Consider the following 55,655-nt stretch of genomic DNA (forward strand, 5'->3'; position numbering starts at 1 on the left):
CAACGCCATATGCCACGGCACCGGACCGATCGAACTCCGCCTCGTCCGCCACCGGGTCCTGACCTGCGAGGTGTCCGACACCGCCGCCTTCATCCCGCGACCGCATCGCGCACGCACCACGGACGAGAACGGCCGCGGCCTCTTCCTCGTCACCAACCTGTCCCGCAGGTGGGGCGCGCGATCGACATCGGGCGGCAAGGTCGTATGGGCCGAACAGGACCTCCCCCACACGTCCGAACGCCAACCGGTTGCCGCCTGAGTCGCCCCCACCCGTCTCGCGGAACGGGCTTCGCAGGGGCGTCCGGCACATCCCCGCCCCTCTCTGTGCCGCCGGCGCCGCCCCGCAGCCGGTTTCCGCCGGTCATGCGGCGAGTCGTGCCCGGCTCGACCTGTCACGGAAGAGCCGGGCCGGGCGGATTCATGTGTGCCCGAGGTCAGGGTCGTTGCCGGTGCCAGTACTCAGTCCAGCCGGGATCGAAGTCGGGATGCTCCTTCCACTGCTCGGCGATCCGCGTCAGCGCACTGAAGGGCTTGTACGCGGGTCCGCCTTCGTCCAATTCCAGCTCGGCCATGCCGTGCAGGTAGCGGACGGCGAAGTCCAACGACGTGGCGACCGGGGCGTATCGGGGATCGTCCGTCACCAGCAACGGGGCGAGCCTGTCGCCGATGAAGGAAAGAACCTTCGCGAAGTCGTCCTTGGTCGGGGCCGGCGGCGGAGTGTGGGACTCGCTGGTCATGCACCGAGGTTATCCATCCACCCGCCACGCACGGCTTGACGTGCTTGTCCTGAAGCCTTCTGGCGTATCCGAGCGGATGCGGGCGCCGTCACGGCCCGTCGAGCCGTCCACGTTCGTCGGCGACTCGGACGAGCGCGTTGGACCGTACGGCGCACTCCGGCCCGGGCGGCTCAGGGCAGCGGGGCGTCGGTGTCCGCGGCCGTGCCGTGATGGGCGCGAATGAGTGCGATCACGGTGTCGGCCGTGCGGTCCAGATAGCTGCGGCCGTCGGGCAACAGCGTCGTCGGGTTGATGTAACTGCGCGGCCCCACATGCGTGGCCGGTTCGAGCCGGTGCTCGGTGATCTTCCCGGCGCGGCGGGCCCGGTTCCACGCGCTTGTGCGGAACAGCCGCCAGCGCTGCGGGAAAATCCAGGTGCCGATCCGCTCGATCCGGTCATACTTGCTGGTCAGCCGGTGCAGGTGCTCGGCACGGCAGATGTCGTTGGAGCCGTTGTGGAAACCGCCCAGCGTGATCAGCAGGAGCGGGGAGCGCAGCCGGCCGCGCAGTTCGTCCACCGCGCCGGTGGCGACCTGGGCGCCGCCGCTGTAGCTGAGCAGCACAACCGGGATGCCGCTGTCGGGCCGGTAGCCGGCGAGCCGGAGTTGGGTGGCGATCTGCGAGCCGACGGCACGGTTGTACAGCGGACGGTACCGGCTGTCGGCCGCCACGAAGATCTGCATGACATTGTGGAGGAACAGCAGCAGCCCGACGCGGCGGCGCAGCCACGCCCACACGGGCCTCTCGGCAAGCGGGTCGGCCAGCGGGGAGTACGGCAGCACCTGACCGAGCACCCGCAGCTCCGGCGCCCCGCGCAGCAGCGCCTTCACCAGCTGGCCCCCGTCCCGGCTGTCGCGGACGCGACGTTTGCCGATGCCGTCCAGGTAGACCAGGTAGGCGTCAGGGGGGTCGCCGGGAGCCGCGCCCCGGGCGTGGGGAACGCCCTTGGGGAGCTCGGTGAGGGGGGTCCGCCAGGCCGCGCCGTACGCCAGCACCTCATGGCGCGCCAGCAGGGCCTCGGCGAGCAGAGCGGGGCCGATCACGCACACCCAGAGGAGAAAATCGTTCATACGATCGGCTCCCACGCCGTCGTGGCGCTGATCCTCACGACCGAGCGCCGTACGGCCTCCACAGCGGCTCCGAGCCCGGCCCCGGCGAGGGCCACGCAACCGGCGGAGCCCCACCGGCCCAGGTCGGTCGCCGTGGAGACCGGCCCGACGAGACCGGCTCCGACGCCGACCAGGAGGAGCAGGTGGAGCGTGGGCCCGAGCAGTGGAAACGCGAGGACGGCGGCGAACACCAGCGGGGTGACCAGGCCCGGTGTCCATCCCGGCCCGGCACCGGTCGGTGGGGAGGACTGCACGAGTTCGGCCAGGCTCCCCGCGGTCAGCGGCCACAGCGCGAACAGTGCGCCCTCGACGAGGCCACAGGCCAACAGCAGTCCGGCCACCCGGGTTCGTGACATGCCCGGGCGGCGCACCACCAGGGGCAGGATGCGCCCGGCGGCCTCCGACACCCCGGCGAGCAGCAGCAGAACGACGACGAGGAGTGGCACCGCTCAGCCTCGCTCGGACGGCACGACGGGAGGCTGCTGCCCGAGCGGACCTGCGGCTTGGAGGTACCGCTCGAGTTCGTCGGCGGCGCGCCGATATCCACCGGCTTCCCTCTGGGCGACGCACAGGGTGGCTGCCGCCGCACTGAACCGGGGACTGTGCAGCAGACGCCCGGCAAGGGCACGCACGGAGCCCTCGGTGACGTCCTGCGTACGTATCGACAGGCCGGCGCCCAGCTCCACGACACGGCGGGCCACCATCGGCTGGTCGGCCCCCTGGGGTACCACCAACATAGGAACCCCGGCGTACATGGCCTCGTTGACGCTGTTCATTCCGCCGTGCGTGACGAACAGCACCGCACGGCCCAGCACCTCCGGTTGCGGAACGGAACGGCGGGCGAGCACATTGGCCGGCAACGGACCCAGCGCGTCGGGATCGGTCTTCCCGGTCGAGACGATGACAGTGCCCCCCAGCGGGGCGAGCGCGGCGGCGAAGCAGCGCAGCAGTTGCGGATCGGCGTTGAACACCGTGCCCAGCGAGGCGTACAGCACGGGGTCCGACAACCGATCGGCCGGGAACGACGGGTCGACCGGTCGGGCACCGATGCTCGGGCCGACGAACCGGTAGGACTCGTCGAAGTCCTCGACGGCAGGCTGGAACGACCGGGAGGTGTAGACCAGATTGAGCGGCTGGCGGATGTTCCCCACGTCCAGCATGGGCAGCCCGCGGGTGTCGAAGGCGCGGCGCAGGCCTCCGCGCGACCGCAGATAGCTCCGGAGGGTACGAGGTCGAGCCGCCGCCTCGGCCAGCAGGCTCCACGAGCCTCGGGTGGGACTGGGAACCCGCCGGTTGAACGCGAACGTGGTGAACGATGCCGCCGCCGGCACCTTGAGTTCGCGGGCGGCGATCGCACCCCACAAGCAGGCGCTGTCGTGGACGATCAGGCCGGGCCGAACCTTGCGCAGGTCCGTGAGCACCGTGGGCAGCAAGCGGGCGGCGGTGCCCGCGAGCCCCGCCATCAGCGTGCCGGGCGTCGGCGGATCGGGCAGCGGCTGGTCGCCCCCGGGGTAGAGGCACACCGTCGCGCCGACGGCCTCGATCTCCTCCTGGAAGGCGGGCGATGTGTGGTACGTGACGGAGTGGCCGCGGCGGACGAGTTCTTCCACCAGCGGCAGCGTCGGGTTGACGTGCCCCTGCATGGCGATGTTGAGGAACGCGATGGTGCTCACAGAACGATCCCTGGTACGGAGAAAGTTGATGCGTCGCCCGGTGTGACCGACGCGCCGGTCGCCCGAGGATCGTCGGCCCGATACAGGCCGGGTCCGCTGATGCGCAACTCGTCGAGGAAGCGCCCCGCCGCTCGCGAAGCCGTGCTGATCAGCCGTTGGGAATGGCCGAAGTCCCAGGGGGCCGGCCAGGCCTCGATACCGGTCGGCAGCACGACAGTCGGGATCTGCCGGGACACCTCGCGCAGATCACGCTCGATCTGATGGTGCATGAGCAGCAGTGCGGCCCTGGCGGCGATCGCGCCGGCTCGTGGGCGCGGGACGGCCGGGGGCAGGGGCGAGCCCTCCGGCCCGGTCGACAGCACCACCACGCTGGCCGCCCCGGCCTGCAGCGCCGCCAGTACCGGGACATAGGCGATCACTCCGCCGTCGACGAGCGTCCTGCCTCCACGCTCCACCGGGGGCAGGATCCCCGGCATGGCGGCACTGGCGAGCAGTGCGGACTCCAGGTCTCCGTGATCGAGCAACGCGGGCGCACCGGTGACCAGGTCCATGGCCACCGCGGTGAACGGGACGGCGAGCTCCTCGATCCGCGACGGCAGCCCGGACCGGGCGATCAGTCGACGCAGGCCGCGATCCGTGCAGATGCTGGCCCGTGAGGACGGATAGCCGAGCGTATACACCTCACGACGACGCAGCTGAGTCCACACGTGGTCCAGCCACGGCGCGGCCTGTTCGGGGTGAGCCGCCGCGATGGCCCCGTTGAGGGCGCCCACCGAGCTTCCGATGATCATGTCCGGGACGAATCGTTGCCGTTCCAGCGCGTACCCGACACCGACATGGGCCGCTCCGAGCACGCCGCCCGCACCCACCACGACGGCCACGGGACGGGGAAGGCCCTGCAAGCCCTGCACGGGATCCCCGGGCGCGCGGCACGACGACGGGGAGCGCACCCCGTTGTCGTCCTGCACGGCGCGAAGCCTCTCGCGGCCACGACCACTCGTCGAGCCGCCCCTGAGCAAGCCCGAACGTGCCCAGGAGACCGGTGTCCGGCCACGGGTAATCCACATGATCTACCTCTCTCGTTTCGGCGCGGAATCGGGACGGCTTCTCAGCCGGTACCGGGCGGCAACCCGACCCGGGAGGCCAGACTTTGGACCTGTCCGGCGAAGGCGTCACCGATCCGTGCGACGACACGCCCCGTCCATGTGCTGCGAGAGGCGTGGCCCTTCGCGAGCTCTGCGGTCGCGGTCCGTGGACCGTGCGGCCTCGAGGTCGGACAGGCCGCTGCTCCCCCGGCCGGCGGGCGAGCTCGTCGTGCCGCGTCGACCGAGTCGACGAACGTGACCGTCTCCTCGAGCGGCGCCCGGCCCGTACGGGAGTGGTTCATCGTGGCGTCCTCGAACCCGATCGACATACCGCAGAAGAGGATCAGTTCGTCCGGCGGCGACAGGATCTTCGCGACGGTCGTGCGGTACTTCGCCCACGCCATCTGCGGGCAACTGTGCAGCCCTTCGGCTCGGAGGAGCAGCATGACGGTCTGCAGATACATGCCGAGGTCGGACCATTGGGGCCTGCCCATGCCGCGGTCGACATAGCAGAACAGGGACGCGGGCGCCCCGAAGCAGTCCCAGTTCGCGGAAGCCGCCCGCTGGCGCGCCTCCAGGTCCTCGCGCGGAATGCCGAGTGCGCCGTAGCGCTCCGCACCGAAGGCCGACCGGCGCTCTCGGTACGGGGACTTCAGCTCGGCGGGATACTGCTCGTACTCCGGCTCGTCCCAGGGTTCGCCGGTGGCCAACCGCTCGCCGACCCGCCTCTTGAGCTCGGCCAGTGGCGCACCTGTCAGGACGTAGACATGCCACGGCTGGATGTTCGATGCGGACGGCGTCCAGGCCGCGGCGGACACCACGCGCTCAAGCGTCTCTCTCGGGACCCGCCGGTCCGTGAACCCGCGCACCGCCCGTCGGGTAGTGACCGCTTCGTAGACGTCCATGATCGCCTGCCTCCCTGGCCGCTCGATTGCATTAGCTATCGTTGCACTCAAGATAGTATCACTCAAGACGATCTCGTGATTGACTATCTCGACCAAGAAGAGTTGCCGACCCACGGCTGCCCGCCGGGGCCCTGCACATCGGAGAAGGTCATGGCCACACTGCTGCACATCGATTCGTCCGTATTTCCCGAAGAGGCGTCCTCGTCCCGCGCGGTCACGGCCGCCTTCCGCGAGGCATGGAGGGAGCACCACCCGGAAGGCACGGTGATCTACCGCGACCTCGCCGCCAGCCCCGTCGCGCACATCACCGCCGACGCCTGGTCCGCCGGTTACACCGACCCGTCCGACCGCACCCCCGCGCAGAACGCCGCGTTCGCCGAACGCCTGAAGCTCATCGAGGAACTGGAGCAGGCGGACGCGGTCCTGATCGGCGCGCCCATGTACAACTACTCGGTCCCGTCGACCCTCAAGGCGTGGCTGGACAGCGTGCTCCTGATGGGCCGCACCGCGGGCGAGACTCCCACCGCTCAGGGCACCCCGGCCGTCGTCGTCGCCAGCCGTGGCGGCTCCTACGCGCCGGGCACCCCGCGCGAGGGTTTCGAGTTCGTACAGAACTATCTGGAGGCCGTCCTCAAGGGCACTCTGGGCCTGGATCTCGACTTCATCGTCCCGGAGCTCACCATGGCCCCCCGTAACCCGGCCATGTCGGAACTGATCCCCCTCTACGAGGCCTCCCGCAAGCGCGCCTTCAAGGACGCGACGATCAAGGCCGAGCGACTCGCGGAACGCCTCGCCGCGTAACTCCCGTGCCATGGGCGCCGTGTGACACTTCATCCGAGGCGGTCACCCGGCGCCTTCGTCGCCCATGGCCCCCTTTGCCGAGGATGCCGCCCGCATCGCAGCGGCGATCCGGCACCGAGCACGACAGCGGCCCACGGCTGAACGGCGCTGTGTGCGCGGACGCAGATCCGGCCGACCCGGTACGGACGCGGTAGCGGTGACGACGGGCCCGGACTCGGTCGACGGCAACGCCCGGCCGCCCCCGACCGCCGACGCCCGGTGGAGAAGGCCGCAGCCCACGAAAACGGTCCGGCCGCGAAATACGACAGGAACTGCCGACGCGGCCGGCACGCAGTTGTCGCGCGAGCGCCTACGCCTTGCCGTCAGCGGGATAGACGAACCGCGTCAGCAGATCAACCATCTGCTCGGCATCACCGGGCGCCAGTCCGGCGACCAGGCGCTCGGACAACGGTGCCGCCAGCACATGAGCCGCGTCGAAAAGCTCGATGCCCCGAGGCGTGATCTCCACGGCCCGCGCCCGCCGGTCTCCCGGAACAGGCTTGCGGACAGCCAGCCCCTTGCTCTCCAGGTCGTCGACGATCCGCATGATCCCCGCCTTGTCCGACCCCGTTTCCGCAGCCAGGTCCCGCTGCACGGTGGGCCCGCGGTCGACCAGCACGATGAGCACGGCAAAATGGCGCAACTCGATGCCGAGCGGCCGAAGCGCCTCGCCCATCACCGCCGCCGCGTGCCAGTGCGCCCTGCGCAGCAGCAAGCCAAGGGCGAAAGGCGAGGTGTCCCCCGGGCGGTCGGTCGCACGCGCGGTGGTCCGAGGCGGAACGTCAGCTGTCATGAACCCACACTACAGCCATTTACTCGGTCGATACAGTATCGTTTGAAACTAAATACGACCAACACAGAGCGGATAGAACGCCGTCAGGTCGGCCTCGGGCATGGAGTCCGGGGTCGCCCGGTCGGTCTGATCGGCTTCCTTCGTATAGGGCCTGTTCCTGTCGTCCGACCCCCGGTCGAGGCCCTTCACGCCGCCGAGCCGGGCCGTCGTCGAATAGACGCCGTCGCCCTCGTGACCGTAGGACGCGAGGTCCGGGTAGCGGTCGTGGTCGTAGTCGGCGACGGCGATCGCACGCGGCTCGCTCAGGTCGACGTGGTGATCGCTCTGCCCCCGTCCGCGTGCCGAGAAGGGCCCGAGTCTCAGCTCTGAGACGTCCGGTCGCACCGGGTCGTCGCCCTGGAACGCGCCGGTGGCGGCGACGAAGAGGTCACTCCAGCCGTCCCGGTCGAAGTCGGCCACGACGGCGAGCACGTCCTTCGCGCCGTCCCCGCGCTCCCCGACCAGATCCCGTGGCCCCACCTTCGCGCCCCGCCCGCCGTCGGCTCCGAACGTGATGGTCAAGCCGGCGCCGGTGCGGGACGGGGAGGAGACACGGTCTGCCGTGCCGTCTCCGTCGAGGTCGGCCACCAAACCTCCCGCGGATGTGGCACAACTTCCGATCGTGGGGCCGGAGGCCGGGCGCCCGGGCGGATCGCCTCGGCCGTCGCCGCAACCGGCCACCAGTGCGGTCGACGTCACGAGCGCCAGTACGCAGCACGCCCGCCCGACTGTTCGTCCCCCGACCCCCATGACGTGACCGCCCTTCCCCACGACTTGTTTCCGAACAGGCCGAAACGTATCGCTCGGACGGAACTCCGCGAACGGCGGTCGCCGCGCATGGTGCGCTGCGCGAAGGGGGCAGCGAGAAACGGCAAGCGCCGGAAGCGGAAGAGCGTCCGGCCAACGCGTCCCGGGCGGTGGCTCTCCGGCCGGCCTGCTCATCGTCCGACCGTGGCGGCCCGCGTCATGGCGCCATTCGAACGAGCCCGCCCTCCGCGGGGCCGGCGGAAGGAAAGTCGCGAATAAGCCCGGCCCTCCTCCATTCACCGGCTCGTCCGCGAGTGAAAGAACTCCCGAGAAAATAATTGCGGGGGCATTGTCGATAATCGGTGTGACCACTGCGGTCATACCCTCTTTTTCGTTTTGATAATTCCCTCCCCCGTCGCTCCCCACTTAGCGTTGTGTGCCAGATAAGACAACGGCGACGCGAAGGGAGTGGACGATGGCGGAACGCCTCGCCACCGGGCCGCTCGACGGTATGCCGCTGCACGACCCGTCGGCGCCTCCCGGCCGATCCGGTTCGTCGCGCCGCCGTTCGCGGCCGTCCGGCGCGCCCCCTCGGCGCCATGGCCCGTTCTCCCCTCCCGCCACAACACGCCCCCAGGAGCCCCCATGCCTGCTCTCGACCGCCAGGACAACGTCTTCGTGCTCGACATCGGAGACGGTGAGAACCGCTTCCACCCCGACTGGATCGCGTCGGTCAACGCCGCCCTGGACGAAGTGGAGCAGGCGGAAGGGCCGCGGGCCCTGGTGACCGCGGCGACGGGCAAGTTCTTCTCCAACGGTCTGGATCTGGAATGGCTGTCCGCCCATGGCGAGCAGCAGCAGGACTACCGCACCTCGGTCCACAAGCTCTTCGCCCGTGTGCTGGCCCTGCCGATGATCACGGTGGCCGCCCTGCAGGGTCACACCTTCGCCGCAGGCGCCATGCTGTCCCTTGCGCACGACTTCCGCGTCATGCGCGCCGACCGCGGCTTCTGGTGCCTGCCCGAGGCCGACATCAACATCCCGTTCACACCCGGCATGTGCGCCCTGATCCAGTCCCGGCTGGCACCGCGGACCGCGCACGAGGCCATGGTCACCGCGCGCCGCTACGGCGGGTCGGACGCCGCGGCCGCGGGCATCGTCGACCAGGCGGTCGCCGAGGACGCGGTGCGTACCACGGCCGTGGGGATCGCCCAGGCGCAGCTGAGCAAGGCCGGCGACACACTCGGCACCATCAAGGCGCGCATGTACGAACCCGTCCTGGAGACCCTGCGCGGCACGGCCGGCCCTCGCGACTGACCCCGTCGCTGATCGACGGAGGGCCGGACCCCACTGCGGCGGGGGCCCGGCCCTCCGGTCGCGCCGTCCGTGCGCACCCGGGACCGCCGCACCGTCACCGGAGTCCCGCAAGCAGGCCGGTCGCGCCGCTTCCTCCGCCACGGGACACCCATCGCCGAGCCCTATCGGGACGCCGGCACCCGCTTTAGTTGACTCGTCAAGGAAATTCGGAGATGATTGACGTATCAATTAACTGCACCGTGCCACTACGGCCGGGGAGCGCAGCAGGAGGAGTCCATGACAGCCCAAGGCTTCGAACTGGGCCTCAACTCGTTCGGGGAGGTCGCGACCGATGTCCGCGGCACCCTGAGCGACGCCGAGACGGTTCGCCTGATCGTCGAGGAAGCCAAGCTCGCCGAATCCGTGGGGCTCGACGTGTTCAGCGTCGGCGAGCACTACCGCCGCGGCCACAACGACAGCGCCACCCCGGTCCTGCTCGCCGCGATCGCCACCGCGACGGAGCGGATCCGGCTCGGCACCTCGGTGACCGTGCTGAGCACGAACGATCCGGTGCGGCTTTACCACGAGTTCTCCACGCTGGACGCCGTCTCGAACGGGCGCGCCCAGCTCGTGCTCGGGCGGGCGTCGGCCACGGACTCGTTCCCGCTGTTCGGCTACAACCTCGCCGACTACGACGAGCTGTTCGAGGAGAAGCTCGACCTGTTCATGCGTCTCCAGCGCGAGGAGACGGTGACCTGGTCGGGGAGGTTCCGGCCGCCGCTCGTCGAGCAACAGCTGCACCCCCGGATGCCGCCCGGCGGCATCCCGACCTGGATCGGTGTGGGGGGCAGCCCGAACTCCGTGGTGCGCGCGGCCCGTTACGACCTGCCGCTCATGCTGGCCATCATCGGCGGGCGCCCTCAGCGCTTCGCCGGCCACGTCGAGCTCTACCACCGCACACTCGAGCAGCTCGGACACCCGGAGCGGCCGGTAGCCCAGCACTCGCTGGGGATGGTCGCGGAGACCGACGAGGAGGCGCTCGAGACCTGGTGGAAGTACTGGCAGCCGCTGGTGGCCCAACTCGCCGAGGAACGCGGGTTCTACAAGCCGACCCGTGAGCGCTACCTGCAGGAGGTCGATTCGGGCGCACTCTTCGTCGGCTCGCCCGAGACCGTCGCCCGCAAGATCGCAACGATGGCACGCGACCTGCGTCTGAGCCGTTTCGACCTCAAGTACGACGTCCTGAACCTGCCCCGCGAAGCCCGGGCCCGCACCATCGAGCTGCTGGGACGCGAAGTAGCCCCGCGGGTGAAGCAACTGCTCACGAAGGAGCCCACCCATGTCTGATCTCGTTTTCGGTCTGGACACGTTCGGCGATGTGCCGACGGACGACACCGGCAGCCCGGTGTCCTACGCGCGTGCCATCCGGCAGGTCGTCGAGGAGGCCGTCCTCGCGGAGGAGACCGGCGTCGACGTCATCGCCCTCGGAGAGCACCACCGACCGGAGTATGCGATCTCCAGTCCGGAGACCGTGCTCGCCGGCATCGCCACGCGGACCGAACGCATCCGGCTGGCTTCCGGCGTGACCGTGCTGAGCTCCGACGACCCGGTTCGCGTCTTCCAGCGCTTCTCCACCGTGGACGCGCTCTCCGACGGCCGGGCCGAGGTCATCCTCGGACGCGGCTCCTTCACTGAGTCGTTCCCCCTCTTCGGGTACGACCTGAGCGACTACGACGTGCTGTTCGAAGAGAAGATCGAGCTGTTCGCCAAGCTGCTCGAGGAGAAGCCCGTCACCTGGAGCGGGACCAAGCGCGCCGCGCTCGACAACGCCGACGTCTTCCCCAAGACCGAGTCCGGGCACCTGACCACCTGGGTCGGGGTCGGCGGTTCGCCCCAGTCGGTCGTCCGCACCGCGCATTACGGCTTCCCGCTGATGATCGCCATCATCGGCGGCAACCCGGAGCGGTTCGCCCCCTATATCGACCTCTACCAGCGCGCCACCGACAAGTTCGGTACGACCGCCCACCCGGTCGGGATGCATTCGCCGGGCTTCATCGCCGACACGGACGAGGAGGCCCGCGAACTGCACTGGCCGTACTACCGGGTCATCCGTGACCGTATCGGCGCGCTGCGGGGATGGCCGGCGATCCGCAGGCAGGAGTACGACGCCGAGATCGAGCACGGCTCCCTCTACGTCGGCTCCCCCGAGACGGTCGCCCGCAAGATGGCCGACGCCGTCAAGGCACTCGGCGTCGGCCGGTTCGACCTCATCTACACCTCGGGAACGCAGCCCGTCAGCGCCCGTCTGCGCGCCGTCGAGCTGTACGGCAGCAAGGTGATCCCGATGGTCCGCGACATACTGGCAGGCTGACGCCGTGAACGGAGAAGACATGGACACCACCGCCGTGCGCACCGTCGGCATCCTGGGTGCGGGGAAGGTCGGGACCGTACTGGCCCGCCTCGCCGTCGCGGCCGGCCATCGTGTGCTCATCGCCGGATCGGGCGACCCCGAAAAGATCGCGCTCACCGTCGAAGTCCTCGCGCCCGGCGCCGTCCCCGTGACCGCCGAACAGGCCGCGGCGAAGGCGGACGTGGTCGTCCTGGCGCTGCCGCTCGGGAAGTACCGGAGCATTCCCGCCGAGGCCCTGCGGGGCAAGCTCGTCGTCGACGCGATGAACTACTGGTGGGAGGTCGACGGCATCCGCGAGGACCTCACCGACCCGCTGACCTCCTCCAGCGAGATCGTGCAGGCGTATCTGGCCGGAGCGCGTGTGATCAAGGCGTTCAACCACATGGGGTACCACGACCTCGAGGACGAGGCGCGGCCTGCGGGAGCACCGGGACGCAAGGCGATCGCGATCGCCGGCGAGGGGCCGGACGACCTCGCGACCGTTGCGCGCCTCGTCGACGCCCTCGGCTTCGACCCCGTCGTCGCCGGCCCTCTGGCCGAAGGCGTACGACTCGAACCGGGCACCGAGCCCTTCGGCGCCGATGTCGGCGCCGAGGAACTGCGGGGGATGCTCGACCGCTTCCCGGAGTCGGAGCGGGGGCGAACCGTACTCAGCGCACGGGCGGCCGCCGCGGCGTCGGCCGAGACCGCCGCCTGACCCTCGCCGACGCCAGGCCGGGGGCCCGCTCGGCACACCTCCGACGACGAGGTCGCACGGCCCGGCGTCACGTCCGGGCCGTCCGGGATCGCCGGTTCGCCGAAGGTCTGTCACACCGGGACCCCCCACACCGTCAGGTCATCGGGAGAGTTCGCCTCTGACGAGGGAGTCCGCGATGACCGACGCCGCCTTTGTTGGTACATCGGCGCCGTCACCGTACCGACCCTGGTCGCCGTGGTGATGCTCGTCCTGCACGCGCGCCGGGCGCACAGTGCCGTCCTGCGTCCGTCGGTCGTCGCACTCGTTCTGCTGCTCCTGGCCCTGCTCGTCACCCTCGTGGTCAACGGCCCCGTCAACGTCCAGGAGTCGGACTGGAACGCGCTCACGCCGCCCGCCGACTGGGCGCGCGTCCGCGACCGTTGGCAGATCGCCCACGCCGTACGGACCGTGGCGATCGTCCTGGCACTCGGCTTCCTCGGGGTGGCGGTCCCGGACCGCCCTGTCCCTGTTTCGTCCGGCCACGGCGGCGCCGGGACCTGACCCGCGCCTGCTCCGGGCGCGAGGCTCGACGGGCGCAGCACTCCGGGATCCCCGTACGGCCGACCACATCGCGTTTCGAGCGGAGATCCCCTTCGAGGCCGGTCCGACAGTCACCCGCGGAGCGCCTCGATGATCAGTGGCCAGGCGGTCCGGCCCAACCGGGCGTCGGAGTCGGGGGTTCCGCCGTAAAGATGGTCCGCGGACGGCGGGGCAGGACTCTCGCCGGGGAATCGCGTACGGTGACCGGCGTCGTCCCGACTGATCAACCGCGTCGGTGACCCGGACGAGCGACGGCGGGCGGCCAGTTCCTCGGCGTAGGGCAGCGAGGGCCACATCGCGTCGTCGCCCCCGGCCACGAGCAGTATGTCGGCCTCCGTCCTCTCCACCGGGATCGCCGTCTCGGCGAGCAGATGGGCGAAGGTCCGTTCACTGTGTTCGTACCATCCGCGGACGGCGACCGGTCCGCCGTGCGGCTCGGGGGGAGTCCAGGTGTCGTCCATGGGCATGAAGGGCAGTGGCTCTCCCCGCCACGTCCAGGAGGAGCGGTAGGGGCGCGCTCGTCCGTCGCGCCCGGGACCGACGTTGCACCAGACCCGCGAGGTCGGCGACACCGCGATCACGACGTCCACACGCGGGTCGTGCACCGCGGTGAGCAGAGCGGCCTCGGCTCCCTTGGAGACACCCAGGACGGCGATGCGCCGTGCGCCCGCCGACCTGAGCACGTCGACGGCGGCGGTGAACGTCTCCAGTGGGATCTCGCAGATACCCGCCGGCTGTCCCGGACCGCCGAACCAGCGGATCGCCAGAGCGGTCACCCCGTGCCGCGCGAGGATCCGAGCCCTCTCCCGCTCGACCCGTCCGCTCGAGCCCGCCAGGACCACCACGGCCGCGTCACCGCCGCCGACCGGTGTGACCAGGAGGCCCTCGCAGGGAGAGGACACCTCGCGCTCATGGACCTCCACACGGACCCCCTCGAACACTGTCCCGACAGGCCGGCCGCCCGGAGCCTACGGCGTCACCGCCGCGGGCGAACACCGGGAACCGGTCGCCACGGCACCGGTCCGACGAGCGCGGGCACACCGAAGTGCCCCGGGGCGTCCCTGGCTACGGCTCGATCAGGCCGACTCGGATGGCGTACCTGGTGAGTTCCAGCCGGTCCTTCATGCCGAGCTTCTCCAGGAGGTTGGCCCGGTGCCGTTCCACGGTCTTGACGCTGATGACGAGGATGTCGGCGATCTCTTGTGAAGTGTGGCCCTCGGCCACGAGTTTGAGGATCTCCTCCTCGCGGTTGGTGATCGCCCGCTCCGGGATCGGCTCGCCCTGCCTGGCGCGGTCGAGGTAGTTGCGGACGAGGGCGTTGACGGCGCCGGGGTAGAGGAAGGGCTCGCCGCGCATGGTGGCGCGGCAGGCTTCGACGAGATCACGGTCGGCGACGGATTTCAGCACGTAGCCGGAGGCCCCTGCGGCCAGGGCCTCGAAGAAGTACTGCTCGTTGTCGTACATGGTCAGGATCAGGATGCGCAGGTCAGGCTGGATGCGGGCGAGTTCGCGGGCGGCCTGCAGGCCGGTCATGCGGGGCATGGCGACGTCGAGAATGGCCAGGTCCGGCCGGTGGGTGCGGGCGGCCTCGACGGCTTCCGCGCCGTCACCGGCTTCGGCGACGACCGTGAGGTCGGGTTCGCCTTCGAGGATGAGCCGGACTCCCCGGCGGACCAGGTGGTGGTCGTCGGCGAGGAGGATACGGGTCGGGGGCGCCTTGGACATGGTCAGTGGCTCCGTCGGTGGGCGGGCACGGTCAGGCGTACCTCGGTGCCCCCGTCGGGGCCCGGGGCGAGGGTGAGGGTCGCTCCGATGAGCAGGGCGCGTTCCCGCATGCCGCTGATGCCGGCTCCCTCGGGAGCGCCGTCGATGCCCCGGCCGTCGTCGCGGATGACCAGCTCCACACCGGCCGGGGTGCGCCGGAGACTGAGGTCCACGCGGCGGGCCCCGGCATGGCGGGCGGCGTTGGTCAGGCTTTCCTGCGCGACTCGGTAGAGCACGAGTTCGACATCCCGGCTCAACGGCGGCAGATCGGTGTCGATGCGATGGCGTACCGCGAGGCCGGGTCGGGTGAACTCGTTGGCCAGCGCCTTCAGGGCGCTGACCAGGCCGAGGTCCTCCAGGACACCCGGGCGCAGCCGGCGGGCGATGCGGCGGATCTCGTCCAGGCCGGCGCGGGTGCTCTCCTGCACCCGGTGGAGATCGGCCCCCAGGGCGGGAGGGGCGTGGTCGGCGACGCGTTTGAGTTCGAGCAGTACGGCCGTGAGGGTCTGGCCGACCTCGTCGTGGAGCTCCTGCGCGATGCGGTGGCGTTCGGCCTCCTGTGCGGACAGGGCTCGAGCGGCGCTGGTGGCCCGTTCGGTCTCCAGACGGTCGAGCATCGAGTTGAAGGTCGTGATCAGTTCGGCGACCTCGCCGTGACCGGCGACCACCGGGCGGGCGCCCGGGCGCAGCAGGTCGATGGCGGTCATGGCACGGGTGAGGCGCTGCAGCGGGGCGAGGCCGATGCGCAGCAGGACGGCGTTGGCGACGAGCATCGCGGCCAGTCCTGCGGTCAGGACGGCCGCCTCGGTGAGCAGGACGGGGCTGGACACGGTGACCGGCCCCAGCAGCAGGGCGGTGGCACAGATGAGTACGACGGCGTTGAGCAGGAAGATCCGCCAGAACAAGGGCACCGACTTCGCCTCCGTCCCATCGCCGTCCGTGACGCCATGAGCCCGCCGCGGTGCCGCCCGCCGGCCCGTGGCCCGGTGCCGTCGATGGGCCTACGGCCGTCATGGCCAGCGTGCGGGGTGCGGTGCGCCGGTGTCCATCGGTGCCGACACCCATTCGGCCGCACATGACATGGGTGCGGGACGCCCGCGGAAATGGGTGGCGGACCCGATGGTGTCGCTCCCGGCCCCCGTGTGACGGTGGCATGGACCCCCTGACCAGCCGGTCCTCGGAAGGAGCCACCATGACACGGCCTGACGTCGACCTGCCGCACGCTCTCGACGAGCGGGTGGAGCGAAGGGACCTGCGTGGTGCCCGCGGCCCGGAGACCGCACATCCGCGGCGGCCGCGGGAGCGCAGGCGCGGCCTGGCCCGGGCGCTGCCGGCACTCGCCGTGGTGATGCTCGTCGTGGGCCTGGTACTGCCGCAGGGCCTGATCCTGGCCGCGGGTCTGGTCCTGGCGGGGTCGGCCGCGTATCTGTTCGCGCCCCCGCAGGGACCGGCCGCACGCCACCCCCGTCCGCGCTGACGTCCGACGCCGCACCGGGCGGCCGGCAGTGATCAGCGGAACCGGTTATCCGACAGACCACCAGACCGAGGAGGACCTGTCCGCCCCGTCAGCCCCTGCACCTTCGACCCTCCGCGCGGAAGCTGGTGACCCGTGGGACATGCCGACACCCTGCTCGCCATGGGCGGCGCCTTCCTCGCCGCCGCCGTCCTCGCCCGTCTCGGCAGCCGGATCGGGCTGCCGACCATCCCGCTGTTCATGCTCGCCGGCATCCTGCTCGGCCCCCACACCCCGGGTCTCGTCCTGGTCGAGGACGCGCACGACTTCGAGATGCTGTCCGCGCTCGGTCTGGTGCTGCTGCTGTTCTACCTGGGTCTGGAGTTCCACCTCGACGACCTCAGGAGCGGCGGCAGGCGCCTGCCGATCGCCGGTGGGATCTATCTGCTGCTGAACGTCGGGGCCGGTCTGGGCTTCGGGTTCGCCCTGGGCTGGGGGGCACGGGAGGCGCTGGTGCTCGCCGGAGTACTGGGCATCTCCTCCTCCGCGATCGTCACCAAGATCCTCCTCGACCTCGGCCGCATCTCGCGCCCGGAGACACGCTTGATCCTGGGCGTCATCGTGGTGGAGGACATCTTCCTCGCGCTGTATCTCGCCGCCCTCCAACCGGTCATCAGCGGTGCCCAGGGCCTCACCGACACGGTCCTGCAGGCGGCCAAGGCGTTCGGGTTCCTCCTGGTGCTGGCCGCCGCCGCCCGCTACGGCACCCGGCTGATCGGCCGCCTGATGGCGGTGCGCGACAACGAACTGCTGGTCGTCAGCTTCCTCGGCGTCACGGTCCTCGTCGCCGGCGTCTCCGAGGTCCTCGGGGTCGCCGACGCGATCGGCGCCTTCATGGCCGGCCTGATCCTCGCCGGGACCCCCTCCGGCCCGCGGATCCGTGAACTCGTGCACCCCCTGCGCGACGCCTTCGCCGCCATCTTCTTCCTCGCGTTCGGCCTGGCCATCGATCCCGGGCACCTGGCGTCCGTCGCGGGGCCGGTGGCCGCCGCGGCAGCGCTGACCGTCGTGATGAACCTGATCGCGGGACTGCTCGTCGCCCGCCTCTACCACTACGGCCCCGGGCCCGCCGCGGACATCGCCACCACTCTCCTCGCACGGGGAGAGTTCGCACTGATCCTCGCCGCCATGGCCACCAGTGCGGGCCTGGACGACCGCCTCGCCCCGTTCATCGCCGGATACGTACTGGTCCTCGCCGTCCTCGGGCCCATTGTCGCCGGCCGCGCCCATCTGCTCGCCCGTCTCCTCGATGCCGCGGCCACCCGACTGCCGGTCCGCCCGGACCACCTCGGCACATCCGACGGCCCGCGACCGAGCGAGCCGGAGACCGCCACCCCGGCGCCCGAAGCCGGGGGAACACCGTGCGGGGTCCGCCACAACACGGAGCGTGCTGCCGCCGGTGGCACCTGACTGCTGGGACTCGACCCGGTGAGGGTCGCCGCATCGTCGGACGTCCGCCCCGGCCGGCCCACGCACCGACGAACGGAGCGCCGTGGGCGGGTTGTTCAACGGTGTGGGGGCCGGGCACGGCCGGGTTCCGGCGTTCCGGCGCGAACCGCCCCGGCCCCGCCTCACCGGCGGCTGGCACACTGACCGGACCCCGCTGTCCGGCGAAAGAGAGCCTCCGCATGTCGATGGTCGGCAACCTGCGCAAAGTCGCCCGGCTGACGCGACGCAGCCGACGCGTGGACCTCAGCCATCCGGCCCGCTCCCCGCTCGGCTCCACCGTCGTCAACTGCGTCGTCTACCGCGATGGTGTCCGACGGCCCGGCGTCGACTCCGTGGAGGAAGCCGTACGGCAGGTCCACCGGCATCGGCACGGTTTCGTGTGGCTGGGCCTGCACGAGCCGTCCGAAGACGAATTCGCCGGAGTCGCCGAACTGTTCGGACTGCACCCGCTCGCCGTCGAGGACGCCGTCCACGCCCATCAGCGCCCCAAGGTCGAGCAGTACGGCGACGTCCTGTTCGCGGTCTTCAAGACCGTCACCTATGTCGAACACGGCGAACTCACCGCCACCAGTGAGGTCGTCGACACGGGCGAGATCATGGTCTTCACCGGCCCCGACTTCGTCGTCACCGTCCGCCACGGCCGCCACGGCTCCCTCGGCCCCCTGCGCGAGGACCTGGAGGCCCACCCGGAGCAGCTCGCCAAGGGTCCCTCCGCGGTGCTGCACGCCCTCGCGGACCACGTCGTCGACGACTACCTGACCGTCACCGACGCGGTTCTCAACGACATCGAGCAGGTCGAGACCGACGTCTTCTCCCCGCACACACCGCGAAGCGCCGACGCCGGCCGCATCTATCAGCTCAAGCGCGAACTCCTGGAACTCAAGCGGGCCGTGCTCCCCCTCGCCCGCCCCCTGTCCCGGCTCGCCACCGAGCCGATGCGCTCCGTCGACGCGGAGATACAGGCCTACTTCCGCGATGTCGCCGACCACCTCTTCCGCGTCACCGAACAGGTCACCGCCTTCGACGCGCTGCTCGACTCGATCCTGCAGGCCCATCTGGCCCAGGTGGCGGTGGCCCAGAACGAGGACATGCGGAAGATCACCGCGTGGGCCGCGATCATCGCCGTCCCCACCATGGTGTGCGGCGTGTACGGCATGAACTTCGACCACATGCCGGAACTGCACTGGCGCCTCGGCTACCCCCTCGCCCTCTGTGTCATCGCGGCCGCCTGCTTCGTCATCCACCGCGGCTTCAAACGCAACGGCTGGCTGTGAGGCGGACGGCCCGTCGACGGTGCGACTCGACGGCGGTTACTCGTCCGCGACCGGCTCGTGAGGCCCTCGGAGTGCCGTCCGATAGGCTCCCCCGGTTGATCGGAAAGGGGCTGACATGCGGTTCCGCTGTGCCGTGCTCGACGACTTCCAGCAGGTCGCCACAACCGTCGCGGACTGGTCGGCGCTGGAGGACCGGGTCGACGTGGTGTCCTTCGCCGAGCACTTCGCCGACGAGGACGCGCTGGCGGAGGCGCTCGCCGAGTTCGACATCGTCGTCACACTGCGCGAGCGCGTGCCGTTCCCCGGCTCGCTCTTCGCCCGGCTGCCCCGGCTGCGGCTTCTGGTCGCCTCGGGAATGCGGAACTCCGTCATCGACCACGCCGCCGCGCAGGCGCACGGAGTGACCGTGTGCGGCACGGCGAGTTCCTCCGCACCACCCGTCGAGCTGACGTGGGCCCTGCTGCTCGGACTCGCGCGCGGCATTGTCGAGGAGAGCAACGCCCTGCGCGGCGGCGGACCCTGGCAGAGCACGGTGGGCGCGGATCTGCACGGCCGACGGCTCGGACTGCTCGGGCTCGGGAAGATCGGCAGCCGGGTCGCGCAGATCGGGCTGGCCTTCGGCATGGAGGTCGTCGCCTGGAGCCGCAACCTCACCGAGGAACGCACGAGCGAAGTGGGCGTCGAACTCGCTCCGTCCATGGACGAGTTGCTCACAAGCAGCGACTTCGTGTCGGTGCACCTCGCGCTCGGCGACCGCTCACGCGGCCTGATCGGCGCCCGCGAACTCGCGCTCCTGAAGCCGACCGCCTACCTGATCAACACCTCGCGCGCCGCCATCGTCGACCAGGACGCCCTGCTCACCGCACTGCACCGAGGCCGCATCGCAGGCGCCGGAGTCGATGTGTTCGACGTCGAACCGCTTCCGGCGGACCACCCGATGCGCACGGCCCCGCGTCTGCTCGCCACCCCGCACCTGGGGTACGTGTCGCACGCCAACTACGCCACGTACTACGGCCAGGCGGTCGAGGACATCCAGGCGTACCTCTCCGGGGAGCCCGTGCGCCGGCTGGGCTGACCCGCCCGAGCCTCGCGTCGACTCTCACTCCCGGCCCCGCGGACGCCGGCCGCCGGCCGTCGGCGCGAAGGTTCCGCGGCGACCGTTCGATGTCCGCAAGTGCCGCCTCGTCAACCCCGGATGGGCAGCCCGCCGAGCAACCGGGCGGGGGTGCTCTGCTGGTTGAGCGTGGTGGTCGCGCGCTTCACGGTGCTGAGCGCGGAGTTCGTGTTCTCGGTGTCGAGGCTGTGGGACTGATGCGCGAAGGGATGCACATCCAGCGACTTCTGGCTGGTGACGGTCTCGAGGGCGCCGCTGAGGCCGGTGGGCGTGGTGTGGGAGGTGTCGGCGGCGAAAGCGGGGGCGGCGATACCGCTGACCGCCAGGGAACCGGCAACGACGGCGGCGGCCTTGAGGGTCTTCATCGTGTTCCTTTCTTCGGCGACTCGCGTCACCACGGGGAAGGGGTGTGCCCTGGCTAACGAGCCCCCTCATCCGCGGAAACCCCACATCCGGAAGATTCCCGGGACCCACTCGGCCGCCCGCGGACGTCGGACAGCCGTCGGCCCGTCCGCGTGGACGGGCCGACGGCTGTCCGGTCCCTGTGCCGCCTCGCCTCAGACCATGGGGCGCGACGGGGACGTCGTGGGCGTGGACGGTGCGGTGACGGCAGTGCTGGGCACCGGCATCGGCCGCAGGCTCGGCGCCGCAGGCATGCTGGGCATGGGCGGGAGACTGGGCAGCACCGGCATGCCGGGGTGGTGCGGGAGCCCGCCGACGATCAGACCGGCGAGGACGACCCTGACGAGCGAGCCCAGCACGTCCCTGGCCGCCGGCAGCACATCACCGGACTGACCCGCGGTCGACACCGAGATCAGTCTGTCGACCGACTTCTGGAGCGCGCCCAGCACATCGCCGGGTGCCGACGTGGCCGAGGCGGTCGGCGTGGCGCCGCCCATCTTGGCGATGGCGTCCTTGACGGCCTTGTTGAGCCCGGCCGCCTTGTCCGCGGAGAGACGCCCGTTGTCCGCCGCGAGTACGGCGTTGAGCAGGTCGGTGACGGGGGCCACGGTGCCGTCGGCGCCCGCCACCCGCTGGACCTGCGTCAGAAGCGCGTCGGCCCCGGGTACGGGGGTGGTCGGCGGGTGGGACTCCGTCGCCTGGATGACGTCTCGCGATGAGCCGTGGTCGGAGGCCACGGCGGTCGGCCCGGCCATGCCGAGCACGAGCGTGGCGCAGAGGGAGGTGGTGGCGAGGCGCCGGGCGGGCAGATCACGCATGGGTGTTCCCTTCCTGGTGAGCCGTCGTTCCTGTGCTCACCGTGAAAGGGGACATCACCTACTGCAACCGATTGACTGCTCCGCGCGGTCGTCAAGGTCCCCTGGCACGCGCTTCTCCCCTGGTGGGAACCCTTCGAACACCTTGAAACCCGATTCCCCCGTTCGGGGCAATGCCTCGAACGGGGGAACGCCAACCGGCCGCCTTCCCGGGGGAGAGCGGCCGGAAGAAGGGTTCGCTCGGCGTCAGCCGTTGACGCAGGTGCTGCCGGACGCGGGGTTCAGCAGACCGATCACGTCGACCGTGTTCCCGCACAGGTTGACCGGAACGTGGACCGGCACCTGCAGGACGTTGCCCGACAGGACGCCCGGGGAGTTTTCGGCAGCGCCGCTGGCGCCGCTGTCGGCGGCGGCGATGCCGGCGGTGCCTGCCACAGCCGCAGCGGCAACGGAGGTCAGGGCCAGGCCCTTCGCGATACGCGACATGGAGAGATGCTCCTTGGGGATCGTCACAACAGTCGGGCGGAATGCCCGACGTGGAGTCAACTGCGGGGCAGGTGCCCGGGTTGCGCCTCCGATGGGGTGATCTCCCGAATTGCCAACTTCACGTTTTCGGCCACGCGAATCCTCCGGCACCGCCCGGTCCACGACACACGACGGCCGGCCGCGCCGCTCGGCACAAGCCCTCGGACCCGCCGCGCCCGGCCCGTCCGCGCATTCCCCGCATGCGGTCGCCGAGCCCGGCCTCGAGCGGGCCTGCGGTCCGCGGAGAGCACAACACGGGCCGTCGCCCGGAACCCGCACAGACACGCCTGATCACAGAAGCCACAGACCGCCGCGGTCCCGGCCGGAGGCGAGCAGCGGTCCGCCCGGGCCGGCAGCGCGCGGAGTACGGCGGCGAGTTGACCGACACCCGGTCCGCGCGACGCGCCCGGCCCGTTCCACCGGCGAGCAGTTGCGGTGACCGTCCGGGGCCGCGACATGGTCGGTCGACTCGCACCGGTGCGTACCCAAGAGCGTCCGCGCGGCCCACGGCATGGGCAGGATCTCGACACCGGAGACACGGCCGCCGCGCCCCGGGCAGGCGTCAGGAAGTCAGCCGGGGCGCACGTAGCACGAACGGGCCGGAATCCCGGGCCGAGCGCCGGCTTCCAGTGCCGCCCGGCGGCGGGTCGCCCGTGGTTTCCGGACACCTGACGTGGGCCGACCGGGAGGCGGACGGCGCCGGAGCCGAGAGCCGATCCGACCCGGATGAGCGACAGTGGGCCGAGGGGCGACAGTGCGCTCATGGGTGTGGACTTTCGGGCAACCCGAAACCAAGTCAAGCTGTCGTCCGAATGTCCGGACAAAATATTGACACGGCTCCCTCGACGCGGCTAGACCTGGGGGCAGCCGATGCGAGGGGAACTGATGGAGGAGCTCAGGGAGTCCGCGCCGCACTCCGCAGACGGGTCGGACGGCGGACCGCTCGGAACCGGTGACCGGTACGACCTCGTCACCATGGGACGGATCGGCGTGGACCTCTACCCGTTGCAGACGGGCGTGCCCCTGCCGCAGGTGACGTCCTTCGGGAAGTTCCTCGGCGGTTCGGCGACGAACGTCGCGGTCGCCGCCGCGCGCCTCGGACGCCGTACGGCGGTGATCACCCGTACGGGCGACGACCCCTTCGGCACCTACCTCCATGAGGCACTGCGCGGCTTCGGTGTCGACGACCGCTGGGTCACCGCGGTCCCGGGGCTGCCCACCCCGGTGACGTTCTGCGAGGTCTTCCCGCCGGACGACTTCCCGCTGTACTTCTACCGGCAGCCCAAGGCGCCGGATATGGAGATCGACGCGCACGAACTGGACCTGGACGCCATCCGGGCCGCGCGGATCTTCTGGATGACGGGCACGGGTCTTAGCGAAGAGCCGAGCCGCACCGCCACACTCGCCGCGCTCGCGCACCGCGCCAAGTCCGGTACGACGGTCTTCGACCTGGACTGGCGGCCGATGTTCTGGCGGGAGGAGCGCGACGGCTCGCGCCCCGGGCCGGACTCCGCGCGCCCCTTCTACGCCGAGGCCCTGCGCCACGCCACGGTGGCCGTCGGCAACCTCGACGAGGTGGAGGTCGCCACCGGCGAGCGCGACCCGCACACCGCCGCCCGTGCCCTGCTGGACGCCGGGGTCGAACTCGCGGTCGTCAAGCAGGGGCCCAAGGGCGTCCTCGCCGTCAGCAGCAGCGGCGAATCGGCGGAGGTCCCCCCGCTTCCGGTCACGGTGCTCAACGGCCTCGGCGCGGGCGACGCGTTCGGCGGGTCGCTCTGCCACGGACTGCTCGGCGGCTGGGACCTGGAGCGGATCATGCGGTACGCGAACGCCGCCGGCGCGATCGTCGCCTCCCGACTGGAGTGCTCGTCCGCGATGCCCACGCCCGACGAGGTGGAGAACGCGGTCACGGCGGGAGCGGTGCTGTGAGGACCACCGCCACCGCCCGCGTCGACGTCGCCGAACTCGTCCGCCTCCGCACGCACCGCCCCGAGGCGGTGGCCGAGGCCGCCGCCCGCCGTGCCAGGCGCCCCCTGGTCGAGGACACCGGCCGGCTGATGATCGTCGCCGCCGACCACCCCGCGCGGGGCGCCCTCGGCGTGGGTGAGCGCAGGATGGCCATGGCGAGCCGCGCCGACCTGCTCGAACGACTGTGCCTGGCGCTCTCCCGCCCCGGTGTCGACGGCGTGCTGGGCACCGCCGACATCCTCGACGACCTGCTGCTGCTCGGGGTCCTCGACGACAAGATCGTCATGGGCTCGATGAACCGCGGCGGCCTTCAAGGGGCATCGTTCGAACTGGACGACCGCTTCACCGGTCACCGCCCGAAGGACATCGAGCGGCTCGGCTTCGACGCCGGAAAGCTGCTGCTGCGCATCGACTACGACGATCCGGGTTCGCTCAACACCCTGGAGTCCACCGCCCGTGTCGTCGACGAGATGGCAGAGCGCCGACTCCCGGTGTTCGTCGAACCGTTCATCAGCCGCCGCACTCCCGAGGGCCGGCTCCGCAACGATCTGGGCGCCGAGGCCGTGACCAGGTCGATAGCCATCGCCAGCGGCCTGGGCGGTACGTCGGCGTACACCTGGCTGAAGGTCCCCGTCACGGAGGACCCGGACGACATGGCCCGGGTGATGGAGACCTCCACGCTGCCGGCCGTGCTGCTCGGCGGCGACGTCGGCGAGGACCAGGAGGGCGCGTACGAGAAGTGGCGTCACGCCCTTCGGCTGCCCACCGTCCAGGGTCTGGTGGTCGGCCGTTCGCTGCTCTACCCGGCGGACGGCGACGTCGCCGCGGCCGTGGACACCGCCGTAGGACTTCTGTGAGGGCCGCATGAGCAACGAGCTGTACGTCCCCCGGGGGACCACCGCCAACGCGCAGTACACCCTCGACATCGACCCCAAGCGGGCCGGCTGGAGTCACAGCAGTCTGCGGACGGTGGAGCTACGGCCCGGCGGCACGCACATGTTCACCACCGGCGACAGCGAGTGGATCGTGCTTCCCCTCGAGGGCGCCTGCACCGTGCACATTGAGGACAAGAGGTTCCAACTCCTGGGCAGGGACGACGTGTTCGCGGGGGTCTCCGACTTCGCGTACGTGCCCCGCGACGCCCGGGTCCACATCGCCTCCGGCGCGGGAGGCCGCTTCGCCCTGGCAGGAGCGAAGTGCGAGCGCCGACTCCCCGCCCGCTACGGCCCCGCGCCGGAGGTCCCCGTCGAGGAGCGCGGCAGCGGCAACTGCGCACGCCTGGTGCGCAATTTCGCCTCTGCCGACGCCTTCGCATGCGACAGGCTCATCGCCGTCGAGGTCGTCACGCCCGGCGGCAACTGGTCCTCGTATCCGCCCCACAAGCACGACGAGGCGCGGCCCGGCGAGGAGACGGAACTGGAGGAGATCTACTACTTCGAGATCCAGGGCCCGAACGGCTTCGGGTACCAGCGCGTATTCCCCTCCCGTGAGGGCGGCTCCGACGTCCTCGCCGAGGTCCGCACCGGCGATGCCGTCCTCGTCCCCGACGGATGGCACGGCCCCTCCATCGCCCAGCCCGGACACTCCATGTACTACCTGAACGTCATGGCCGGACCGGGCGAGGAGCGCCAGTGGCGGATCCGATTCCACCCGGACCACACGGAGGGATACCGATGACCTCGACGACGAGGCTCACGGTCGCTCAGGCGCTCGTACGCTTCCTGGCCGCCCAGTACACCGAGCGGGACGGCGTGCGCCGCCGCCTGATCGGCGCGACCTGGGGCATCTTCGGCCACGGGAACGTCGCGGGCGTCGGCCAGGCGCTGCTGGAGTACGGCGGCGTGATGCCGTACCACCAGGGCCGCAACGAGCAGGCGATGGTGCATGCGGCGGTCGGCTGGGCCCGGCAGTGCGACCGGCTCTCCACGCACGCCGTGACCACCTCCATCGGGCCCGGCGCCACCAACCTCGTCACGGGCGCCGCCCTCGCCACCGTCAACCGCCTCCCGGTCCTGCTGCTGCCCGGCGACGTGTTCGCCACCCGTCCCGCGGACCCGGTGCTGCAGCAGCTGGAGGTCCCGCACGCGGGTGACACGTCCGTCAACGACTGCCTGCGCCCGGTGTCGAAGTACTTCGACCGGATCACCCGTCCCGAGGCCCTGATCCCGGCCGTGCTCCAGGCGATGCGGGTGCTCACCGACCCCGTCGAGACCGGTGCGGTCACCCTCGCGCTGCCGCAGGACGTGCAGGCCGAGGCCCACGACTGGCCGCAGGACCTCTTCGCCGAGCGGACCTGGACGGTACGCCGTCCGGGCCCCGACCCCGTCGAGCTCGCCGAGGCCGTACAGGCGATCCGTGCAGCACGGCGACCGCTCGTGGTGGCCGGCGGCGGTGTCCACCACAGCCGGGCCGAGGACGCCCTCGCGGAGTTCGCCGGGACCACCGGCATCCCGGTCGCCTCCACCCAGGCCGGAAAGGGCTCGCTGCGCTGGGACCACCCGCAGGATGTCGGGGGAATCGGGCACACCGGCACCGCGACCGCCGACGAACTGGCCCGCACCGCCGATCTGGTGATCGGCGTCGGCACCCGCTACACCGACTTCACCACCGCCTCCGGCACCCTGTTCATCCGGGACGGCGTCCGCTTCCTCAACCTCAACATCGCCCCGTTCGACGGCCACAAGCTCTCCGGGCTGCCGCTGGTGGCGGACGCCCGCAGCGGCCTCGAGGAGTTGACCGAGGCACTGGAGATGCACGGCCACCGTGTCGAGCCGGCGTACGTCGTCGAGTACACGGAGGACAAGGAGCGCTGGGAGCAGCGCGTCGACGCCTGCTTCGATGCCGACGAACCGGACATACGGCCGACGCAGACTCAGGTCATCGGCGCGCTGGACGCCCTGGTGGACGAGTCCGACGTCATCGTCAACGCGGCCGGTTCGCTCCCCGGCGATCTGCACAGGCTGTGGCGGTCCCGCTCCCGCGACCAGTACCACGTCGAGTACGGATACTCGTGCATGGGCTACGAGATCCCGGCCGCCATCGGCGTGAAGATGGCCGCTCCCGACCGCGCCGTGTGGGCCCTGGTCGGCGACGGCACGTATCTGATGATGCCGACGGAGATCGTCACCGCCGTGCAGGAGGGGATCGCGATCAAGGTCCTGATCGTGCAGAACCACGGCTACGCGTCCATCGGCGGCCTGTCGGAGTCGGTGGGCGGCGAGCGGTTCGGCACCGCCTACCGCTACCGGTCCGAGGACGGTGCGTACACGGGCGCACCGCTGCCCGTGGACCTCGCCGCCAACGCGGCCAGCCTGGGGATGCGCGTACTGCGCGCGAAGACGGTACGGGACCTGCGCCGGGCCCTCGCCGAGGCACGCGCGGCGGACACTCCCACATGTGTCTACGTGGAGACCCAAACCGCAGACACTGTGTCGGGCGCGCCCGGGACGCAGGCCTGGTGGGATGTACCCGTGGCCGAGACCGCGACCCGATCGTCGGCGGTCAAGGCGCGCGAGGAGTACGACCGGCACGTCTCGACCCGACGCCGCCATCTGTGAAGGAGTACTTGGCATGACGAAGATCGTCAACCACTGGATCGGCGGGAAGACCGTCGAAGGTGCGTCGGGCACGTACGGGCCGGTGACGGACCCGGCGACCGGCGCGGTCACCACGAAGGTCGCCTTCGCGAGCGTGGACGAGGTGGACGCCGCCGTCGCGGCGGCCAAGGACGCCTACCGGACCTGGGGCCAGTCCTCGCTCGCGCAGCGCACGTCCGTCCTCTTCAGGTTCCGGGCGCTGCTCGACGCGCACCGCGACGAGATCGCCGAACTGATCACCGCCGAGCACGGCAAGGTGCACAGTGACGCGCTCGGCGAGGTCGCCCGCGGCCTGGAGATCGTCGACCTGGCGTGCGGCATCAACGTCCAGCTGAAGGGCGAGCTGTCCACGCAGGTCGCGAGCCGCGTGGACGTGGCCGCGATCCGGCAGCCGCTGGGCGTCGTCGTGGGCATCACCCCGTTCAACTTCCCCGCGATGGTCCCGATGTGGATGTTCCCGATCGCCATCGCGTGCGGCAACACGTTCGTGCTGAAGCCGTCGGAGAAGGACCCGTCGGCCTCCGTCCGCCTGGCCGAGCTGCTCGCGGAGGCCGGACTGCCGGACGGCGTCTTCAACGTCGTCCACGGCGACAAGGTGGCCGTGGACCGGCTCCTGGAGCACCCGGACGTCAAGGCGGTGTCCTTCGTCGGCTCGACCCCGATCGCCCGCCACATCCACACCACGGCCTCCACGAACGGCAAGCGGGTGCAGGCCCTCGGCGGGGCCAAGAACCACATGCTGGTGCTGCCGGACGCCGACCTGGACGCCGCGGCGGACGCCGCGGTCTCGGCGGCCTACGGCTCGGCCGGCGAGCGCTGCATGGCGATCTCCGCCGTCGTGGCCGTGGGCTCCATCGGCGACGAGCTGGTGGAGAAGATCCGCGAGCGCGCCGAGAAGATCAAGATCGGCCCGGGCAGTGACCCGGCCTCGGAGATGGGCCCGCTCATCACCAAGGTGCACCGCGACAAGGTGGCCTCGTACGTGACGGGCGCGGCGGCCGAGGGTGCGGAGGTGGTCCTCGACGGCACCGGTTACACCGTCGACGGCTTCGAGGACGGCCACTGGATCGGCATCTCGCTGCTCGACAAGGTGCCGACCACGGCCAAGGCCTACCAGGACGAGATCTTCGGCCCGGTGCTGTGCGTACTGCGCGTGGACACCTACGAGGACGGTGTGCGACTCATCAACGACTCGCCGTTCGGCAACGGCACCGCGATCTTCACCCGGGACGGCGGCGCGGCCCGCCGCTTCCAGCTGGAGATCGAGGCGGGCATGGTCGGTGTGAACGTGCCGATCCCGGTCCCGGTGGGCTACCACTCCTTCGGCGGCTGGAAGGACTCGCTCTTCGGCGACCACCACGTCTACGGCAACGACGGCACGCACTTCTACACCCGCGGCAAGGTCGTCACCTCCCGCTGGCCCGACCCGTCCGAGGGCCCCGCGGGCGTCGACCTCGGGTTCCCGCGCAACCACTGAGCGTTGCCGTAAGCCCTCGTCAGGCCGTCCGGATACCGGACGGCCTGACATTTTTTTGACGCCTTCGCTGCGGTTCCCGTGTGGACGTCACCAAACGGGTGATGCAGGCGACGATGCGCATTCACCTTGGAAAGCAAGGCCCAAGGGCTGGACGACTTGCTCAATCAAGAAGAGGGGCGTCTCGTCCTGGGAAAGCAACGTGACGCAGGTCGCTTCACAAGTGCGGATTCCGAAGGTTAACGGCCATTGACGCGCCGGTTTTCGTCGGGGTTCCATGCAGCCCACCGGGAGAGGACCAGCACCAGAACGACCCAGCCTCCGGAGGCGATAGAGCTCCCGTCCGAACCACCGCCGCACGAGTCGATCGGAACCGCCGCATGACCGACACGCTCAGTACCGTCGAGACCGTCGTCGCCCCAGCACCCGACAGCAGTCCCCGGACACTCAAGCGCTCCATCGGCGTCGTCGGCGGCACTCTGCTCACGCTCTCGTGCGTGACGCCCGCCTCCACGCTCTTCGTGGTCGTCCCCGACCTGTTCGGCTCGCTGGGCACCGCCACCGCCGTCACCATCGCCATCGGCTCGCTCCTCTGTATCGCCGTGGCGTTCTGCTACTCGGAGCTGGGCACCCTCATCCCCAGCGCCGGCGGCGAGTACGCGATGGTGTCGACGCTCGCCGGACGCCTGGCGGGCTGGCTGGTCTTCGTGCTGTCCCTGCTGGTCGTCGTGATCGTCCCGCCGGTGATCGCGATGGGCACGGCCGACTACCTCGCCCCGGTCGTCCACCTCGACCCGGCGATGACCGGCGCCGGGGTCATGCTGCTCGCGACCCTGGCGGGCCTGCTGGACCTGCGGGCCAACGCCTGGATCACCGGCATCTTCCTGGTCCTGGAGGTCGTGGCCGCGGGTCTCGTCGCGATCCTCGGCTTCGCGCACAGCGAGCGGGGCACCGGCAGCCTCGTCTCGATGCAGGTGGCCGGCTCCGGCGGCCACGCGGACACGGTGACGGCCGCGATGGTGGTCTCCGGGCTCGCCATAGCCCTCTTCATCACCCAGGGATTCTCGACCGCCGTCTACCTCTCCGAGGAACTCGAGAACCCGCGCCGCAACGTCGCCCGCACGGTCCTCGCCACCCTCGCCATATCGACGGTCGTCATCCTGGTCCCGGTCGTCGCGATCACCATGGGCGCCCCCGACCTCCAGGCGCTGACGAGCGGCGACATCAGCAGCATGGTCGCCGCCTGGTCGAACTCGGCCGTAGGCACCTTCATCAGCCTCTGCGTGGCCCTCGCGATCATCAACGCGGGCATCGTCATGGTCATCCAGAACTCCCGGGTGCTGTTCGCCTCGGCGCGCGACAAGGCCTGGCCGGAGCCGGTGAACAACGCCCTGTCCCGGCTCGGCCGATTCGGCTCCCCCTGGGTCGCCACCCTCGTCGTCGGCGTACCCGGCGCCCTCCTGTGCTTCGTCAACCTGGACACGCTCTACGGGGTCACCGGCGTCTCCGTGACCGGGATGTACCTGCTGGTGGCGATCGCCACCCTGCTCGCCCGGCGCGGCTCGCACGCGCGGACGCCGGCCTGGCGGATGCCACTGTGGCCCGCGACCCCCATCCTGCTCATCGCCGTCCTGACCTACATTCTCAGCCTGCAGGAGGTGAGCTACCTGCTGTGGACGGGCGGCATCACGGCGGTGGCCACCCTGTACTGGCTCCTCTACCTCCGCCCGCGCCGCACCACCCGTTGGCTGGTGTCGATCCCGGAGGACGCACAGGCCTGAGCCGGCATCCCCGCGCTCAGCCGAAGTCCCACGTCACCACGGAGCACGTCCCGTCGTCCTCGCCGCCCGCACTGCGGTACGCGGCGAGGGCGACGTCGTTCCCGGTGTCGATCAGCACCCACATGCCGTAGCAGTCCGACTTCCGGGCGAGCGCGGCGAGGCGCTCGACGAGCGCGCGCCCGATCCCCCTGCGCCGGTAAGGCTCCGCCACCGCCAGCTCGTAGAGGAACATCTCCGTGCCCTTGTCGGGGTGGATCGTCTCGACCCCGCTGACGAAGCCGACGGGAGCGGACTCACCGTCCGCGTAGGCGAGGAAGAGATGGTGTCCGGCGGCGGCAAGAAAGCGCCCGGCCCACTCGCGGCGGACGGGATGGTCGAACAGGTGCTCGGCGGCGGCCACTTCGACGACGGTCGTGGCACGGCGAATCTCCATGGGTCTTCGTACCACGGCTGCGGTATGCGGCATCAGGCCTCTACGTCCATGGGAGGGTCCCCGGTTCAGACCGGCGGCTGCTTCGGATGTCGGTGCCCGCCCTTACCGTTGACACATGGATCTTCGACTGCCCCCGGTCCGGGGGCTGCGCCGGGGTGCCGTGGCCGCCGTGGCCGCGGTCCTCCTCGTGCTGGCCGGCGTGGGGACATGGACGGCCGTCGCATCGGACGACGCGCCCGCCGTGCGCCGCACCGACAGAGTCATGGACATGGGCGGCGGGGTGCGGATCGACACGTCGTACTTCGCCTCGGGGACCGCCGGGCACCGCCCAGCGGTCCTGCTGGCGCACGGATTCGGCGGCAGCAAGCAGGACGTCGCGGGCCAGGCCGAGGATCTCGCGCGCGACGGGTACGCCGTGCTGACCTGGTCGGCGCGCGGCTTCGGCCGGTCCACGGGGAAGATCGGGCTGAACGACCCCCGGAGCGAGGTCGCCGACGTCTCCAGGCTGATCGACTGGCTGGCGAAGCAGCCCGGCATCGAGCTCGACAGGCCCGGCGACCCGCGGGTGGGCATGGCGGGCGCGTCGTACGGCGGGGCGATCTCGCTGCTGGCCGCCGGGTACGACCACCGGGTGGACGCGATCGCCCCCGCGATCACGTACTGGAACCTGGCGGACGCCCTGTTCCCGAACGGCGTGTTCAAGAAGCTCTGGGCCGGCGTCTTCATGAACTCCGGCGGAGGCTGCGCGAAGTTCACCGCCGAACTGTGCGGGATGTACAACCGCGTCGCGGAGTCCGGACGGCCCGACGCTCAGGCGCGAGCCCTCCTCGATGCACGGTCCCCGTCCGCGATCGGCAAGGACATCAGGGTGCCCACCCTTCTCTTCCAGGGCCAGTCCGACTCGCTGTTCCCGCTCGGCCAGGCGGACGCCGCGGCCAGGGCGATCAGAGCGAACGGCGCGCCCGTGGACGTCGACTGGATCGCCGGCGGACACGACGGCGGGGACCTGGAGCCAAGCCGCGTCCAGGCGCGCGTCACGGCGTGGTTCGACCGCTATCTGAAGGACGGGAAGGGCGTCGACACCGGTCCGGCCTTCCGGGTCACACGCACCGGCGGCGTCGACTCCACCGACGGCACCGCCCTGTTGCGCGGCGCGAGCGGGGACGCGTACCCCGGTCTGGAGAGCGGGCTGCGGACGGTCCCGCTCAGCGGTGGCGCGCAGCGGTTCACGAATCCGGCGGGGGCGAACCCGCCCGCGATCTCCGCGCTCCCGGGCCTCGGCGGGGCGGGCGGCCTGTCCCAGCTGTCGTCGCTGGGCATCGGGGTCTCACTCGACTTCCCCGGGCAGTACGCACGCTTCGACTCGCGGCCCGTGCACGACGACCTGTGGGTCACCGGATCGCCCACGGTGACCGTCCATGTGACGTCCACCAGCGACGACGCCGTCCTCTTCGGAAAGGTGTACGACGTCGGGCCGGGCGGCGGCAGGCAGGTGCTCCCGTCGCAGCTCGTCGCTCCCTTCCGGGTGACCGGCGCCAAGGCAGGCAAGGACGTCACCCTGACGCTGCCGGCCGTCGACCACGAGGTGCAGAAGGGACACCGGCTGCGCTTGGTCCTCGCCTCGACGGACCTCGGTTATGCCTCCCCGGCCGCTCCCGCCACCTACTCGGTGTCCCTGAAGGACGCTCTGCACGTGCCGACGGCACCGGGTGTGACGACCGCCGCGGCCCCGCTTCCCGGCTGGGTGTGGTGGCTGCCGGCGGCCGGAGCCGTCGTCGCCCTGGCCCTGCTGCTGGCCGGACAGCGCCGTACGACGGCACCGGCGCCCGATCCCGCACTGGTCGACGTGCCGCTGCAGATCACGGACCTGAGCAAGCGATACGCGAGGTCGGCCGACCGGTACGCGGTGCGGGATCTCTCGCTCCGCGTGGAGAAGGGCCAGGTGCTGGGCCTGCTCGGACCGAACGGCGCGGGCAAGACGACAACGCTCCGCATGCTGATGGGCCTCATCAAACCGGATGGTGGCGAGATCCGGGTCTTCGGCCATGCCATCCGCCCGGGTGCCCCGGTGCTCTCGCGGGTCGGGGCCTTCGTCGAGGGCGCCGGTTTTCTGCCGCATCTGTCCGGCCGCGACAACCTGGAGCTGTACTGGCGGGCGACGGGACGTCCACAGGGGGACGCGCATCTGGACGAGGCGCTGGAGATCGCCGGGCTGGGCGACGCGCTGGCCCGCGCGGTGCGCACGTACTCCCAGGGCATGCGTCAGCGACTGGCCATCGCCCAGGCGATGCTGGGTCTTCCGGACCTGCTGATCCTCGACGAACCGACCAACGGCCTGGACCCGCCGCAGATCCGTGAGATGCGCGAGGTCATGATCCGGTACGCGGCGGCGGGCCGTACCGTCATCGTCTCCAGCCATCTCCTGGCGGAGGTCGAACAGTCCTGCACCCACCTGGTGGTGATGGACCGCGGGCACCTGGTCCAGGCGGGCCCGGTGCACGAGATCGTGGGCTCGAGCGACACCCTGCTCGTCGGCCTGGCGGCGGACATCCCCGATCCGCTGGTGGAGAAGGTGGCCGCGCTGTCCGGGGTGTCCTCGGCGGTGCGGACAGAGGGCGGTCTCCTGGTGCGCCTGGCTCCGGTCGCGGAGTCGGCGGAACCGACCGTCGGAGCCGCGGGCACGGAGCCTGTCGTCGCCGGCCCCGCCCGCGACGTGGTGTCCGCCCTGGGATCCGTGGAACCGGTCGCCTCCGCCGTGGGGGCTCCGGGGCGGACGACGTCCCTCGACACCGGCGAAACGATCACGGTCGCGGCCATAGGGCCGCTCACCACCGCGGACCTCGGCCCCGAGCCCCTCCCGTCCCTCGCGAACGGCGAGGACGCCACGGGCACCACCGCGCTCCCCGAGGGGTCCGGCGACCCGCTCCGGTCCGGATCCGCGGCCGCGGCCCGGCTTCTCGTCGAACTCGTCCGGCTGGAGGTTCCGGTGGCCTCGCTCGGTCCCCACCGGCGCCTCGAGGACGCCTTCCTCACGCTGATCGGAGGTTCCGCATGAGTGCCCTCGCCGAGCGGGCGGAGACGGCCGACGGATACCGGGTGCGGCGGACGCTGCCCCTGCGCGTCGAACTCGTCCGGCAGTTGAAGCGGCGCCGTACGCTCGTCATGGGCGCGATCCTGGCCGTGCTCCCGTTCGTACTGGTCGTCGCCTTCGCCATCGGAGGCGACCCCGGGTCCCGCAACGGCCAGGTCACGCTGATGGACACGGCGACCGCGTCCGGTGCGAACTTCGCGGCGGTGAACCTCTTCGTCTCCGCCGGGTTCCTGCTGGTCATTCCGGTGGCCTTGTTCTGCGGGGACACCGTCGCCTCCGAGGCCGGCTGGTCCTCGCTGCGCTATCTGCTCGCGGCGCCCGTCCCGCGGGCCCGTCTGCTGTGGTCCAAGCTCGTGGTCGGTCTCGGCATGAGCCTCGCGGCCATGGTGCTGCTGCCGGTCGTCGCAGTCGCGGTGGGCACCGCGGCCTACGGCTGGGGACCACTGGAGATACCGACCGGCGGCTCTCTCCCCGCGGGCACGGCTGCCCAGCGGCTCGTGGTCGTCGTGGCCTACATCTTCGTGTCCCAACTGGTCACCGCCGGCCTGGCGTTCTGGCTGTCGACGAAGACGGACGCGCCGCTGGGCGCGGTCGGCGGCGCCGTCGGCCTCACCATCGTGGGGAATGTGCTGGACGCGGTCACCGCGCTCGGCCACTGGCGCGACTTCCTGCCCGCGCACTGGCAGTTCGCCTGGGCCGACGCCGTTCAGCCCCGTCCGGAGTGGTCCGGCATGATCCAGGGCACGGCGGTTTCCATAACGTACGCGCTGGTGCTGTTCGCCCTGGCCTTCCGCGGTTTTGCGCGCAAGGACGTCGTTTCCTAGGTCAACGGAGGGTTTCACACCGGTCTCGAAGGCGGCCCGCCGTGGCCGGTTCGAGATTCATCCGCAACGTCCCGTACCGCACATCTCGGCCCCCTCCGCCGTCACAGTCACAGACGTCGACGTCAACGGACGGAGGGGACCCATGCGGGAGTACCGGACACGACGGCCCTGGGGGGTGCTGATCGCGATCACGGTCGCGGGCGGCCTGTTGCTCACGGGCTGCGGGGGCGGCGCCTCCGACAAATCGGGCAAGTCCAACGGCTCCGCCGTCTTCCCCGCCCCGGCGTACAGCCCGGGGCCGAACGACGGCAGGGAGAGCACGAACCACCTGTCCACCTTCGCGCTGGACGTGGACACCGCCTCGTACGGCTATGCGCGCCGCGTCCTTTCCGAGGGCCGACTGCCGGAGCCGTCGACCGTCCGGCCCGAGGAGTTCGTCAACAGCTTCCCGCAGGACTACGAGCGCCCACGGGGCAACGGATTCACGGTCACCATCGACGGTGCCCGCACCGGCGACGCGGACTGGTCCCTGGTCCGGGTCGGCCTGGCCACCCGTGCCGTACCGGCGGAGGGCGAACGTCCGCCCGCCGCGCTGACGTTCGTCGTCGACGTCTCCGGCTCCATGGGCGAGCCCGGCCGCCTCGACCTGGTCCGGGACTCCCTCGACGTACTGACCGACCGATTGCACGACGACGACTCGATCGCGCTCGTCACCTTCAGCGACGAGGCACGGAAGGTCCTGCCCATGACCCGCCTCGGCGGCCATCGGGCCCGGGTCCACGACGCGATCGACGAACTCGAGGCGACGGCCTCCACCAACCTCGGCGCAGGCGTCCGCACCGGCTACGCCACCGCGGTCGAGGGTCTGCGCCCGGGCGCCACCAACCGGGTCGTCCTGCTCTCCGACGGACTGGCGAACACCGGCGACACCGATGCCGACACCATCCTCGAACGCATCGCGGACGCCCGCCGCGAACACGGCATCACCCTCTTCGGGGTGGGCGTGGGCAGCGAGTACGGCGATGCGCTGATGGAACGCCTCGCCGACCGCGGCGACGGCCACACGACCTATGTCTCCTCCGACGGCGACGCCCGCAGGGTCTTCAGCGAGCAGCTGCCGCAGAACGTCGAGCTGACGGCCCGTGACGCGAAGGCGCAGGTCGCCTTCGACCCCCGGAACGTCACGGAGTTCCGCCTCATCGGTTACGACGACCGGCGCGTCGCCGACGAGGACTTCCGCGACGACCGCGTGGACGGAGGCGAGATGGGCCCGGGACACACGGTGACCGCGCTGTACGCGGTTCGCACCCGGCCCGGCGCCGGCGGGCATCTCGCCACGGCGAGCGTCCGCTGGCTGGACCCCGGCACCCGGGAGCCGCACGAGGAGTCGGGACAGCTGGAGACCGGCTCCCTCGACGACGACCTGTGGCACTCCTCGTACGGCCTGCAAGTCGCCGCGACGGCCGCCTACTTCGCGGACGACCTGCGGGTGAACCGGGCGGGCGGGGCCCCGCTGCCGGGCAGGCCGGACCTCGGCGCACTCGCCGACCGCGCCGACTCACTCGCGGAGCGCAGGCAGGACGCGGACGTACGCGGGCTCGCCGAGGCGATCCAGACGGCGTCCGAGCTGCGCGGCTCCGAGTAGGCCGAGGGCCGCGCCGGCCCCACGGGGGAGCGTGCGCCCGGACTGTCCCGGCCACGCCCTCCGGGGCCGCAGCCGCTCTGCGGGACCACCTGGGCCCCGGCCCCGGCGCCTGCGCCTGCGCCTGCGCCTGCGCCTGCGCCTGCGCCTGCGCCTGCGCCTGCGCCTGCGCCTGCGACGGGACCGTACCGTCCGGCCCACGCCCCTGTGCACGGCCCGCGTCCGGATCACCCGTGCGCGCACCATTGAAATTCCTTAACTGGTGAGTAAGTTGACTTCCAAGTAAGTACGCATGTCCGCACGCGAGCCGCGACCGGAGCCGTCATGGGCGTACGCAGGGATCTGAAACGGGCACAGCGGCGCGGGGACCTGGCCTCCCGCGGCGAGGTCGAGCTGATCAGGGACGGGACCGGCACCGTCCGCGAGGTGCGCGCCGCACCGATGACACCGCGCCCCACCACGGGCAGCACCGCCGATCTCCCCTACACCAACGCCCAGGAGGCACCCGAGGCGGTGGTGCTGCGCCGTCAGGAGGGCACCTCCTGGCGACCGGTCACCGCCGCGGCGTTCGCCGCCGAGGTGACCGCCACGGCCAAGGGGCTGCTCGCGGCGGGGCTGGAACCGGGCGGCCGGGTCGCGGTCATGTCCCGCACCCGCTACGAGTGGACGGTCCTGGACTTCGCGATCTGGGCCGCCGGCGGGCAGACCGTCCCCGTCTACGCCACGTCGTCCGCCGAGCAGGTCGAGTGGATCGTGCGGGACTCGGGGACCCGCTTCGCCGTCGTGGAGAGCGCCGAGAACGCGGAGACGGTCACGACGGCGACGGCCGGGCACCCCGAGCCGCCGCGGATGTGGCGGCTGGACGAGGACGCTCTGGGCCGGCTCTCCGACCTCGGCCGGAATGTCCCCGACGAGGAGGTGACCAAGCGCCGCGCGGCACTCACTCCCGAGACGGTGGCGACGATCTGCTACACCTCCGGCACCACCGGCCGGCCCAAGGGCTGTGTCCTCACCCACGCCAACCTGCACGCGGAGGCCGCCAACACGGTCGAACTGCTCCACCCGGTCTTCAAGGAGGTCACGGGCCAGATCGCCTCGACACTCCTGTTCCTGCCGCTGGCCCACATCCTGGGCCGCTCGCTGCAGATCGCCTGCCTGATGGCCCGTATCGAGATCGGCCACTTCCCGAGCATCAAACCCGACGAACTGCGGCCCGCGCTGCGCGGGTTCCGCCCCACGTTCCTGGTCGGTGTCCCCTACCTCTTCGAGAAGATCCACGACACCGGGCGCGCCACCGCCGAGAAGATCGGCAGAGGCGCCTCCTTCGACCGCGCCGACCGGATCGGGGTCCGCTTCGGCGAGGCCTACCTGCACCGGTTCCTGGGCACCGGCAAGGGCCCCGGCGCCGGCCTGTTCGCGGCGTGGGCGCTGTACGACCTGCTGGTCTACCGGCGCATCCGCAAGGAACTCGGCGGCCGTATGCGGTACGCCGTCAGCGGCGGATCCCCGCTCGACCGCGATCTCAACCTCTTCTTCTACGCGGCCGGAATCATCGTCTACGAAGGCTACGGCCTCACCGAGACGACCGCCGCGGCCACCATCGTCCCGCCGCTCGGGCCCCGCCCCGGCACCGTCGGCCTCCCTGTGCCGGGTACGGCCGTCCGTATCGCCGACGACGGCGAGGTCCTGGTCCAGGGCGGTGTGGTCTTCGGCGCCTACTGGAACAACCGGGCCGCCACGGACGCGGTCCTCGGCGACGGCTGGTTCGCGACGGGCGATCTCGGCTCCCTCGACCAGGACGGCTACCTCACCATCACCGGCCGCAAGAAGGACATCCTCATCACCAAGGGCGGCAAGAACGTCTCCCCCGCCGTTCTCGAGGACCGGCTGCGCAGCCGCCCGCCCGTCGGGCAGTGCATCGTGGTCGGGGACAACCGCGCCTACGTCGCCGCCCTGATCACCCTCGACCCCGAAGCGATCGCCCACTGGTTGTCCGTGCACAGGCTGCCCCCGGACACCCCGATGTCCGAGGTCGTCCGTGACCCGCGGATCCTCGCCGACGTCCAGAAGGCCGTCGACCACGCGAACGCGGCGGTGTCCCGGGCCGAGTCCATCCGCAGGTTCGCCCTGGTGGAGGGCGAGTTCAGCGAGGACAACGGTCTGCTCACCCCGTCCTTGAAGATCAGGCGTCATGCGGTGAGGACGGCGTTCGCACGGGAGATCGAGGCACTGTACGACGGCTGAGGCCCGAGGGACCCGGACACGCCGGAGCGCATCGCAGGAGGGGCCCGCCGAACGGTTCGGCGGGCACCTCCTGTGATGCGCGAAACCCGGCTGTCGACGCGCCGTCCGGCAACGGCAAATGGCGTCGATCGGACGTTTCCGCAGGTGCGGGTCACGCTGATGATCCTGTGCGCTTTCCGTATGAATCGAATCGCGGCATTCGGGTGAATTGAACGGCAACTGAGGCTGGGGGGTTGCTTCCGCGGCCGATTCCTCGTTTCACAGAGTGCAGGTCGTGCGGCGAGCTGTTCAAGTTGTGCTCGCTCGGCTTCAGCCGTCACAGGGGCACGACCGCACAGAAGGGAAATTACGTGAAGCACAAGAAGAGCGCTGCCGTTGTCGCCGGCGCCATCATGACCCTGGGACTGGCCGCCCCGGCCATGGCCGACTCGGGCGCCGAAGGTTCCGCGGTCAACTCTCCGGGCGTCCTTTCCGGGAACGTCATCCAGGTTCCCGTGCACGTGCCCGTGAACGTGTGCGGCAACACCCTCAACGTCATTGGCCTGCTGAACCCGTCCGCCGGGAACGCGTGCGCCAACAGCTGACGTCATAGCCGCCACGGCTGAGGCGTCACACACCAGCCGTGGCGGCGGTGTCAGGGCCGGCCTTGGACTGCTCCTTCACGGCGCCAGGGCCGGCTTTCCACTTCTCCCACCTCTACCAGCAGGAAGACAACTAGATTGCGACAGACCCTGAGCAGGGGAATGGTCGCGGCGGCCGCCGCGACGGGCATTCTGTCCCTGTGCGGCAGCCCGGTGTTTGCGGACTCGAACGCGGACAGCACCGCGGCCGGATCACCGGGCGTCGCGTCCGGCAACACCGTCCAGGTCCCCGTGAACATCCCGGTCAACATCTGCGGCAACACCGTCGACGTGATCGCGGCGCTGAACCCCGCCTTCGGCAACACCTGTGCCAACGGCACCAGCGTGCAGACCCCCGAGGAAGACACCCCGGCCGTCCCGGAGCAGCCGCCCGGTGACAACACGGGCACCGACACCCCGGGCGGGTCGACCACCACTCCGGGGCAGACCGTCGACACGCCGGGCACCGGACAGGACCAGCCGGGTGACAACACGGCGCCGCCGACCGAGACCGTGGACACGCCGCAGATCGGCACCCCGGTGATCAACACGCCCAGCACGTCGTCGCACACGACGCCGGCCCTGGCCGAGACCGGCAGCGAGGGTCTGCTCGCGGCCTCAGCGGTCAGCGTGGCCATGCTGGCCGGTGGGCTCATCCTGTACCGACGCGGCCGGGCGACGTCCCACCGCTAGTGCACCGGGTGCCGGGCGCCGCGTGCGCCCGGCACCCGCGCCACCACCCCGCACGTTCCCTCTTCGGCCGACGGCCCGGGGGCCGCATCCTTCACTCGGGTGCGGCCCCCGGGCCGTCGCCGTGTGCGAGGGGACGGCAGGAGATCCACGGCGCGCAAGTACCCCCGCCGGGGCGGAATTCATCACCCCTGTCACAAACGCGTTGCCCGTGTCACACATGTCCCGTGGACGTGGCGCTTCTGTCACACCCGTTTCACAGGCACTGTCCGCCCGTCGAGGTGCGTCGTTGAGCGAGCACAGCCTTTGTGATCGCCAGCGCGCGTCCGGCTCCCCCGACGGCCTCCCCCGGCCGCCGCCGCGGCGCGCGCGGGGAGGTGCTACTGATGACCGACCGCAGTCTCTGGTCGTACAAGGACATCGCGGCGCATATCCGGGTGCAGCCGGACACCGTGAGGTCGTACCGAAAACACGGACTGCTGCCACCACCCGACCATGTGGAAAGCGGAAAACCCTATTGGTACGCAGACACGGTCCGGGCATGGGTGGCCGCCCGGCCCGGCAACAGGGGCCGCACCGGTTCCTGACCACCTCCCGCCGCCGTGGCCCGCCTCGGTCGGGGGCGGGCCACACTGCCGTCTTCGGCCTGCGGGTCGCCGGCGCGGGCCCGGGCGGCAACGGGTCCCGGCGATCCGCCACGGCGGCCTCCCGGCCGGCTCAGCTCCACGGTTCGACGACCGTCACTCCCTGGCCCGGGGCCGTCCCCATCGCGGCCAGGGCCACCGGGGACGCGGACAGCGGGATCGTCGATGTGACCAGCAGGTCGGGGCGCAGCGCGCCGGAACGGACCAGTTCCAGCATGGGCGGGTAGGCATGGGCCGCCATGCCGTGGCTGCCGATGATCTCCAGTTCCAGGGCGATCGCCCGGGCCATCGGGACCGGACTCGTACCGGAGGGGGACGGCAGCAGACCGACCTGGATGTGCCGGCCTCGGCGGCGCAGCGCGTTCACCGACGCGGCGCAGGTCGCCGGGGAGCCGAGCGCATCGAGGGAGAGATGCGCGCCGCCGCCCGTCAGGTCGCGGACCGCCTGCGCCGTGTCCTCGGTGTGCTTGGCGTCCACGCACTCGGCCGCGCCGAACTTCCGTGCCAGCTCGAGGGCTCGGGGCGAGACGTCCACCGCCACGACCCTGGCCCCCGAAGCCGCCGCGATCATCACCGCCGACAGTCCGACGCCCCCGGTGCCGTGCACCGCGACCCACTCCCCCGCGGCCACCCGGCCCTGCTGTACGACCGCGCGGAACGCCGTGGCGAAGCGGCATCCCAGCGCGGCCGCCGTGCGGAACGACATCTCCGCGGGCAGCGCCACCAGATTCACGTCCGCGTGCTCCAGCGCCACGTACTGCGCGAAGGACCCCCAGTGTGTGAACCCCGGCTGTGTCTGGCGCTCGCACACCTGCTGGTCGCCCGCCGCACAGGAGGGGCAGCCGCCGCAGGCGCACACGAAGGGCACCGTCACCCGGTCGCCGGGTCGCCGGCCGACGACCCGGGCACCCACCTCCTCGACGACACCGGCGAGTTCGTGTCCGGGCACGTGCGGGAGCGTGATGTCCGGGTCGTGCCCCATCCAGCCGTGCCAGTCGCTGCGGCACAGCCCCGTCGCCTCGACCCGGACCACGACCCCGTGCTCGGACGGCTCCGGGTCCGCCACCTCACGTACCTCGGCCGGTTCCCCGTACCGCTCGAAGACCACCGCACGCATGAGCCCGCACCCTCCGCCCGTGTCCTCGATCCCCAGCCCCGGAGATCGTTCCTGTGGCGGAACGCTAGCCGTGCACCCCGGCGGCGTCCCGGTCCCGGTCCGCCGCCTTCTCCTCGACGGCCGCCACCGGCTCCTCCTCACGCAGTCCGAACCGTCGGTGGAAGCGACGCAGCGGGGCCGGGGCCCACCAGGTGGCACGGCCGGTCAGCCGCATCACCGCCGGCACCAGCAGACTGCGTACGACCATCGCGTCCATCAGCACGGCAAGCGCGATACCGAGTCCGAGCATCTTGGTGTTCGTCACCCGGGAGGTACCGATCGCGACCATCACCACCGCCAGGATGACCGCAGCCGCCGTGATCAGCCCGCCGGTGCGCTGCAGTCCGAAGCGCACCGCCTCGCGATGGTCCCCGGTGCGGTCGTACTCCTCCTTGATACGGGACAGCAGGAACACGCCGTAGTCCATGGAGAGACCGAAGGCCACACAGAACATCAGCACCGGAAGGGTCGTCTCGATCGACCCCGGGCTGGTGAATCCCAGCAGACCCGACAGATGCCCGTCCTGGAAGACCCAGACCACCGCGCCGAACATCGCCGTCAGGCTCAGCGCGTTGAGCAGTACGGCCTGGACGGGGATCAGCACGCTGCCGGTCAGCAGGAAGACCAGGATCAGGGTGACCACCGCGATGATGCCCGCAGCCCAGGGCAGCCGCTCGGCGATCGCGTGCTTGGAGTCCACCAGGATCGCGGCCGTGCCTGTCACCGAGGTGTCGAAGGGGGCGGACGTCGCCCTCAGCTCGCCCACCAGCCGCTGGGCTCCGGCGTCCACCGCCTCGCCTCTGGGCTGCACCGTGAAGTACGCCTTCTCGCCCTTCACCAACGGGCCGTCCACCCGCAGCACCCCGGGCAGGGCCGTGATCCGGTCCTTGTAGGCGTCGTACTGGGCGGGGGTGGCCCGGCCCTCGGCCAGCACCTCCAGGCCTCCGCCGGGACTGCCCGGGAACCCGTCCCGTATGTGCTGCTGCACCACATGGGACTCGGCACCCGAGGGCAGCTGGCGGTCGTCCGCGGTGCCGAACTTCACTCCCATGAACGGCAGTCCGAGGACCACCAGGCCGACGGTGGTGGCAACGGCGAACAGTGGGGCACGCCGCATCACAAGGGTCGCCATCCGGCTCCAGCCGCGCCCCTGCGCGGTCGCCCGCGGAGTCCCGCGCCTGAACAGCCGCCGCAGGTCGAGCGCGTTCACCCGGTGGCCCAGCACCATCAGTGCCGCGGGGAGCAGGATCAGCGCCGCCGCGGCGGCCAGCAGCACCACCGCGATGCCGGCGTAGGCGAACGAGCGCAGGAAGTACTGCGGGAAGACGAGCATCGCGGCCAGGGACACCGCGACGGTCAGCGCGGAGAACAGGACGGTGCGTCCCGCGGTGCGCAGGGTGGTGGCCACCGCGCCCAACGGGTCGGCTCCGGTGGACAGTTCCTCGCGGAACCTGCGCACGATGAAGAGCGCGTAGTCGATGGCGAGGCCCAGCCCGAGGGCCGTGGTGAGGTTCAGGGCGAAGACGGAGACGTCGGTGACCTCGGTGAGACCGCGCAGTACCGCGTTGGTGCCCAGAATGGCGACGATGCCGAGCCCCAGCGGCAGCATGGCCGCGACCGCGCTGCCGAACACCATCACCAGCAGCACCAGCGTGATGGGCAGGGCGATCATCTCGGCCCGGGTCAGATCCTCCTGGATGATCGTCTGCATCTCGGAGCGCACGGCGACCGGGCCGCCGACCTTGACCGTGACCGGCCCGCGTGCGCCCCGGTAGTGGGGCGCGATGCGGTCGAGGGTGTCGCTCGCGGCCTTCTCGTCGCCCGTGATGTGCGCGGCTATCAGCGCTTCGCGGCCGTCCTCGGCGCGCAGTGCCGGTGCTCCCGACTGCCAGTACGAGTCGACCCCTGTGACGCCGTGTTCGGAGGCAAGCCGCGCGGTCAGACGCCGGGCCTCCGCGGCCACCGCCGGATCGTCCGCGGACCTGTGACCCGAGTCGACGAGGAGCAGCAGATTGGGCTGCGAGGCGGGGAACTCCCGCTCCAGCGCGTCGGTCGCGTAGGTGGACTGTGCGGCCGGATCCTGCCAGCCGCCGCTGCCCAGCCGGTCCGCGACCCCGCTGCCGGCGACCACCGCGAGTGCGGTGAGGAGCAGCGCGACGAGCAACGACAGCCGGGGCCGCGCCGTCACGAACCGTGTCCAGCCACCGGGCCCCGCCCCGCCCTCACCCGTGTGCCCGGCCCTTTTTGCCGGCTCCGGCGCACCCCCTCCGCCACCGGTCTCCCGGCCGCCCCTGCGGTTGACTTCGGCCATGATGCGGTGTCCCCTTCACCGTGACCCCGCATGCCGTGCATCCGTGCATCCGTGCAGGCAGCATGGGTCGTCGATTGCCATAGACTGGCAAACACGAGTGAGCGCTCGCGTTTCTCAAGAATGCGAGCGACCTCTCGCGTTTGTCAATCGCGTTCCGAGAGGTGGGGACAACGCGTGCCCAGGAGTCAGAAGACCGAGGGGCCTGCCACCGGACCGGGCGCGGAGTCGGCCGGGCAGGAGCAGGAGGCCCGGCCGCGCCGCCGCCAGGCCCGGGGCGAGCGCCGTATCGCGCAGCTGCTGCAGGCCGCCGCCGAGGTCTTCTGCCGTACCGGCTACACCGCCGCGAGCACGAACGCCATCGCCCGCGAGGCCGGCGTCTCCCCGGGGACGCTGTACCAGTTCTTCCCGAACAAGGAAGCGATCGCCATCGGCCTCGGCGACCAGTTGCTCCAGCAGTGGCAGGAGTCGCAGGACCGCGCGCTGACCGAGGAGAACCTCGGACTCCCCCTGGACCAACTGCTGGACGCCGCGCTCGACCCGCTGATCGCGTTCAACGTCGAGAACCCGGCCTTCGGCGTCCTGCTGCACGGCCCCGACGTCCCCGGGCCGATCGCACAGGAGCACAACACCCTGCATGAGGCGTCCCTCACCCGCATCGAGGGGATGATCGCGGGCTTCCTGCCGGACACCCCGCCCGACGAGCGCTCCCGCACCGCGAACATGCTGCTCGCCCTCTTCAAGGCCGGGCTCGACCTGATCATGTCCCACGACGGCGCGGCACGCGAGGCCTACATCACCGAGCTGAAGACGGCGATGCACCGGTATCTCGAGCCGATGCTGCACGACGACGAGGACGACAGCGGCGACGGCTCCACCGGCCACTCCCCCTGAAGCCCCACCGACGACCCCCGCGAGCCCCACCGGAGCCCCAGCGCCAATCGCCCCCGAAGCCCCCAGCGGCGAGTCCACCCGGAAGCCCTCGCCGGCGGTTTCCGCCGACGGCCGCCGCCGAGGAACCGGCGCGGCTCGCGGACTCACCCCGCAATCCCTTGGATGAATACCCCCTAGGGGTATAGTCTGGTTCTCGTAAGCCACACGAGCCTCCCCGAGGAGTTGGAGAGATGACCACACAGACCGAGACTCCGGGTTCCGTGACGACCGTCTACAAGGTGAGCGGGATGAGCTGTGGGCACTGCGAGGGCTCCGTCTCCGGCGAGATCTCCGCCATCGCCGGCGTCAGCTCCGTCACCGCCGTCGCGTCCACCGGCGAGGTCACGGTCGTCTCCGCCGCACCCCTCGCCGACGAAGCCGTGCAGGCAGCGGTCGACGAGGCCGGCTTCGAGCTCGTCGGCAAGGCCTGAACCAGCATCTGCTCCCCGCGCCGGGTCGTACCGACCAGCTGATACTGGCTCCGCACGGCCCGGTCCGTTGTCTGGAGTCCGGACATGACCAGCACCGCAGCACCGGCCGCGATAGACGCGGCCACGCCCTCCGAGGTGGAACTCGCGATCGGCGGCATGACCTGCGCCTCCTGCGCGGCCCGTGTCGAGAAGAAGCTCAACCGCATCGACGGCGTCACCGCCACGGTGAACTTCGCGACGGAGAAGGCGAAGATCTCCTATCCCGCCGGGATCCAGGTCGCCGACCTGATCGCCACGGTGGTGAAGACCGGCTACACGGCGGAGGAACCCCCGCCGCCACAGCCGGAGCAGCCCGCGGCCCCCGAGGCCGCCGGGGAAGACCCCGAATCGGCCGCCCTCCGTCAGCGACTGACCGTCTCGGCGCTGCTCGCCCTGCCCGTCGTACTGCTCTCGATGGTCCCCGCCCTGCAGTTCGACAACTGGCAGTGGCTCTCACTGACGCTGGCCGCGCCCGTCGTCGTATGGGGCGGACTGCCCTTCCACAAGGCGGCGTTCACCAACGCCCGGCACGGCGCGGCCACGATGGACACCCTGGTGTCGGTCGGCACGCTCGCGGCGTTCGGCTGGTCGCTCTGGGCGCTGTTCTGGGGGGACGCGGGCATGCCCGGCATGCGCCACGGCTTCGACCTCACCGTCTCCCGCACGGACGGGTCCTCGGCCCTCTATCTCGAAGTGGCCGCCGGTGTCGTCGCGTTCATCCTGCTCGGCCGCCATCTGGAGGCCCGCTCCAAGCGGCGCGCCGGCGCGGCCCTGAAGGCGCTGCTCGAACTGGGCGCGAAGGACGTCGCGGTCCTGCGGGACGGCCGTGAGGTACGCGTTCCGGTGGCCCTGCTGGCCGTCGGCGACCGGTTCGTCGTACGGCCCGGCGAGAAGATCGCCACGGACGGGACGGTCGTCGAGGGCGCCTCGGCGGTCGACGCCTCCATGCTCACCGGAGAGTCGGTGCCGGTCGATGTGACCGTCGGCGACCGCGTGACCGGCGCGACCGTCAACGCCGGGGGCCGCCTGGTGGTCGAGGCCGCCCGGGTCGGCGCGGACACCCGGCTCGCACGGATGGCGCGGCTCGTGGAGGAGGCGCAGAACGGCAAGGCGGAGGTGCAGCGCCTGGCCGACCGCATCTCCGGGATCTTCGTGCCCGTCGTCCTGCTGATCGCCCTCGGCACGTTCGGGGTGTGGCTCGGCGTCACCGGCGACACCGTCGCCGCCTTCACCGCGGCCGTAGCGGTGCTGATCATCGCCTGCCCGTGCGCGCTGGGGCTCGCCACCCCGACCGCCCTGATGGTCGGCACAGGCCGCGGTGCCCAGCTCGGCATCCTCATCAAGGGCCCGGAGGTGCTGGAGTCCACGCGCCGGGTCGACACGGTGGTCCTGGACAAGACCGGAACGGTCACCACGGGCCGGATGGCCCTCCAGGGGGTGCACACCGCCGAGGAGGAGGACGAGAAGGACGCCCTGCGGCTCGCCGGAGCCCTCGAGCACGCCTCCGAGCACCCGGTCGCCAGGGCGATCGCGGCAGGCGCTCAGGAGCGCCTCGGCGGGCTTCCCGCCCCTGACCGGTTCGAGAACGTACCGGGTCTCGGCGTGCGCGGGCGTGTGGAGGGGCACGAGGTCACCGTGGGCCGCTTCCCGGACGCCCTTCCGGACGCGCTGGCCCGGACGAAGGCGGAGGCCGAGGCCGAGGGACGCACGGCTGTGGTGGTCGCGCGCGACGGCGTGGCACTCGGCGTCCTCACCGTCGCCGACGCGATCAAGGAGACCAGCGCCGAGGCCGTACGGGAGCTCCGGGCCCTGGGCCTCAGGCCCGTCCTGCTGACCGGGGACAACCGGGCGGTCGCCGAGGCCGTGGCGGGTGCCGTGGGCATCGCCGCGGGCGACGTGATCGCCGAGGTGCTGCCGGAGGAGAAGGTCGCCGTCGTCAGGCGGCTCCAGAGCGAGGGACGGACCGTCGCCATGGTCGGTGACGGCGTCAACGACGCGGCCGCACTGGCCACCGCGGATCTGGGACTGGCCATGGGGACCGGGACGGACGCGGCGATCGAGGCGAGCGATCTGACGCTGGTGCGCGGGGATCTGCGGGTGGCCGCGGACGCGATCCGGCTCTCACGGCGCACGCTCTCGACGATCAAGGGGAATCTGGTCTGGGCCTTCGGGTACAACGTGGCCGCGCTGCCCCTGGCCGCCGCCGGGCTCCTGAACCCGATGATCGCGGGTGCGGCGATGGCCTTCTCGTCGGTCTTCGTGGTCACCAACAGCCTTCGGCTACGGGCATTCTCATGACGAGAGGGTGAGAGTCCCTCTAGAGTCCGACGCGAGCCTCACATAAGCTCTTCACAAGGCTCGCGCATCATCCTTACGCTGGGGGCCTCGGTCGACGTATCGGGGCTCTTGCGTATCTTCAGGACATATGCAAGAGACACAGATCACAATGATGTGAACGTAACCAGCGGAAGGGTTCGTGAGTCTAAGTTGGCGGTGTCAGAAGCGTCTTGGGGGGCGTGACTGACATCCGGGGATGTCTTGGGGGACGTTCCCAGGAAACTGCGTTGCCGGGACACGTACACCGGGGAGCTTTGAGCGGCCCTCCCGTCCGTACGCGTCCCGGCAGACCGCACCGCAGTGTTATGCCGAGTTGTGCTCGTTTTGCTCACAGCGATTCAGGCGCTGTCCCGCAAACGCCCGGCCGGATCCCGTGGGGGGAATCCGCACCGGGACATGGGAAGGCGCCCTGCACGTCGGCCCGTGGGGGGACCGGCTGTGGGGCGCCTTCCGCTTTTCACAAGACTTTTCATACGGCTTGAGACGAGTGTGCGTCACCGCACCTGGCGTACGTCGCTCCACGACGACGTACGCCCTGCGTACATAATCCTGCTCAGCGCCCCTCGACCGGAACGAAGTCGCGCTCGACCACGCCGGTGTAGATCTGGCGCGGGCGGCCGATGCGGGAACCCGGCTCCTTGATCATCTCGTGCCACTGGGCGATCCAGCCCGGCAGCCGACCGAGGGCGAACAGGACCGTGAACATCTCGGTCGGGAAGCCCATCGCGCGGTAGATCAGTCCGGTGTAGAAGTCCACGTTCGGGTAGAGCTTGCGCTCGACGAAGTAGCTGTCGGACAGCGCGTGCTCCTCGAGCTTCAGGGCGATGTCGAGCAGCTCGTCCGACTTGCCCAGCGCGGAGAGCACATCGTGCGCGGCGGCCTTGATGATCTTGGCGCGCGGGTCGAAGTTCTTGTAGACCCGGTGGCCGAAGCCCATCAGGCGGACGCCGTCCTCCTTGTTCTTCACCTTGCGGATGAAGGTGTCGACGTCGTTGCCGGAGTCGCGGATGCCCTCGAGCATCTCCAGGACGGACTGGTTGGCGCCACCGTGCAGCGGGCCCCACAGCGCGTTGATGCCGGCCGAGATCGAGGCGAACATGTTGGCCTGCGACGAACCCACCAGACGCACGGTCGAGGTCGAGCAGTTCTGCTCGTGGTCCGCGTGCAGGATCAGCAGCTTGTCCAGCGCGGAGACGACGACCGGGTCCAGCTCGTAGTCCTGCGCCGGGACGGAGAACGTCATACGCAGGAAGTTCTCGACGTACCCGAGGTCGTTGCGCGGATAGACGAAGGGGTGACCGATCGACTTCTTGTAGGCGTACGCGGCGATCGTCGGAAGCTTGGCGAGCAGGCGGATGGTGGAGAGGTTCCGCTGCTTCTCGTCGAAGGGGTTGTGGCTGTCCTGGTAGAAGGTGGACAACGCGGAGACCACCGAGGAGAGCATCGCCATCGGGTGCGCGTCGCGCGGGAAGCCCGTGTAGAAGTTCTTGACGTCCTCGTGCAGCAGGGTGTGCTGCGTGACCTCGTTCTTGAAGGCGGAGAGCTCGTCGACGGTCGGCAGCTCACCGTTGATCAGCAGGTAGGCGACCTCCAGGAAGGTGGAACGCTCGGCCAGCTGCTCGATCGGGTAGCCGCGATACCGGAGGATGCCCTGCTCGCCGTCGAGGTAGGTGATGGCGGATTTATATGCGGCGGTGTTGCCGTAACCGCTGTCCAGGGTGACCAGACCGGTCTGGGCGCGGAGCTTCCCGATGTCGAAGCCCATGTCACCGACGGTGCTGTCGACCACCGGGTAGGTGTACTCGTCGCCGTCGTACCGCAGTACTACAGAGTTGTCGCTCACGTCTTCCCTCACCGACGTAGTGCCTCATCTTCGAGGTGCCCTGACTGTCTCTACCATCCCCCATTTGGCGCAGGAGAGTGCACTCGGGGTCGACCTTTGGGCGCATCGGCGGCACTGAGTGCCGTCAACCTGCTCATCCTGCCCCCCGTCGACCGGTTCCGGAAGTGCTCTGTGACCTTTGCGACTCGTTTGATCGATCATTTTTTCCAATGAAGGGTGCGGATGCGAACCGGGCCGGGGCTCAGCCCTCGACGGGCCTCGGCGACAGCCTGAAATCCAGGGCCGTGCAGCGCCGGCCCGCCGAGACCGTGCGGACCGCCTGCCCGATCGCCTTGCGGGAACCGACGAGCACGACCAGCTTCTTCGCCCTGGTGACGGCCGTGTAGAGGAGGTTGCGCTGGAGCATCATCCACGCCCCGGTGGTGACCGGGATCACCACCGCCGGATACTCGCTGCCCTGCGAGCGGTGGATGGTCACCGCGTAGGCATGCGCCAGCTCGTCCAGCTCGTCGAACTCGTACGCCACCTCCTCGTCCTCGTCCGTCAGCACCGTGAGGCGCTGATCGACCGGGTCGAGCGAGGTGACCACGCCCACAGTGCCGTTGAAGACACCGTTCTTCCCCTTCTCGTAATTGTTGCGAATCTGGGTGACCTTGTCGCCGACACGGAAGACCCGGCCGCCGAACCGCTTCTCGGGCAGATCCGGACGGGCGGGGGTGACCGCCTGCTGGAGCAGCCCGTTCAGCGTGCCGGCGCCTGCGGGTCCGCGGTGCATGGGCGCGAGCACCTGCACGTCGCGGCGCGGGTCGAGACCGAACCGGGCCGGGATCCGCCGCGCCGCCACGTCCACGGTGAGACGGCCGGCCTCCTCGGTGTCGTCCTCGACGAAGAGGAAGAAGTCCTTCAGGCCGTCGGTGAGCGGATGCTGCCCGGAGTTGATGCGGTGCGCGTTGGTGACGACGCCCGACTGTTGGGCCTGGCGGAAGACGCGGGTGAGGCGGACGGCGGGAACGGGACTTCCGTCGGTGAGCAGATCCCTGAGGACCTCCCCGGCGCCGACGCTGGGCAGTTGGTCGACGTCACCGACGAAGAGCAGGTGGGCGCCGGGCGGCACGGCCTTCACCAGTTTGTTGGCGAGCAGCAGGTCGAGCATGGACGCCTCGTCGACGACGACCAGGTCCGCGTCGAGCGGGCGGTCCCGGTCGTATGCCGCGTCGCCGCCCGGCTTCAGCTCCAGCAGGCGATGCACGGTGGAGGCCTCGGCCCCGGTCAGCTCGGACAGGCGTTTGGCCGCGCGGCCGGTGGGCGCGGCCAGGACGACCTTGGCCCGCTTGGCCCGGGCGAGCTCGACGATGGAGCGCACCGTGAAGGACTTGCCGCAGCCGGGCCCTCCGGTCAGGACGGCGACCTTCTTGGTCAGCGCGAGCCGCACGGCCTCCTCCTGCTCGGGCGCCAACTCGGCTCCCGTGCGCCCCTTGAGCCAACCCAGCGCCTTGTCCCACGCCACGTCCCCGAACGCGGGCATCCGGTCCTCGCCCGTGCGCAGCAGGCGCAGCAGCTGGGCGGAGAGGGACAGCTCGGCGCGGTGGAAGGGGACGAGGTAGACGGCGGTGACCGGGTCCCCGCCGTCCGGCCCGGGCACCCTCTCCCTCACGACGCCGGGGTCGGAGTCGTCCTCGGGGGGCGCCGCCAGCTCGGCCAGGCACTCGATGACCAGCCCGGTGTCGACCTGGAGGAGCTTGACCGCGTCCGCGATCAGCCGCTCCTCCGGGAGATAGCAGTGGCCCTGGTCGGTCGACTGGGACAGGGCGTACTGCAGACCGGCCTTGACTCGCTCCGGGCTGTCGTGCGGGATCCCGACGGACTGGGCGATCCGGTCGGCGGTGAGGAAACCGATGCCCCAGACGTCCGAGGCGAGGCGGTACGGCTGGTTCTTGACGACGGAGATGGAGGCGTCGCTGTACTTCTTGTAGATGCGTACGGCGATGGACGTGGAGACCTCGACGCTCTGCAGGAAGAGCATGACCTCCTTGATCGCCTTCTGCTCCTCCCAGGCGTCGGCGATCTTCTTGGTCCGCTTCGGGCCGAGCCCGGGCACCTCGATGAGCCGCTTGGGCTCCTCCTCGATGATCTGGAGGGTGTCGAGCCCGAAGTGCTGGGTGATCCGGTCGGCGAAGACGGGTCCGATGCCCTTGACCAGGCCGGAGCCGAGATAGCGGCGAATGCCCTGGACGGTGGCCGGGAGGACGGTCGTGTAGTTCTCGACGGTGAACTGCTTGCCGTACTGCGGATGGGAGCCCCAGCGCCCCTCCATCCGCAGCGACTCGCCCACCTGGGCGCCGAGGAGCGCTCCGACGACGGTGAGCAGATCACCGGCGCCGCGGCCGGTGTCGACGCGGGCGACCGTGTATCCGTTCTCCTCGTTGGCGTACGTGATCCGCTCGAGCACACCCTCCAGCACGGCGAGGTGCCGCTCCCCGGCACCTGCCTGCCCCGCCCGACTCGACTCCTGGGTCATGATCCGACGCTACCGAAGAGGACCGACAGTGACGACGACACGGTCCTCACGGCCCCGGACTCCTGCATGCTGGGGCCATGGAACCGGTGCTGCGCGGCCTGCCGTCCGCCTTCTGGAGCGTCCCCTATGTGGGGTCCCGCTACCCGGGATCACCGGCAGTGGCAGCGCGCCCGGACCTGGCGGCCGGCGCGAACTGCCAGCTGTTCGCGTACGAAGTGCTGCGCCACTTCGGACTGGTCCCACCCGTCCTGCGCTCGAGCGGCCTGTGGACGGACGCACGGGCCACGGTCCGTGTGTCCGCGGCCCGGCCTCTCGACCTGATGCTCTTCAACTCCACCGACGACGCCTACGGCGCGCACGTCGGGGTCCGGGTGGAGAGGGGGCGGGTGCTGCACCTGTGCGCGGAGGTGGGCCGACCGGCGGTCTGGGAGCCGGCGGAGTTCGCGGCGCGGGAACGGTACCGGGTGCTGGTCGGCATCAAGCGGGTGACGGCAGGTCGGGCGAACAGGGGTGCCAGCAACAGGGATTGACAATCCGGGGGGCCTCCGACGAGTGGTTTTCCCGTGGGCTCCCCTGCGGATCAGGTCTCGAACTCACCCAGCCAGCTGCGCTGGACGAGGTGCTTGGGAAGGTAGTCGGACTCGACCTCGATCGGGATCCCGCCGTCATGCGCGAGACAGACGACCGCCAGGAGGCCGAGGGCCACCAGTCCGTCGACCCGTTGCGCACGGTCCTCGTCCGCGGTCCAGTACTGTTTGTGCAGCTCAAGGGCCTCCACCAGGGCCTGGTTGAAACCCTGCTCGTCCTTGCGTACGAAGCGATGGAAGAGGTTGATCGGCTGGTAGAGAATGTTCTGCAGCAGGTCGGGCGGGGTGATCGTCGCGGCTTCCGGATAGGACCCCTCGATGGCGGCCACCAGCTTCTCGACCAGTCCTGGACGCCTGAGCCAGTAAGTCTGCAGGGCATCCACCCAGTGGTAGACGTATTCGTCCACCTCGGCACCGGAAGCCCGCAAAAGCTCGATCGGGACCTCGCAGAGCTGAGCCATGCGGTTCTGTTCACGGCAGACGACCGCGAGCCAGAAAGCCGTGAGCCAGTTGCCCGCATCCGAGTAATCCTGCGGACCCGTCGCGGGAATGGTCCGCATCTCCCGGTTGATACGGCATTGCACCGATTCCTCGGTCGTCACCGCCGCAGCGAACATCGCCGAGCCCACCTGCATCGCGGTGACCACGGCTTCCCATGTCTCCAGTTGCCCCGCCCGCGGATCGACGGCACAGCGCGCGTCCATGTGCAGGATCGCCTTGCCCAGCGTCGAGTTGAACATGCGGGGCGATTCTTCCAGCCATTGGATCGACTTCGCCGTGCTTTCACCGAGCGACTTGGCGTAGGCCTCGTCATCGGGGCCCGGAGCTCCATGCCGTGCCACTCGTACACTCACTGCGCTCTCCCGATCACCCGATGTCGAACTTCGACATAGTGTACCCGGCATACTCGCCGACGTTACGATTGCCCTTGACGACGATATAGTCCAACTTGTTGTCCTTCAGGGCGCGTTCGAGTTCATCCGCCAGATCCAATTCCCTCGGGTTCTGTCGGGCCCTTCCCCGCATTTCGCGGAGAATATCGTCGAAGTACTTCCTCGTCCCCTGGGACACCCGCTCACCATTGGGCAGATTGCGAGCCCCCAGCTCCGTGTCCACGCTGCTCTTGGCCTCGACGACCACGTAGCCGCCGTCATCACGTCGCCAGACCTGGTCGAACTGGTCATTGCCGTTCAAGGGACCGTCCAGCGGTTCCCGGGTGGCATGTGGATAGTGCTCGGGTATGACGTGGTGTTCGGCTATGGATTCGCCGTAGGCTTCGGCACTGTCCCGCATGTCACGGTGCGCCGCCTTGTACTCGTAGGTCCGCTCCGTCCGCGTGAGCTCTGTTTCCGAATTGGGCGCGTCGTGATGTGCCTGTACGGCTTCCGCCTTGTGCCGACCGGCCGCCTGGTCGTAGTTGACCGCCTGGTGCCGATGAGCCGCTGCATCGTCAAGGGTCTTGAGCCCCTCGGGAGTGATGTGCTCCCGACCGCGCACCACGGGATCCTCGAGGTAATCGGGCTTCAGAGGCTCCGGGGCGTCCTTGGCCGAAATCCACTCGCCAGTGTTCATGTCCTTGACGAGTTGAGGAGGGACAAGGCCCGTGTGGTCGGGAATCTCGACGCTCTTACGATTGCCGTTGGATTTGTAGAACTCTTTGAAGTAGTCCGGGTCGTGGTTTGCCCGCGCCACCTGCTCCTGCATGATCTCGAGCTTGCGCTCGGGAGACATGTGCGCGGGGTCCTCGGGACCGTCATGGGCAACAGGAGCTTCGTCACCCGGATTGTGCCCGCCGGGTGTGTGCTCTCCGGCACCACCGATGTCGTCGGCCGCGTGACCGAGATCGTCCAAGGGCCCCCGGCCGGGCGGCACGCCATGGCCATGACCCGACAGGGTGTCGGTGCCGCCGCTCGGCAGGTCGTGTCCGGTGCCGGGTTCGTGGCCGTGCCCGCCCGGCAGGTGGTCGTCCGCCCTGGTGGGTAGCGCGTTGTCCGGGGTGTGTCCGGGGGCGTGGGTGTCGAGGCTGTTGGTCGGCATGTTGTCGGGTGCGTGTCCGCCGGGAAGGTGGTCCCCTGTGTGCACGGTCGGGATGTTCTCGCCGCCGGCGTGGACGGCGGGCATGTCGTTGCCGGCGTGGACGGCGGCGTCGTCGCCGGTGCGGCCCACGTCGCCGAGGTCATGACCCGCGCTGTCGCCCAGGCGGATGTGCTGCCCGGCCTGTTCCGCGGCATGGGTGCCCGCGCCGACCAGCGCCGGTTCCTTCACCGGGGACGGTGTGTGCGGGACGTCCGAACCGGCGTGCGGGTCGCCGAGGTCGGGCTGGTCCACGATGTCGCCCGGACCGTCCTCGGCCTTCTGCAGCACATCGCCGTGCTCGTCGAGGATGTTGCCGTGCGGGTCCATGTACTGCGCCGGCGCGCCGTGCTCGGTCGGCAGCTTCATGCTGCCCTCCGGCAGCACCGGCCCATCGTGCGGCAGCTGGAAGTTGCCGTCCGGCAGCTTGACCGCACCCTCCGGGATCACCGAACCCTCGGGCAGGTGCACGGTGCCGTCCGGCAGCTTCAACGCACCCTCGGGCAGCGTGACCGCATTGTCGGGGAGTTTGGGGATCTCGATGTTGCCGACGCCCTTCAGCGCCTTGCTGATGTCCCCGATCTTCGACAGACCCGCACCCGCACCCTTGGCGATGTA

At 70.5% G+C, this 55,655-nt stretch carries 48 protein-coding genes and 1 pseudogene; 28 read left to right on the forward strand and 21 right to left on the reverse strand.

What is annotated here, in order from left to right:
- Positions 1-259: ATP-binding protein (locus ADL25_RS31430; protein WP_199839235.1), on the forward strand; the 259-nt coding region annotated here is incomplete at its 5' end.
- Positions 260-434: 175 nt separating this feature from the next.
- On the opposite strand, the gene ADL25_RS31435 is transcribed toward ADL25_RS31430, so the two are convergent.
- From ADL25_RS31435 to ADL25_RS31460, 6 genes and pseudogenes are all read right to left on the reverse strand, one after another.
- Positions 435-737 carry a hypothetical protein gene (locus tag ADL25_RS31435; protein ID WP_059131280.1) on the reverse strand — a complete coding sequence of 101 codons (303 nt, stop codon included), beginning with the start codon at positions 735-737 and terminating at the stop codon, positions 435-437.
- Positions 738-907: 170 nt separating this feature from the next.
- Positions 908-1,846 (reverse strand): hypothetical protein, encoded by a 939-nt coding sequence (locus tag ADL25_RS31440; protein WP_059131281.1) that lies wholly within the window; start codon positions 1,844-1,846, stop codon positions 908-910.
- Positions 1,843-2,331 (reverse strand): hypothetical protein, encoded by a 489-nt coding sequence (locus ADL25_RS31445; RefSeq protein ID WP_059131282.1) that lies wholly within the window; start codon positions 2,329-2,331, stop codon positions 1,843-1,845. Before ADL25_RS31445 ends, ADL25_RS31440 begins: the two co-directional genes overlap by 4 nt.
- 3 nt (positions 2,332-2,334) lie before the next feature.
- Positions 2,335-3,558 carry a macrolide family glycosyltransferase gene (locus ADL25_RS31450; RefSeq protein ID WP_059131283.1) on the reverse strand — a complete coding sequence of 408 codons (1,224 nt, stop codon included), beginning with the start codon at positions 3,556-3,558 and terminating at the stop codon, positions 2,335-2,337.
- Entirely contained in the window at positions 3,555-4,526 is a 972-nt protein-coding gene (locus ADL25_RS31455; RefSeq protein WP_234381109.1) for a patatin-like phospholipase family protein, read from the reverse strand. Before ADL25_RS31455 ends, ADL25_RS31450 begins: the two co-directional genes overlap by 4 nt.
- A gap of 362 nt (positions 4,527-4,888) precedes the next feature.
- Positions 4,889-5,548: pseudogene (locus ADL25_RS31460) on the reverse strand (nitroreductase); the annotation flags it as partial.
- 150 nt (positions 5,549-5,698) lie between these two features.
- On the opposite strand from ADL25_RS31460, the gene ADL25_RS31465 reads away from it, so the two are divergent.
- Positions 5,699-6,349: an FMN-dependent NADH-azoreductase gene (locus ADL25_RS31465; RefSeq protein ID WP_059131284.1), complete on the forward strand. Its 651-nt coding sequence runs from the start codon at positions 5,699-5,701 to the stop codon at positions 6,347-6,349.
- Between the two features lie 349 nt (positions 6,350-6,698).
- Here the strand turns inward: ADL25_RS31465 and ADL25_RS31470 are convergent, their stop codons facing one another.
- Positions 6,699-7,181 carry a MarR family winged helix-turn-helix transcriptional regulator gene (locus tag ADL25_RS31470; RefSeq protein ID WP_059131285.1) on the reverse strand — a complete coding sequence of 161 codons (483 nt, stop codon included), beginning with the start codon at positions 7,179-7,181 and terminating at the stop codon, positions 6,699-6,701.
- A 48-nt stretch (positions 7,182-7,229) separates the two neighbouring features.
- The gene (locus ADL25_RS31475; RefSeq protein WP_059131286.1) at positions 7,230-7,808 is read right to left on the reverse strand and encodes a VCBS repeat-containing protein; all 579 of its coding nucleotides are present in this window, start codon (positions 7,806-7,808) and stop codon (positions 7,230-7,232) included.
- An 804-nt stretch (positions 7,809-8,612) separates the two neighbouring features.
- Between ADL25_RS31475 and ADL25_RS31480 the strand changes: the two genes are divergently transcribed.
- The 5 genes from ADL25_RS31480 (at position 8,613) to ADL25_RS31500 (ending at position 12,910) form a co-directional block, all read left to right on the forward strand.
- The gene (locus ADL25_RS31480; protein ID WP_059131287.1) at positions 8,613-9,284 is read left to right on the forward strand and encodes an enoyl-CoA hydratase-related protein; all 672 of its coding nucleotides are present in this window, start codon (positions 8,613-8,615) and stop codon (positions 9,282-9,284) included.
- A 276-nt stretch (positions 9,285-9,560) separates the two neighbouring features.
- Positions 9,561-10,610 carry an LLM class flavin-dependent oxidoreductase gene (locus ADL25_RS31485; protein ID WP_059131288.1) on the forward strand — a complete coding sequence of 350 codons (1,050 nt, stop codon included), beginning with the start codon at positions 9,561-9,563 and terminating at the stop codon, positions 10,608-10,610.
- Positions 10,603-11,634 carry an LLM class flavin-dependent oxidoreductase gene (locus ADL25_RS31490; protein WP_059131289.1) on the forward strand — a complete coding sequence of 344 codons (1,032 nt, stop codon included), beginning with the start codon at positions 10,603-10,605 and terminating at the stop codon, positions 11,632-11,634. The genes ADL25_RS31485 and ADL25_RS31490 overlap by 8 nt, the downstream gene beginning before the upstream one ends.
- Before the next feature lie 19 nt (positions 11,635-11,653).
- Entirely contained in the window at positions 11,654-12,370 is a 717-nt protein-coding gene (locus tag ADL25_RS31495) for an NADPH-dependent F420 reductase (protein ID WP_059131290.1), read from the forward strand.
- A 201-nt stretch (positions 12,371-12,571) separates the two neighbouring features.
- Positions 12,572-12,910 carry an anthrone oxygenase family protein gene (locus ADL25_RS31500; protein ID WP_267889290.1) on the forward strand — a complete coding sequence of 113 codons (339 nt, stop codon included), beginning with the start codon at positions 12,572-12,574 and terminating at the stop codon, positions 12,908-12,910.
- A gap of 110 nt (positions 12,911-13,020) precedes the next feature.
- On the opposite strand, the gene ADL25_RS31505 is transcribed toward ADL25_RS31500, so the two are convergent.
- The 3 genes from ADL25_RS31505 to ADL25_RS31515 form a co-directional block, all read right to left on the reverse strand.
- Positions 13,021-13,872 carry an acyl-CoA thioester hydrolase/BAAT C-terminal domain-containing protein gene (locus tag ADL25_RS31505; protein WP_059131323.1) on the reverse strand — a complete coding sequence of 284 codons (852 nt, stop codon included), beginning with the start codon at positions 13,870-13,872 and terminating at the stop codon, positions 13,021-13,023.
- A 142-nt stretch (positions 13,873-14,014) separates the two neighbouring features.
- Entirely contained in the window at positions 14,015-14,674 is a 660-nt protein-coding gene (locus tag ADL25_RS31510) for a response regulator (RefSeq protein ID WP_059131292.1), read from the reverse strand.
- 2 nt (positions 14,675-14,676) lie between these two features.
- The gene (locus ADL25_RS31515; protein WP_059131293.1) at positions 14,677-15,624 is read right to left on the reverse strand and encodes a sensor histidine kinase; all 948 of its coding nucleotides are present in this window, start codon (positions 15,622-15,624) and stop codon (positions 14,677-14,679) included.
- Positions 15,625-15,905: 281 nt separating this feature from the next.
- Between ADL25_RS31515 and ADL25_RS31520 the strand changes: the two genes are divergently transcribed.
- From ADL25_RS31520 to ADL25_RS31535, 4 genes are all read left to right on the forward strand, one after another.
- Positions 15,906-16,190, forward strand: coding sequence for a hypothetical protein (locus ADL25_RS31520; protein ID WP_059131294.1), 285 nt, complete (start codon positions 15,906-15,908; stop codon positions 16,188-16,190).
- Between the two features lie 132 nt (positions 16,191-16,322).
- Positions 16,323-17,636, forward strand: a complete 1,314-nt coding sequence (locus ADL25_RS31525; RefSeq protein ID WP_059131295.1) for a cation:proton antiporter — start codon at positions 16,323-16,325, stop codon at positions 17,634-17,636.
- A gap of 218 nt (positions 17,637-17,854) precedes the next feature.
- The gene (locus ADL25_RS31530) at positions 17,855-18,949 is read left to right on the forward strand and encodes a magnesium and cobalt transport protein CorA (RefSeq protein ID WP_059131296.1); all 1,095 of its coding nucleotides are present in this window, start codon (positions 17,855-17,857) and stop codon (positions 18,947-18,949) included.
- 115 nt (positions 18,950-19,064) lie between these two features.
- Positions 19,065-20,024 (forward strand): D-2-hydroxyacid dehydrogenase family protein, encoded by a 960-nt coding sequence (locus tag ADL25_RS31535; RefSeq protein WP_059131297.1) that lies wholly within the window; start codon positions 19,065-19,067, stop codon positions 20,022-20,024.
- A 110-nt stretch (positions 20,025-20,134) separates the two neighbouring features.
- Here the strand turns inward: ADL25_RS31535 and ADL25_RS31540 are convergent, their stop codons facing one another.
- The 3 genes from ADL25_RS31540 to ADL25_RS31550 form a co-directional block, all read right to left on the reverse strand.
- A complete protein-coding gene (locus ADL25_RS31540; protein ID WP_059131298.1) occupies positions 20,135-20,428 on the reverse strand; it encodes a hypothetical protein in 294 nt (97 codons plus the stop codon).
- A gap of 192 nt (positions 20,429-20,620) precedes the next feature.
- The gene (locus ADL25_RS31545) at positions 20,621-21,283 is read right to left on the reverse strand and encodes a hypothetical protein (RefSeq protein ID WP_059131299.1); all 663 of its coding nucleotides are present in this window, start codon (positions 21,281-21,283) and stop codon (positions 20,621-20,623) included.
- 243 nt (positions 21,284-21,526) lie between these two features.
- Positions 21,527-21,766, reverse strand: coding sequence for a chaplin (locus ADL25_RS31550; protein WP_059131300.1), 240 nt, complete (start codon positions 21,764-21,766; stop codon positions 21,527-21,529).
- A gap of 924 nt (positions 21,767-22,690) precedes the next feature.
- On the opposite strand from ADL25_RS31550, the gene iolC reads away from it, so the two are divergent.
- The 6 genes from iolC (at position 22,691) to ADL25_RS31580 (ending at position 30,624) form a co-directional block, all read left to right on the forward strand.
- Complete coding sequence (gene iolC / locus ADL25_RS31555; RefSeq protein WP_267889289.1) at positions 22,691-23,734, forward strand: 5-dehydro-2-deoxygluconokinase; 1,044 nt, start codon at positions 22,691-22,693, stop codon at positions 23,732-23,734.
- Complete coding sequence (locus ADL25_RS31560) at positions 23,731-24,630, forward strand: Cgl0159 family (beta/alpha)8-fold protein (RefSeq protein WP_059131301.1); 900 nt, start codon at positions 23,731-23,733, stop codon at positions 24,628-24,630. Before iolC ends, ADL25_RS31560 begins: the two co-directional genes overlap by 4 nt.
- 7 nt (positions 24,631-24,637) lie before the next feature.
- Complete coding sequence (gene iolB, locus ADL25_RS31565; RefSeq protein ID WP_059131302.1) at positions 24,638-25,450, forward strand: 5-deoxy-glucuronate isomerase; 813 nt, start codon at positions 24,638-24,640, stop codon at positions 25,448-25,450.
- Entirely contained in the window at positions 25,447-27,330 is a 1,884-nt protein-coding gene (iolD, locus tag ADL25_RS31570; protein ID WP_059131303.1) for a 3D-(3,5/4)-trihydroxycyclohexane-1,2-dione acylhydrolase (decyclizing), read from the forward strand. The genes iolB and iolD overlap by 4 nt, the downstream gene beginning before the upstream one ends.
- A 13-nt stretch (positions 27,331-27,343) precedes the next feature.
- Positions 27,344-28,846, forward strand: a complete 1,503-nt coding sequence (mmsA, locus tag ADL25_RS31575; protein WP_059131304.1) for a CoA-acylating methylmalonate-semialdehyde dehydrogenase — start codon at positions 27,344-27,346, stop codon at positions 28,844-28,846.
- A gap of 377 nt (positions 28,847-29,223) precedes the next feature.
- A complete protein-coding gene (locus ADL25_RS31580) occupies positions 29,224-30,624 on the forward strand; it encodes an APC family permease (protein WP_059131305.1) in 1,401 nt (466 codons plus the stop codon).
- Between the two features lie 16 nt (positions 30,625-30,640).
- On the opposite strand, the gene ADL25_RS31585 is transcribed toward ADL25_RS31580, so the two are convergent.
- Positions 30,641-31,057, reverse strand: coding sequence for a GNAT family N-acetyltransferase (locus ADL25_RS31585; protein WP_059131306.1), 417 nt, complete (start codon positions 31,055-31,057; stop codon positions 30,641-30,643).
- Positions 31,058-31,172: 115 nt separating this feature from the next.
- Here ADL25_RS31585 and ADL25_RS31590 point away from each other — a divergent pair, with 115 nt between their 5' ends.
- The 7 genes from ADL25_RS31590 to ADL25_RS31620 all read left to right on the forward strand — a co-directional run bounded on the left by ADL25_RS31590 (position 31,173) and on the right by ADL25_RS31620 (position 40,755).
- Positions 31,173-34,112 (forward strand): alpha/beta fold hydrolase, encoded by a 2,940-nt coding sequence (locus tag ADL25_RS31590; RefSeq protein WP_059131307.1) that lies wholly within the window; start codon positions 31,173-31,175, stop codon positions 34,110-34,112.
- The gene (locus tag ADL25_RS31595; RefSeq protein ID WP_059131308.1) at positions 34,109-34,972 is read left to right on the forward strand and encodes an ABC transporter permease; all 864 of its coding nucleotides are present in this window, start codon (positions 34,109-34,111) and stop codon (positions 34,970-34,972) included. Before ADL25_RS31590 ends, ADL25_RS31595 begins: the two co-directional genes overlap by 4 nt.
- 142 nt (positions 34,973-35,114) lie before the next feature.
- Positions 35,115-36,617, forward strand: coding sequence for a vWA domain-containing protein (locus ADL25_RS31600; protein ID WP_059131309.1), 1,503 nt, complete (start codon positions 35,115-35,117; stop codon positions 36,615-36,617).
- Between the two features lie 321 nt (positions 36,618-36,938).
- Positions 36,939-38,858, forward strand: a complete 1,920-nt coding sequence (locus tag ADL25_RS31605) for an AMP-dependent synthetase/ligase (RefSeq protein ID WP_059131310.1) — start codon at positions 36,939-36,941, stop codon at positions 38,856-38,858.
- Positions 38,859-39,250: 392 nt separating this feature from the next.
- Positions 39,251-39,442, forward strand: coding sequence for a chaplin (locus tag ADL25_RS31610; protein WP_059131325.1), 192 nt, complete (start codon positions 39,251-39,253; stop codon positions 39,440-39,442).
- Between the two features lie 135 nt (positions 39,443-39,577).
- The gene (locus ADL25_RS51935) at positions 39,578-40,171 is read left to right on the forward strand and encodes a chaplin family protein (RefSeq protein ID WP_234381111.1); all 594 of its coding nucleotides are present in this window, start codon (positions 39,578-39,580) and stop codon (positions 40,169-40,171) included.
- A gap of 383 nt (positions 40,172-40,554) precedes the next feature.
- Positions 40,555-40,755 carry a helix-turn-helix transcriptional regulator gene (locus tag ADL25_RS31620; protein ID WP_059131312.1) on the forward strand — a complete coding sequence of 67 codons (201 nt, stop codon included), beginning with the start codon at positions 40,555-40,557 and terminating at the stop codon, positions 40,753-40,755.
- Between the two features lie 130 nt (positions 40,756-40,885).
- On the opposite strand, the gene ADL25_RS31625 is transcribed toward ADL25_RS31620, so the two are convergent.
- Positions 40,886-41,929, reverse strand: a complete 1,044-nt coding sequence (locus ADL25_RS31625) for a zinc-dependent alcohol dehydrogenase family protein (protein ID WP_059131313.1) — start codon at positions 41,927-41,929, stop codon at positions 40,886-40,888.
- 64 nt (positions 41,930-41,993) lie between these two features.
- Positions 41,994-44,279: an MMPL family transporter gene (locus tag ADL25_RS31630; RefSeq protein ID WP_079050696.1), complete on the reverse strand. Its 2,286-nt coding sequence runs from the start codon at positions 44,277-44,279 to the stop codon at positions 41,994-41,996.
- A 174-nt stretch (positions 44,280-44,453) separates the two neighbouring features.
- Here ADL25_RS31630 and ADL25_RS31635 point away from each other — a divergent pair, with 174 nt between their 5' ends.
- The 3 genes from ADL25_RS31635 (at position 44,454) to ADL25_RS31645 (ending at position 47,977) form a co-directional block, all read left to right on the forward strand.
- Positions 44,454-45,170 carry a TetR family transcriptional regulator gene (locus tag ADL25_RS31635; protein WP_059131315.1) on the forward strand — a complete coding sequence of 239 codons (717 nt, stop codon included), beginning with the start codon at positions 44,454-44,456 and terminating at the stop codon, positions 45,168-45,170.
- Between the two features lie 230 nt (positions 45,171-45,400).
- Positions 45,401-45,640 carry a heavy-metal-associated domain-containing protein gene (locus ADL25_RS31640; protein WP_059131316.1) on the forward strand — a complete coding sequence of 80 codons (240 nt, stop codon included), beginning with the start codon at positions 45,401-45,403 and terminating at the stop codon, positions 45,638-45,640.
- An 84-nt stretch (positions 45,641-45,724) separates the two neighbouring features.
- Complete coding sequence (locus tag ADL25_RS31645) at positions 45,725-47,977, forward strand: heavy metal translocating P-type ATPase (protein ID WP_059131317.1); 2,253 nt, start codon at positions 45,725-45,727, stop codon at positions 47,975-47,977.
- Positions 47,978-48,569: 592 nt separating this feature from the next.
- On the opposite strand, the gene ADL25_RS31650 is transcribed toward ADL25_RS31645, so the two are convergent.
- Together ADL25_RS31650 and ADL25_RS31655 are read right to left on the reverse strand one after the other, a co-directional pair.
- On the reverse strand, positions 48,570-49,859 hold the full coding sequence (locus tag ADL25_RS31650) for a citrate synthase (RefSeq protein WP_059131318.1): 1,290 nt from the start codon (positions 49,857-49,859) through the stop codon (positions 48,570-48,572).
- A 241-nt stretch (positions 49,860-50,100) separates the two neighbouring features.
- Positions 50,101-52,377: an ATP-dependent RecD-like DNA helicase gene (locus ADL25_RS31655; protein ID WP_059131319.1), complete on the reverse strand. Its 2,277-nt coding sequence runs from the start codon at positions 52,375-52,377 to the stop codon at positions 50,101-50,103.
- Between the two features lie 77 nt (positions 52,378-52,454).
- On the opposite strand from ADL25_RS31655, the gene ADL25_RS31660 reads away from it, so the two are divergent.
- Positions 52,455-52,907, forward strand: a complete 453-nt coding sequence (locus ADL25_RS31660; protein ID WP_059131320.1) for a hypothetical protein — start codon at positions 52,455-52,457, stop codon at positions 52,905-52,907.
- 50 nt (positions 52,908-52,957) lie between these two features.
- Here the strand turns inward: ADL25_RS31660 and ADL25_RS31665 are convergent, their stop codons facing one another.
- Positions 52,958-53,818, reverse strand: coding sequence for an immunity 49 family protein (locus ADL25_RS31665; RefSeq protein WP_059131321.1), 861 nt, complete (start codon positions 53,816-53,818; stop codon positions 52,958-52,960).
- A gap of 13 nt (positions 53,819-53,831) precedes the next feature.
- Positions 53,832-55,529, reverse strand: coding sequence for a hypothetical protein (locus ADL25_RS31670; protein WP_234381112.1), 1,698 nt, complete (start codon positions 55,527-55,529; stop codon positions 53,832-53,834).
- Positions 55,530-55,655 lie beyond the last annotated feature (126 nt).

It is taken from the genome of Streptomyces sp. NRRL F-5122, assembly GCF_001507435.1.
Taxonomy (GTDB): Bacteria; Actinomycetota; Actinomycetes; order Streptomycetales; family Streptomycetaceae; genus Streptomyces; species Streptomyces lannensis.

Excerpts from the sequence above, each read along its gene's own strand:
- ADL25_RS31655 (WP_059131319.1), bottom strand. The coding sequence starts at position 52,377 with ATGACCCAGGAGTCGAGTCGGGCGGGGCAGGCAGGTGCCGGGGAGCGG.
- ADL25_RS31490 (WP_059131289.1), top strand. The coding sequence starts at position 10,603 with ATGTCTGATCTCGTTTTCGGTCTGGACACGTTCGGCGATGTGCCGACG.
- iolB (WP_059131302.1), top strand. The coding sequence starts at position 24,638 with ATGAGCAACGAGCTGTACGTCCCCCGGGGGACCACCGCCAACGCGCAG.
- ADL25_RS31440 (WP_059131281.1), bottom strand. The coding sequence starts at position 1,846 with ATGAACGATTTTCTCCTCTGGGTGTGCGTGATCGGCCCCGCTCTGCTC.
- ADL25_RS31540 (WP_059131298.1), bottom strand. The coding sequence starts at position 20,428 with ATGAAGACCCTCAAGGCCGCCGCCGTCGTTGCCGGTTCCCTGGCGGTC.
- ADL25_RS31520 (WP_059131294.1), top strand. The coding sequence starts at position 15,906 with ATGACACGGCCTGACGTCGACCTGCCGCACGCTCTCGACGAGCGGGTG.
- mmsA (WP_059131304.1), top strand. The coding sequence starts at position 27,344 with ATGACGAAGATCGTCAACCACTGGATCGGCGGGAAGACCGTCGAAGGT.
- iolC (WP_267889289.1), top strand. The coding sequence starts at position 22,691 with ATGGAGGAGCTCAGGGAGTCCGCGCCGCACTCCGCAGACGGGTCGGAC.
- ADL25_RS31610 (WP_059131325.1), top strand. The coding sequence starts at position 39,251 with ATGACCCTGGGACTGGCCGCCCCGGCCATGGCCGACTCGGGCGCCGAA.
- ADL25_RS31625 (WP_059131313.1), bottom strand. The coding sequence starts at position 41,929 with ATGCGTGCGGTGGTCTTCGAGCGGTACGGGGAACCGGCCGAGGTACGT.
- ADL25_RS31585 (WP_059131306.1), bottom strand. The coding sequence starts at position 31,057 with ATGGAGATTCGCCGTGCCACGACCGTCGTCGAAGTGGCCGCCGCCGAG.
- ADL25_RS31600 (WP_059131309.1), top strand. The coding sequence starts at position 35,115 with ATGCGGGAGTACCGGACACGACGGCCCTGGGGGGTGCTGATCGCGATC.
- ADL25_RS31640 (WP_059131316.1), top strand. The coding sequence starts at position 45,401 with ATGACCACACAGACCGAGACTCCGGGTTCCGTGACGACCGTCTACAAG.
- ADL25_RS31595 (WP_059131308.1), top strand. The coding sequence starts at position 34,109 with ATGAGTGCCCTCGCCGAGCGGGCGGAGACGGCCGACGGATACCGGGTG.
- ADL25_RS31630 (WP_079050696.1), bottom strand. The coding sequence starts at position 44,279 with ATGGCCGAAGTCAACCGCAGGGGCGGCCGGGAGACCGGTGGCGGAGGG.
- ADL25_RS31480 (WP_059131287.1), top strand. The coding sequence starts at position 8,613 with ATGCCTGCTCTCGACCGCCAGGACAACGTCTTCGTGCTCGACATCGGA.
- ADL25_RS31645 (WP_059131317.1), top strand. The coding sequence starts at position 45,725 with ATGACCAGCACCGCAGCACCGGCCGCGATAGACGCGGCCACGCCCTCC.
- ADL25_RS31495 (WP_059131290.1), top strand. The coding sequence starts at position 11,654 with ATGGACACCACCGCCGTGCGCACCGTCGGCATCCTGGGTGCGGGGAAG.
- ADL25_RS31530 (WP_059131296.1), top strand. The coding sequence starts at position 17,855 with ATGTCGATGGTCGGCAACCTGCGCAAAGTCGCCCGGCTGACGCGACGC.
- ADL25_RS31620 (WP_059131312.1), top strand. The coding sequence starts at position 40,555 with ATGACCGACCGCAGTCTCTGGTCGTACAAGGACATCGCGGCGCATATC.
- iolD (WP_059131303.1), top strand. The coding sequence starts at position 25,447 with ATGACCTCGACGACGAGGCTCACGGTCGCTCAGGCGCTCGTACGCTTC.
- ADL25_RS31545 (WP_059131299.1), bottom strand. The coding sequence starts at position 21,283 with ATGCGTGATCTGCCCGCCCGGCGCCTCGCCACCACCTCCCTCTGCGCC.
- ADL25_RS31470 (WP_059131285.1), bottom strand. The coding sequence starts at position 7,181 with ATGACAGCTGACGTTCCGCCTCGGACCACCGCGCGTGCGACCGACCGC.
- ADL25_RS31550 (WP_059131300.1), bottom strand. The coding sequence starts at position 21,766 with ATGTCGCGTATCGCGAAGGGCCTGGCCCTGACCTCCGTTGCCGCTGCG.
- ADL25_RS31510 (WP_059131292.1), bottom strand. The coding sequence starts at position 14,674 with ATGTCCAAGGCGCCCCCGACCCGTATCCTCCTCGCCGACGACCACCAC.
- ADL25_RS31580 (WP_059131305.1), top strand. The coding sequence starts at position 29,224 with ATGACCGACACGCTCAGTACCGTCGAGACCGTCGTCGCCCCAGCACCC.
- ADL25_RS31435 (WP_059131280.1), bottom strand. The coding sequence starts at position 737 with ATGACCAGCGAGTCCCACACTCCGCCGCCGGCCCCGACCAAGGACGAC.
- ADL25_RS31590 (WP_059131307.1), top strand. The coding sequence starts at position 31,173 with ATGGATCTTCGACTGCCCCCGGTCCGGGGGCTGCGCCGGGGTGCCGTG.
- ADL25_RS31660 (WP_059131320.1), top strand. The coding sequence starts at position 52,455 with ATGGAACCGGTGCTGCGCGGCCTGCCGTCCGCCTTCTGGAGCGTCCCC.
- ADL25_RS31465 (WP_059131284.1), top strand. The coding sequence starts at position 5,699 with ATGGCCACACTGCTGCACATCGATTCGTCCGTATTTCCCGAAGAGGCG.
- ADL25_RS31605 (WP_059131310.1), top strand. The coding sequence starts at position 36,939 with ATGGGCGTACGCAGGGATCTGAAACGGGCACAGCGGCGCGGGGACCTG.
- ADL25_RS31535 (WP_059131297.1), top strand. The coding sequence starts at position 19,065 with ATGCGGTTCCGCTGTGCCGTGCTCGACGACTTCCAGCAGGTCGCCACA.
- ADL25_RS31485 (WP_059131288.1), top strand. The coding sequence starts at position 9,561 with ATGACAGCCCAAGGCTTCGAACTGGGCCTCAACTCGTTCGGGGAGGTC.